The sequence below is a fragment of the Ruegeria sp. AD11(2025) genome (assembly GCF_056542405.1).
Genome location: NZ_JBQFZU010000021.1, coordinates 1 through 57671 on the forward strand (window position 1 = coordinate 1; position 57671 = coordinate 57671).

Below are 57671 nucleotides of genomic sequence, written 5' to 3' on the forward strand. Positions count from 1 at the left end.
GTAAGCCAGAAAAGATCAGACATGTTCACCGCTCGTTTTCGAACCGTGAATCACGCCGCTATACGGAAATCAATGGGTCCTGAGCCTAAGCAGTCTATAGTCAGTGTTCTCATCGGCACTAATTAGATACTGCCATTTCGCAAGATGATCTACATCATCACCCATTCCTGCACTTATATAGTGGATGCCTGATGAGGGAATATCAGGTAATAGGGTTCGAAATTTCTTGGATAATTGTTCATCCCTGCCATCCACGTCCAAGTATACCGAGCATTCATCGCCCCTGGAAATAGTCACAGATTTAACAAAACTGCCAGAGTTGAGAGGTGTCCAAGTTCTGTCCTTTCGATCATCAAATGATGCTCCAAATTTTTCGGAAGCGTAGTCTTTAGATCGTCTGAAGTCGGGAAGCCCATCCAGGCAGATTTCTTTGAACATGTTGAATGCTTGTTGGAAACTTGCGCGCGCTTTCCCATTTTGCAGTTTCGAACCTTCCTCGCCATCAGAGGCTGACGCCGTCAGAAACGTTCCAAGGCTTGCTAAAATGATCAGTATGTAACATTTGCCGGTGATCGACACAGTTCGCACCTTTCATGAAAAAGAAAAAACTCAGCCCCGGATGTGGGCTGTTTAGGTGAATCTTATTGAATGAGAAATTTGAGTTTTGTCGTCATTGAAAGGATTGCCAGCAAGGATACTTTCGGTTTCAACCTTTAGGAGGCTACACTGAGCATTCTAAATCCACTTTAGAATTGCTTCGTTGCCTTCATAAAACTTGGTAACCGCGGTGTTGGCCTGATCAACACTGCAAACAATTTCCGCAGGATATTCGCCATATTGGCCACCGGCACAAATTTCAATCAGATCGTCCTTTGCCTCGGCATCGCTAGCAAGCGTCAAATTCTGTCCACCGCCCGTAAAGGTGACAATACAATGCTGTCCTCCTCCACCAACCATTAGTGTACTGCCGTCGGCGCGCTCAAAATAGGCAAGGGTGTGAACAGCACCATCCAACATACCAACGATGTTTGTTGCTTCGGATACCTGCGTAACTTCATAGGTTTGCTCAACGTTTTTTACACCTTGGCGTTTATCTAAGATCGCTTTCATTATCTTGGCCTGATTACTAACGGGCCCTCCGGCCCAATGACTGTAAGCTGGTTTAGGCCAAGTTGTTCAACCATTGACCTAATCCCACCATTTTGGTTGCATGCTGTACAGGGTGTACGGTCCACATATAGTGTTAAATCTTGACCACGTACATCAATCCCGCGTTGTTGAATTTGGTTCAGTGCATCGATTTCAGCATGGGTACGTGAAATCGCATTTACACCTGCCACAGGCTGTCCGTGCCCGTTGATGCCGTAAATCTGTTGGCCGTTCACTTCCACCATCGCCAATGTGCTTCGATCTGATGTCGAGCCTGCCGGCGGCAATCCAAGTTCATCCCTAAACTGCGCAAGGTCCTCAAACCCAGTTCGATTAACGACATTGGGTACAAACTGGTTTCCGTCGTCGAGATACCCAATGGCTCCATCAATATTTGTGACCAAAAAGCGTCCGGTGTCATCGACGGTCTGAGACACGGGTTTGAAGATGTTGCCGACATCGTCGAACACCGCGATGATTTGATCGCCGTGTTGCATTACTAAACGACCGCCTGTCGCAGCTGTCGCACCACCCACAGCAAAGAAGGTTTGACCCGCAGTGGCACCACTTAAACCCAGCCCTGCTTCACCGACGGCAGCGGTCAGATTGGTGAAGCAGAGAGGATTGGACGAGCAAGCTGCAAGTGCCGCAACAACCTCTGGCCCTGCAATAATTGCAGCTCCAACCAGCGCTGGGGCCGCGCCTGCGATCATCAGTGCCGTTGCGCCGTTTTCAAACTCCTCTTGTCTGTGTTTGGAAAACGATCTCAGGCAATCCGTTCCGACAGAGCAATTTGCTGCCGCAAACTCGTGATAGTCACCCAACAAGGTGCCATCAAAGTTACCCTTGTTGAAGGAAATGACGTAGCCTTGATAAAGGCCCTGATCATCCAGGCCGAGCAGACCTTCGACAAGTGCGTTGTCTCTTACATCCAGACCCGCGTCCGACAGTGCTTCTTCAAACCTATTGAAGGTATCCGCATAAACCGACTTCAAGTCCCTCAAATCGTCGAGAATACCTTGGACGCAGGCAATGTCGCTGCTGCTGATACAGCTGTTCAGCTCCAGGTTCTGAGCCATTGATGTGGCAGTGTATTCCAGCAAATGCTCTTCCACACAGGAAGTATCACCTTCACAGCTCTCTATGTTCGCAGTGAGTTCGGCCCATTGATCATGGGATAGGTAGTTGTTTTCGAGGCCACTTCTGGCAACGCTCGAAGCCACCACAACGTTGTCTGCTTCACCACCTGAGAAGGCAAACCCCGCCAACGCACCAATGACTTCAGAGTTTGCAAGCGCCTGCGCCCTCTCCTCCGGAGGCAAGTCTCCGAGCGTTCCTGCGTAAACACTCTGTGCGATTCCGCCTGCTGCACCAGCGGCGCAATCGGCGTCAGACGCCTCGGCAGCAGCGCAGCCTGCAAGGGCGTGGAGCAGTACATGCCCAGCCGAACCTTCCCAATTTTCGATGCCACTACCCAAATCACCGATCTCGAATTGAGCATCTGCCAGCGTCAGATTGGTGACTGTCTGTACAAGGCTTGCAGAGAACCCCTCAGCGAAGTCCGTCCCGTAGACGGCTGAACTCAGACCGGAGGAAATTGAGCCGTCCAACGCCCCTTCCAGAATGCCGGCCACCGTGAGTTGTGGACCTTTCGGATTACCAAGACCATTGATCAGCGCATCATTCAGGGGGCTGTTTTCGGGGATATTCAGGTTGATGCCTGATGTGAGTCCTGCTGATGCACCTGAGAACGCAGCTGCTTCCAAAATCGCGCCCAGGTCGAGATCTCCGGCTACGACACCATCCAACGTTTCGACGAGCGCTGTTGAAGTGAACGCATTGGCTCCATTGGAGACAGCTACCGAGGTCAGGTTTGGCAGCAACTCACCGACTAGCTGAGGCGCGACATATGCCGCCACCACAATTGACACCAGCGCCTTAAACGCAGGCGAGAGCTGCGTTTTCTCTTCATAGAAGTACTCATCTGCCAGTTCCTGGCTGATCAGTTCCAGCCCGTCTATGGCCAGAAGTTCCTCAGGATAGAGATCTTGCGGGTTCGGCGCATCAACACCTGCGGTTTGGTATACCACCAACTCAGCATCGCCACCGATGTCGAAATTCATGCCTTGTCCGGCAAGCAATTCGGTCAACACGGCCGTTTCCGAAAAGCTGGTCTCGGTGATCGTGGTCATGGTGACCAGACCCATGTCGGTCTCGAAAAACTCGGAGCGGTGACTGTCGATGGCGGCTTGAACCGAGAAATCACCACCTGTTGTGATGTTCAGGTTCTGACCAGCAGACAGCGTTGCGCCGACAAGCGTTGTGTCAGTGCCGGACACGATGCTTAGATCCAGGGCCGCCAACGCATCTGTGCCGGTGTTGATGTGATCGACCGTATGCAGTTGGCTGGATTTGCTCAGCAGCCCACCAAGGTAGCTCTTTTCTTTGACATGCGTCTCTTCGAACACGTCGGTGTAGGTGCCAACGAGGATATTGCCCTCAGTCGCAGTGAGGTTGATATCACCTGTGACGCTGGCAAGTTCTGTCCCAGCCGTGGTCAGGTCACCTGTCTCAGCGATAACATCTATGTCACTGCCAGCGGTGATCCCGACACCTCGATTGGTGACGGCAAGTGTGGATCGCGTTTCCTTCTTCTTCGACAAGAACCCGCTGCTGGTTTTGCGGGTTTCTGACTGGTAGATGTCTTGCGCAGCCGCAAGAACCACATCGCCAGCCGCTGCCAGATGTGCCTTTCCGCCCGCATCAATCTGCGTGCCGACCAGGACCGCATCACCACCCGCGTTGGCGATAAAGTCCCCACCTGTGGACAGTTGCGTAACCTGGGCGGTCAGGGTCAGGTGATCCGTGCCGTTTTTCGCATCGCCTTCGCTGTATTGAACACCAGACTGCTCGGCGAGCAGGTAAAGACTGCCACCTGCCGTCAGACGCGTGTCCCCTGTGACCTGAGCCTGAACACCGGCTAACGTCATGTCAGCAGAGGAGATGATCGACAGGTCACCACCCACGTCAAAGCGCGAGGCAAGATTCTCGGTGATCTTGGTGACGCTTGTATTGGTGTAATATTCTTCTGTCTGCGCCAGACCTTCGATAGTAACATTGCCAGCAGCAAATATTGAGGTGTCAGAGCTCGATCTGATCACCAGCGCCTTGCCTGAGAAATTCCCACCCGTGATGATGTCAACCAGATCACCACCAAGTTCGGTGTCCTCGAATGTAATGTTCCCGAAGGATGTCAGGGACAATGAGCCATTCTCAGAAATCAGCGACCCACCCGAACCGGTAATCCGGCCAGCAACGATTGTCAGATCACCAGTTTCTGAAGTGTTGGCTTTGTCCAGGGAAGCGAGCAAGCCTGTATCTGACAAGCCGAACCGGTCACCAAAGCCGTTGAAGCCCGTCCCCGGACCCTGAACTGCGTCCCCGCCTTCATAGGAGGTTCCGTCGCTCGGATATCCATTCCATTCAGCGGGTCGATTGATGTTCTGGAACAGCTCATCCTGGATTTGCAGGCGATCCAGAAAATAGTCGGAAGAGATGAAGACTTCGTAGGAAACCGGGGTTGTCCCGAAGTTTGTCCGACCCACTCCAGTCAAGGTATCCAGGCTGGCCAGTTCCTGAAGCTCTGGTTGAACCGGTGTCAGAGACGCACCGGGGACAACGAGGTCAGGCAATGGCGCGCTTGTCACGGCTGAACTATCGCGCGGCGCAACAACGTTCGAGGTTCCGGATCTGATATCGCCATTCGCCACAACTGATGTGCTGCTGATGTTGACAGCGCCGCCCGCCAGGATTTGGCCTATCTCCGACGTAGCTCCGTTGGAAGTCTCACGCGAGACTGGCGAATAGGTCACTCTTTCTGTGCGTGTGGTGAAGGCCGCGTCACTTCCGCCGCTACCCTCGTTGATCTCGATGGTCAGGTTTCTCGTGTATGTCGCAGTGTGCGTGACCCGGGTGTCCTGATACCCATTGTTAGCAAAACTCGAGCTTTGAACGTCGATGCCGCCTTCAGCAGAGATCAAACCAGCGTCGTTGCGCACAGTATCTGCCTGAATTGCAATGCCTGCGCCCGACAGAATTTCCGGCTTAGCCCCGGAAGCCGCAACAGACGTGCCTGTGCTCCATGTAACACCGCCCCGGTTCGAGAACACGCCGTCAAAGCTATAAATGGTTGCGCAGCTGCTCGCTCTGTCCGCACCGCCATTCGACCGGCTGCTGGTGAAACAGCTTTCTAGTTCGAGATCAGCTGGATTGGTTGAAACCCTTCGGCTGGCTGTCTTATTGTCAGGATTTCCCGCGAATATCTCCACGCCCGACGGTGAGGGTTCAGTCACTATGCTGTCGAAACGGTTGTCAAAAGTCTCTGCTTCGATAGCGAGGCCACCGTCCGCTTCGATGCGTCCAGATTGGTTGAGGACAGTGCCATCACGGGCCACAAGCTGCATTGTGTCACCGGACTTCAGAAGACCACCGCGGTTTTTCAGATCCGAACCGCTGCGCAGCTGAAGGTCACCGCTGGCTTTGATCGTGCCGCGGTTTTCCAGATCACCGCCAAGATCGAGCAGGAGATCTCCATCAAACAACACCTGTTCTGATGCGCCGACAGACAACCCACCTGAGTCCAAGGTGACGGCAAGCCCATCACCTGCGCGCAGCTGGTTGAAATGAGATGCATTGAGCCCGCCGTTCAATGAACCCGACTGAAACTCCAACACGGATTGACCCACCGCCAGTGCATCTGCACCTAAGCTGGTTTGTCCAGACACCGCTACATTGGTGTTCCGCGCATTGATCTGCCCCTGAAGGTCGAGATCCCCCGCTGTCACCGACAGATTTGCCTGCTGCCCTGCGACCAGATCACCATCGATGATCACCTGATCCTGAGCTGTCACCGACAGGCTTTCGACGGCAGCGATCTGGGATTCGTCGCTTGTCCGGATCTCGTCACTGGCTACGGTGACAGATTGCCCCCGTGACGATCCTGTGTGAACAACCGACCCGTCTGTCGCCTGAATGGTCAGCTCTTCAAGCGCCTGCGCCTGACCGTCAATCCGGGCGTCACCTCCGGTGAGAGCCACAGACTCCGAAATCAGTTCAGAATCCGCACCTGTTACAAGCTCAGTTCCGGCCGTCAGCGAAGCCGCTTCCAGGGCAGCGGCTTTGCCGTCGAACGTCAGCTGTGTCAGCGCATTCACATCAATGGACTGAGCGAAGACTTCGGAGTTGCCGTCCAGCCCCACAGAGCTTCCAGTTGATGCAGCCGCAAACGCGTTGCGCGCCACAATCGCGCCGGAAATGTTCAGCATCCCCGCGCTTTCCAGACGGATTGCACCGCCCGCTGCCTGACCGTTGAAGGTCAGGTCGCCATTGCTGGTTCTGATGTCGATCAAATCTCCGCTCTCGGAGGTGATCGCACCTTCCAGAAGGATCGGACCCTGGTTGCGGACCTGGACGCGCCCACCCGCACGGATCTGCGGTGTATGACCACCAGCAGGAGCGCCCAGCGTAAGCTGCCCATCAGCCCGCAGCGCAATGTTGGTTGAGGACGCCATATCCCCATTCAGACGCACGCCCACGCCGTTTTCGGTGGCAATCAAACGGATTGCGTTGGCATACATGCCACCAAGAGCGGCGACGTCCACAGCCAATGCGGGGGCAGCCCCTTCACCGGCCTGCTCGGTGATCCCGGTCACCGCGCCCGTTTCCGGATCGTAAGACCAGTTATAGTCCACCTGGTTGGCACCGGCGACGACATTGAGCTGATCCGCGCGCATCTTGCCGTAGATCGCTGCGGCACGGGCGATCACATCGACGCGGCTGGTGTCGGTCAGAGCAATCCTGTTCTCCGGGTTCAGACCTCCGGTGCCGATTGTGACCGTACCCCGGCGTACATCGAACCCGGTGAGCGCACCGTTGCCGGCAAATTGCGGCTTACCGGTCGTTAGGGTCGCACGGCCAGTGTTAATGAAGCCGCAGCCGTTGCAGGTGATGCCAAACTCGTTGGCGACCACCACGTCCATGCGCTTTCCGGCCACTTCCAGAATGCCGTTCAGCTGAGTCTGATTGCCCCCGACGACCTCACCGATCCAAAGATCGGCCTCTCGTCCAGGCCTCAGATTGCCGTTGCCATCAATCACGCCACCGAGCTGCGTGTTGGTGATCGTGGCCGAGTTGTTCAGGATCAGATCGTCGGCCTGAAAGTCGGTGTAGACATCGTGACTGACGCCCGCGCCATTTGGGGTCGAGATGTTGATGACCGTTGTGCCGTTTAGCGACTGGTCGACATGTGGGCGCGGACCTGTGTTCGGGCCGACAGGCTGGATGTTCTGCGCATGAAGCAAAGCAGGTTGTATCGTCAACGCAAGCGTCAGGACCGAAGAAACAACTTTCTCAAAAACACGACTACGCATGGTTACGGCTTCCCAAATTACTTTGCTCAACAAAACGCTTCATCAGAACTGCAACCTCAGACTGACATACCCAACGGTCTTGTCGGATTCGAAGGCTGGATTGGTGTTGGGTGGGGACTCGTCAGGTCGGCTTAACGCGTGCGCCACCTGCATCTGCAAGGTAACCTGATTGTTCATGATGATGTCTGCGCCAAGGCTGATACCTGCCAGATGATCCTGAGACCAGCGGAGCAGGGCCGACGGTTTGACATACCCGAAGTCGAGGCCCGCATTCATGCGCACTTCAAACCTGGGCGCCTTATAGGCTCCCCATTCGACGGTGTTACGCAAATAGATCCCGGTGTCGCCATAGAGGCTGTTGTCGTGAAAGCCCCGAACGGTGCTCCAGCCACCAATGCCGAACTGTTCAATACCCGGCAGGATATCATCCGAGTATTGCCCGGCCAGAGTACCCCGATAGGTAAGCCCGCTTTTCCCTAGCGGAGCAGAGAAATCAGCGCGGAGTTTCACAAGACGGAATTCCTGATCGATGACGCTGAGTTCAGGAATGTCTGCCCCTAGCGCATCAAGCCCGGCTTTCACGCCTATGTTCCAGAACAGCCGACCCTGCCCGATGGTACTTTCGCCCCGAAGGCCAAGCGAGGCAACTGTGAGGCGCTGGCGCTGACTGGTGATCTCGATATCGTTGATCGAGGTTTTGGTTCTGTTCAGCTTCAGATCACCGTAGGCATAGACCTTCGATGTCTGGTTCCGCATCAACAGTCGCTCAGTCAGCAGGATCAGATATTGGCTGCGTCCTTCTGTGACAAAGGACTGGTTGATGCCTTGGGTGATGAAGCGATAGTCGCTCGTTCCAAAATCCGCATTGAACAACCAGTTGCCCACCGGCAAGCCCCAGTTGACAGAAACAGAATCCGAATAGCGTTCACCACGTTCTTCAAATGGAGTGGTGGTGATTCCGATCCGCAGCTGGTCATTGAGGTTTAACCCGTTATCGAGTCCAAATGTGCTGGTGCCTTTGATCCGGCCGGTGGACTCATAACCGGAATTGTCGAATTGGAAATCCAAGTACCATGGGCGTCGGTCTTGCACGTCAACCTGAATGAAGGACCCGCCAGGTGTTTCTCCGGGCACGAGCTGGAACTGGCCGCTGGCCGACCGGGGTGCGTTGATATTCTCTAACCCCTGTTCCAGATCGCGCAGGTTCAGAAGGTCACCACGTGCAGTCGGAAAGGCCGTATTCAGACGCGCATCCGCTGGCTGGCCGGTTCCATAGACATAGCCTTCTATGCGGCCCGGCACGATGGTGATCGCCAGAGACCCGTCTGCAATGTCCTGTTCCGGCACGTAAGCGCGGGTCGTGATGAACCCCAACTCCTGATAGAATGTGTTGATCAGGTTCAATGTCTGCGCGATGTCGGCTGCTGTCGCACAGGTGCCGATCAGATCGCGATAGCCTTCGGGTTCTCGTTTGAAGGCCTCAAAACCTTTGAGATCAATACTGCGGATCTCAAAGCAAGGGCCACCCGGGGGAGGAACATAGAGCTCCTCTCCAGTGGCTCGGTCCTGTACCACATCCTCACGTTCTTCGAATTCCCGGCGGCGTTGTTCCTGTTCTTCCGTTTGCTGGGTTTGCTGCTGAAGAATTTCGTTGCCGATGCGCTGCAAATCACCGGGTGAGACGCCTTGCGCTGAAACGGCTGCTGCCGTCAGCAGAAGCGCGTTGAGACCGAGTACTGAGGTCAGGAAGAGGGATCGCAAACCCATCAGTTGTCCCCCGCCGTTCTGAATTGATTGTAAGCGGCGGTGAACCCGCGCAGAGAAACCGGGAAATCAACCGCCTTGTCGCGAGCGGTCCAAACTCGGGCTTTGACTTCCAGCCCCCTCCGGAATGCCGCCAGGACATCTCCGTCCATCCGAAACCCCGCGTGGCAGCCAAGCTGATCGCAAACCTCATACAAGACTTTGAAGGGACGGCGTTTGTCCACGTGCAACTCGATGCCCGGAGCCAGATAGACACCAACAGGAACCGTTATGACTGCATAGCTTTGGCCCGTGTCTTCATCGTCAGAAACGCTAAGCAGAAAGACTGGCGGGCCATTCTCTTCGGCGGCAACGCTCTGCATCATATGGCAGGCGACATCCTCTTCCACCGGCTGGCACAATACCCGCCAGTCCGAAAACACCTCTTCCGCAGACTGGGGCTCAATCACTTGTGCCAAGGCCGTCGACTGGAAGAGGGCGAGACCCATACTCACGGCCAGCCGGTATAGAGATCCGCTCCTCATGCGCATTCAAACCTGTAGGTTATGCGAACATGCGGCGTGTTTACGGGAAAGCTCGCAGTCTGGACCAATTGCCCGGCAGCAGCATTCCATGTCTTTTGTGTGTATGTCGTTTGTTTGTCGAAAGGGGCCGACACTGAGCGGGACATGATGGTCGCGGGTCCCGCACAAATCTCGTTGAATGCGTTCTGGCTGAACTTATCCTGCTGATCGGCATGGTTTGCGCGCACTTCTATGGAGGCCGTAAAGCCGCCATTGCTCGACGGAGAGACGCTATAGATTTCTTTCAGGCGCTCAGGCGATGCACCTGAACACCCGCTCAGGAGACACAGAACAGCAACCGTGAGAAAAAGCAGATTTTTCATAACAGATGAACCAATCTGAACCAACAAAAACTCGAAGACCTGAAAACGGGGACTACTGCGAAGCCTGATGCAGTGGAGTTGCTTCCCATTCGCGGGCAAAGCTCTGTGCTGCCTCCAGATCATCACGGTTCAGTTGTGTGTTCAGAGTGTCTCGCAGGGTGCGAGCTTCTTCCATGCCCCGCGCGGACGCCAAATTGGCATAGCCATGCGCTTTGATAAGATCCTTATCCACGCCGTTGCCTGACTGATAGGCTTTGGCCAACTCAAAGAGCCCCAGAGGATTGCCAGCTCCCCCGGTGCGCGAGAAAATCTCAAAAGCGGTCTCATAATTCTGCGTTACACCTGCGCCATCGCGGTAGGCCTGACCCAGGTAGTTGATGGCTGCTACGTGGTTCTGCTCTGCGGCTTGCTGCCAGAATGCCACTGCGCTTGCCGCATCCTGATCTACGCCCTGTCCATCCGCGAATAGTAAGCCGCAATTGAATGCGCTGTTGGCATCGCCGGACTCTGCCGCCGCACAAATCAACTCCGCAGCGCGCTGATAATCCTGCAAGATCAATTCGCCATTCAAGTACATCAAACCGAGCCGGTTCTGCGCTAACGCACTGCCCTGATCAGCTGCCGCGCTATAGAGCTCGACAGCGCGGCGCATGTCGCGCTCAGTTCCCAGACCCATCTCAAACAGGCGCCCGATGAAGAACGCACCATCTGCATCACCATCGTCAAAACCAGCCTGAAACTCCTCGACTGCGCCCGAAACATTACCAGCTTCAAGGGCAGCAATGCCCGCAGGAACGTCGGCATATGCGGCACACGCGATAGATGCAAAAACTGCTCCGCCAAAAGCGGTTCTCAAAATACCCATTCCGTAACCTTTTGTTTATTTTATTAGCTTCTCGCTAACAAAGCTCACAGCACACGTTAAGGGGGAAAATCATTTCGAACTTCACTAAAAAGTTATGCGCCTTTGGTCTGTGACCGCAATGTGGCAATTCGCGTCGATTGGAGAGGTGCATGGCCTGTTTGGCGCCACATTTGTATCCATGAAAACAAAATGTCTGAGCTTTTTAACTTTACCGAACTGACCCGGGAGACAGGCGATCCAGCTTCAGAGCTGCTAAACGACGAATCGGTTTACGAAAAAGTTACTTCGCAAGTGTGATGCGGTTATCGACAAGCAAAAATACAGTAGAATGTCGCGCTCGAGTTTCCAACGGGACAAAAACGCCTGCTGGATGGCTACAACGCATGTCGCTCGGAGAATGACTTGGCTGGAAGAGATAGTTTTTTATGAAGAAAACGTCAATTCTTGGGACCATCCTGCCAGCTCTCAAAATTCGTCCCACATCTCTTCCAAGTATGCTTTTACGTCAAAATCAGGATCGACCTCTCCGATCTCGTCCGCACGCTGCATAATGTACTTTAACCATCAGTAACTTGATGACTGATGGGTTCCTTAGTCCTGCGCTCACCAAAGGCAGATCTTCTCAGAGATGGAAAGTCGTCGAAGCGGCTTCGGTCTTCGAATTCGAAAAGGAGTACATTTCGGCAAAAGCGTTGGCCGCTGACCTTCAAAGAGACCCATCAAATATGTGTATAGAGCTTTATAAGCAGGGTGTTGAGCCATTGGCGATTAATGGGAACAACCGGATAGTATTCCGTCGACGCGACCTACACTAAACTCACCTCTATCTTTTGCAAGCCGGCGCACCGCCGGCTTTTTTTCTTTGCCGTCGGAAGGAAAAACTATGCTGCCAAAAAGGAAGGTCCGATGAAGTAATTGGCATAGTCACATTTGATTTTATTGAGTTTTTTATTCGCAAAAAGGTAAACCTTTAAGGGGCGATCCAACTGAAAAATTCTCCATAGTTCTTCCATTAACTCGCGTGTTTCTTCCATTTTCTGGCCAACGCGACATTTCACACCCAGTACGTGATCCATCTCTGCATATATTCCGTTCGGGAGTATCGACCGGTTTGAAGCGGTTTATTGTAGTTTAGAAATGCGAGAATTATTTTCGATCTTGCGCCAGATGCGCAGCGTATCGGCAAGAAGCCGCACGGATACGATCGCGATTTTGGGTCAAACCGATCAAGGGCCAATTTGACGTTCTATAACCGTGATACAGCCCAGAGCAAACGTAACCAGAATGAAAGACTAGCGGCTCAATCGCCGCAACCACCGCCATCACCCGAACCACAGTCACCTGCATCATCGTCGGCAAACGGGTCGCCACTTTCAAAAATCAGCGTCATCTCACTTGTGGAGGTCAGTCCATTGAGGGTGAACACAAAACAGACGAGCGGTATGCTCAACCAAAGCGCTCCAAATAATAGATTGCCACTTTGGACGATAGAATTGCCGCCGACGCAAATGAACACCGCCAAGAAGATCAGCAACACGAAAGTTCCAAACCTGTCTTTTTGCTTCCAAATCCCTTTTGGGGGTGTTCCAAACAGGGCCGAATAGGCTTTGACTGTGGCTTTGTAGTCATCCAGATGTTGCGGGCCCGGACTGCCGGGATTGTGGTGCACGGGTTTGCCAAGCTTCTTGCAAAAGACATCCCAATAGTCGCGGCTGTGCTGCATATGCAAATGCCACACCAAATCAACCGCTTTCGAGGGAACATTGCGCTCTGGTCGCGTAGCACAAAGATACATGAATTTTTGATACTCGGCGATCGCTACATTGGCGGTATCGCGAGAGATGCAGTTTTCGGTCATCAGCTGTTCATTGAACGGCGTGCCCGCGGCATCATCAGGCATTTTGTGTTTCTTAATCAGCTCCCATAGCTGAGTATTGAGAGAGGTCATCGGAGCCTCCTATGTTTTCTCTTTTTTCAGTTTTTGACTAGCGCACAAATATGACAAGTATGTGACACCTTCCGGAATCTGCTTGCAGCAAGAATGCCGGAGACGAATTCGCAGCAAAACTGGCCTCGCTATTGCGCTAAGCAACATCGCATCGAAGCCAGCAGCCAAGGGCCGCATCTTGAATATCTTATGAGACAGGGCGCGCTGGTTTCCAACGGACGATACATGTTCCTGACCGACGACAGCGGTGTCGGATATGCACACAACGAACCATCGACGACATGTTATCGCGTGCCCCCCCTCAACGACCTTATGGTTCGCGTCATTCAAAGCGAGCTTAAAGGGCATCGCATCGAAGCATCGAGCCGGGACGTGATCCGCGAAGTTGGAAGCTATAAGAATGGAGTCTGTCCGAACTAGAAACATCAAAACAGGAACGGATTCTACATCCAAACGGCCTCGATCAAGGGGCTGGGTCACGCTTCTTGATATGTCTGGCGGGTTGCCAATTAAGACTTCACTCCTGTTTGGATACCGATGGTAACCAAAGCGTTGGTCATTATCGGCCCACTCCGGAAGTTCGTCATGCTAGTGTTATGCTGCAGTTGCAGCCCGCATTCCGGACATTCGTTGCGCTTCAAAAATCTAGATCGGCTGCAATTCAAGTTTCGCGGACCAACCGGCCATTCAATTTGTGATTCTGAGTGGTGAGTTCTGGCTTTTCGGTAACAACAAAGTCTGGACCCCACCCGTGCTGTGAGATGTCCCACCACTGCGGTAGGGGGCGCATTCGGGTCGCATTTTGTTTCTGTAGGCGTCAAGCCGAACCGCATCTATCCGGGGTCACCTAGGGAGAATGGTTACAACGAGCGGTTCAATGGCACGCTCCGCCCGGAAGTTCTCAATGCCGAATGGTTCACCACAACCGAACGGGCCCAGAACATCATCAATCACTGGCACAAGCAGTACTATCATGCCCGCCCTCACCAGGTGCTCAACATGAGACCACCAGCTCCGGAAACCGTATTAGAGAAACGATAAATCAGTGACCTAGGAACAGGGGCTGGACACAGTGTTAACGCTCAGAAGTAACCTGGGAAGAAAGCACGAGCGGTAGTTTGGCAGATATCCACCGCATTTTCCCTGCTGAACTCATCGGGGTGGGCGTGAAAATCGGTCCACAACCCTTCCAGCAAAGACATGATTGCCATAGCTACTTTTTCGGGATCACCTTGAGTTCCGCAAGCCTCGCAGAGCACCTTGCAGCAGCCGCGTACATGATCATGCAGATCAGTTCCACGGGTCTCGATGTAACCTGATCCAACTGCCTGGAGATCAGGTTCAGCGCGGAAGGCGAAGGTCAGTCGTACGCTGCGCTTGTTCAGCACTGCTTCTGAAAAATCCGTCTCGAATAACGCTTGCAGACGGGCAGCGGCATCTTCCGGGATACACACTTCTTGTGGTGCCTGGCTGGTAAAGCCCTGCCAGGCCGCATTGTATTCCCGCGTCATGTGTATCGCGAGTTCGCGAATCAGATTGTCCTTTGACTGGAAGTGCAGGTTAATCATACCGCGGGAGAGACCGGATTCCTCCTGGATTCGGCTGATTGTCGCGCCGCTCACCCCATGGCGAAGGATCACGTTGGCAGCAGCTTCCAGCAACACTTCACGGTGCAAATCTTTGTCCACCTTCCGCTTTTTTCTTGTATCTCCAATACTTGTCATTTGCCTGCCCTTTTCTTCTCCCGGCCGGGTTAGCGCCTTTAGGACACCTTGCCCAATATCGAAATATATTTCCATCGACAATGAACGTACATTCATTTACATCTAATGAATGTACGTTCATTCATGACAGCAATAACTCCGGACAGAGGACCGTGATGACCAAACTTGGAAACGACTTCGAAGACTTCAAAACCTGGGACAAGGAAAATTACTTCCATCCGTGGGAAGGACTGGAAGTCCAAGGCGCCGGAAAAGCCGACAGGACGTTCAGCGAATATGCCGAAGGCATCTATGTATACGACGAGCATGGCAACAAGGTGATCGACGGCCCCGGCGGCATGTGGTGCATGCAGCTCGGCTACGGCAACACTGAAATTGCCGATGCAATGGCGGCGCAAGCCCGCAAGATGGCCTATTGTTCGCCCTTCAGCGAGGCAACATCGGTGAGCGCAGAATTCGCCCACGCCATTGCCCAGCTTGCACCGGGCGACCTCAACCGGGTCTATTTCACAACCGGCGGCTCAACGGCAGTAGACACCGCTATCCGCTTTGTCCACTTCCGCAATAATCTGCTGGGCAAGCCGTCCAAGAAGCGCATCATCACCCGGGCGCATGCCTATCACGGCGGCACCTACCTGACCGCCTCGCTCAGCGGCAAACCGAGCGAACGCCAGTGGTTCGACACCGACCAGTCCATCCCGCATTTCCTGCCTGACGTGAATGCCTTCCGCCGCCCCGCGGGCATGAGCATCGAAGACTTCCTCGAAGAAAAGGTGGCGGATCTGGAAAACGCAATTCTGGACCTGGGCGCGGATAACGTTGCCGCCTTCATCGCCGAACCGGTGTTGGGCTCCGGTGGCGTGATCGTACCGCCCACAGGCTACCACAAACGCTGCCTGGAGGTATGCCGCAAACATGACGTCCTTTACATTTCAGACGAGGTCGTCACCGGCTTTGGCAGACTTGGCTACTGGTTCGCTTCCGAGGAACTCTTCGGTGTCACTCCGGATATTATCACCTGCGCCAAAGGTTTGACTTCGGGCTATGCACCGATGGGGGCCGCGATCTTTTCCGACCGTCTGTTCAAGGACATCGAGGGTGATATCTCCAGGGACGTCTATTTCACCAGTGGTTACACTTATTCCGGACACCCGGTTTGTGCCGCCGCCGGTCTCAAAAACATTGAGATTTTTGAGCGCGACGGCATTCTGGAGCACGTCCGCAACGTGACCCCGCATTTCCAGAAGCGCCTGAGTCAAATGTTGGAGCTACCTCTGATTGTGGATGTGCGTGGAATGGGGTTGGTGGGCTGCATTGAATGCTCGCTGACCCGCGACGGCCAAGCCAGTACCGAGATTGATGCGAGCATTGGTGCCGTCATTGACGCTCGCTGCCAGGAACTGGGTCTGATGGTCCGCCCCTATGGCAACATGGCGATTTTCTCACCTCCACTGGTGATCACCGAGGCACAGATCGACGACATGTTCGACATGCTTACCGAAGGCGTCGAGCACGCTACTCAGGAATTGCTGGGTCAGGGGCTCGAACTGGAACAGGAGCGGGCCTGAGGTCCGCAACCCAAGAAAAAACGTAACCCCATCACGGGAGGAAACCATGAATACCAAGCTGACAACCAGCCTTATGGCCGGGGCCGCGATTATCTGGGGCATCGCCGCTGCGGCAGAGGGCGAACTGGTGATCTATAACTGGAGCGACTATCTCGACCCTGCGATCATCGAAGCCTTTGAAGCGGAAACCGGAATCGACGTCACTTATGACACCTATGATTCCAACGCGATGCTGGAAACCAAAGTGCTGGCGGGAAGTTCCGGGTATGACATCATAGTACCCTCCTCCACTGGCACCGCCCGGCTAATCTCGGCTGGAGTTTTACAGAAGATCGACAAATCCAAGATTCCGAACCTGGAACATGTCTGGCCCAAGATCGCCGGACTGATCGAAATCTTCGATCCTGGCAACGAATACCTGGTACCTTACAACTGGTGGACCTTCGGCATTGCATATAACACCGACAAGCTGGCGGAGCGTCTGGGCGAAGACCATCCCAAATCCTGGGATCTACTGTTTGATCCCGAGATTTCCGGCAAGCTGACTGACTGCAGCGTGATGATCGCTGATTCCCCAATCGATGTGATTGGTGCGGCGTTGATCGACATGGGCTATGACCCGAATACCAGCGACAAGGACCAGATTGCGGCAGCCGGAGCGCATATCGGCGCAATCCGTGACAATATCGCCCAGATTTCGACCGATGGCATGATCGGAGCGCTGTCTGATGGCGACGCCTGCCTCGGCTTGACCTGGAGCGGTGATGCCTACTGGGCTGCGGACGGCGCTAAAGAGGCCAGCAATGGCGTCAACCTGGAATACATCATCCCGGAAGAAGGCACGCTGCTGGATTTTGATGGCCTCGCCATTTTGGCCGATGCCAAAAACGTGGACGAGGCCCACGCCTTCCTGAACTACCTGATGCAGCCCTCGGTGTCGGCCCAGAATGCCAACTTCATCCGCTACGGCAGCGCCAACTTCACCGCCCAGGCTGAGATAGACCCGGAACTGACCAGCAACCCCGCCGTCTATCCGACCGAAGAGACGATGGAGATGCTGAATACCCCTGTGTTGCAGGACCGAAAGACCGAGCGGCTTTACACCCGCACATGGTCGAAAGTCCGTACCGGCGAGTGACCTGACGCACGGCTTTCGGGCCGCGTATCCTTAGCTCTGCCGCGGCACCCGCCCGGCCCGCGGCAGAGACCAGCAACAGAGGAACCTGCAGCAATGAACCTCTTTGACCCGGCCCATGCCGCCGCCCACGCCGAACCTGCCAGTCCGCAGTCACTAGACCGCCCGCCCTTGATCCGCTTCGAGAATGTGACCAAGACCTTTGGCGGCTTCACCGCAATCTCGGATCTGAACTTGGACATTCAGGAACGCGAGTTCTTTTCGCTCCTCGGCCCCTCCGGCTGCGGCAAGACCACGATGATGCGTTTGCTGGCGGGTTTCGAGGACGCAACTTCGGGCCGCATTCTGCTGGATGGGCAGGATCTTACAGGTATCCCGGCAAACCGGCGGCCGATCAATATGATGTTCCAGTCCTACGCGTTGTTTCCACATATGTCGGTGGCCAAGAACATCGGCTTCGGTCTCAAGCAGGAACGCTGGAAGAAGCGCGACATTCTGGACCGTGTGGATGAGATGCTTGCGCTGGTACAGCTCGAAGGGTTCGCAGACCGCAAGCCGCACCAATTGTCTGGCGGACAGATGCAGCGGGTGGCCTTGGCGCGCTCTTTGGCCAAGAAACCCAAAGTGCTGCTGTTGGACGAGCCGCTGGGCGCGCTCGACAAAAAGCTGCGCGAGGAAACACAGTTTCAACTGATGGACGTTCAGGACCGGCTGGGCCTTACCTTCATAATCGTCACTCATGATCAGGAAGAGGCGATGACCGTTTCCTCTCGTATCGCCGTCATGAAGGCAGGCAAGCTCTTGCAGACCGACACGCCCGCGCGGATATATGAACACCCTGCGTCCAGCTATGTCGCTGACTTCATTGGCAATGTGAACCTGTTGGATATCGAGCTGTCGGGCATGGAGGGAGAACTGGCGATAGCCCGTTGGGACGGCGGCACCCAACTGGTAGTCCGCCCACAGCCCGGTGATGTTCTGATGCCCGGTGCTCGCAAGATCTTGGTGCTGCGCCCCGAGAAAATCCACCTCACCAAGGACCAACCGGCAGCGGCGCACAACGTGAACATGGTCGAGGGTACGGTCGAAGAAATTTCCTATACCGGCAGCGCCTCAACCTTTCTGGTTCGGCTTGACGGAGGCCTTCTGATCCGTGCGCAGGAAGCCAACCGGTTGCTGACCTCGCGGCGCGAGATCGACTGGAACGATAGGGTCTGGCTCAGTTGGCGCGCAGGTGCCTGCGTGCTGGTCGACGCGTGAGGGCAGGATCATGAGCATATCCCGACGCCTGCTTATCCTCGTGCCCTACCTGTGGTTGACGCTTTTTTTCCTGGTGCCCTTCCTGATCGTCATCAAGATTTCCCTGTCGGATTCCGTCACCGCCCGCCCGCCCTATGCCCCCACCTTCAGCCTGGATGAGGGGCTTGCCGGGCTGCGTGCATCCTTCGCGGAACTTGATTTCGAGAATTTCCTCTGGCTGGCCGAGGACGGCATCTACCTCAAGGCCTACCTCAACAGCGTCAAGGTCGCCGCCATCGCAACCCTCCTCGCCCTGCTGATCGGCTACCCGGTTGCCTATGCCATGGCCAAGGCTCCGCAGGAATGGCGCAAGACGCTCCTGCTACTGGTAATCCTGCCGTTCTGGACCAGCTTCCTGATCCGCATCTATGCTTGGATCGGCATTCTCAAGAACGAGGGGTTCCTGAACCTCACCCTGATGAAGCTCGGCCTCATCGACCAGCCGCTGGCGATCATGCACACAGAAATCGCGGTCTATATCGGCATCGTCTATTCCTACCTGCCGTTCATGATCCTGCCGCTATACGCCTCACTGGAGCGGATTGACGGCCGTCTGCTGGAAGCTGCCGAAGACCTCGGCTGCAGTGTATTTGCAGCCTTTCGCCAGATCACTTTGCCGCTATCGCTGCCAGGGGTGATCGCGGGCTGTTTTCTGGTCTTCATTCCCGCAATCGGCGAATTCGTTATCCCGGATCTTCTGGGCGGATCCGGAACACTGATGATCGGCAAGACCCTGTGGCTCGAGTTCTTCTCCAACCGCGACTGGGGCATCGCTGCGGCCGTGGCCATCGTGCTGCTTACTATCCTGATAGTGCCGATCGTACTGTTTCAACGCCATCAGCAGAAACATCAGGAGGAATTGGGATGATCCGCCGCTTCAACTTGTTCAACCTGACATCGCTGACCTTCGGCTTTGTGTTCCTCTACCTGCCGCTGCTGCTGGTGGTGATCTATTCCTTCAATGACTCGCGCCTCGTTACCGTCTGGGGCGGCTTCAGCACCAAATGGTATGGTATCGTGCTGAACAATGAAGCTTACCTTGAAGCGGCCTGGATTACGCTCCGCATCGCCTTTGTCTCTTCGACGCTTGCCACAATCCTGGGCACCCTCAGCGCCATTGTCATGATACGTATGGGTCGTTTTCCGGGACGCACGTTATTTTCCGGCATGATCTTCGCCCCTCTAGTGATGCCCGAGGTAGTGACGGGCCTGTCGCTTCTGTTGCTGTTTGTTGCCATTGGTCTCGACCGTGGGTTTTGGACCATCACCATCGCTCACGCGACCTTTTCCATGTGCTATGCTTCAGTGGTGGTCACCTCCCGGCTGTCAAGTTTTGACAGGTCGCTGGAGGATGCAGCCCTGGACCTGGGTTGCACTCCGTTTTCCGCCTTCCGTCAGGTGACCCTGCCGGTAATCGCGCCTGCGGTGATCTCGGCCTGGCTGTTGTCATTCACTCTGTCACTCGATGATCTGGTGATCGCTACCTTTACCTCAGGACCCGGCTCCACCACTTTGCCGATGAAGCTCTATTCCTCTGTCCGGCTGGGTGTCTCGCCCGAGATCAATGCTCTTTCGACCATGCTGATAGGCGTCGTCGCCACCGGTGTCATCGCCGCGTCGCTCATCAACCGCCGACAAGAGCGTCGCCAGAAACAGGAAACCCGCGCAGCAATGGCCGCCGCGTGACATACACTCAGGCAAAATTGGAAACACAATAATGCAGTACAACTTGTCCCAGTTTTACATCAGCGGTAGCTGGACCGATCCCCATGGCACCGGTTCCGTGGACGTTGTCAATCCCGCTACCGAACAGCCAATCGGTTCGCTCGTACTCGGCAATGATGCAGACGTCGATGCCGCAGTTGCTGCAGCCAGGGCTGCGCTGCCAGGCTTTGCCGCCACTAACCGTGAGGAGCGTATTGCGTTGCTCGAAAGGGTGCTGGACGTCTACACCGACCGCGTAGATGATTTCGCACAGGCCATATCGCTGGAGATGGGCGCCCCGATCAACATGTCGCGCGAGATGCAGGCCCAGGTGGGCATCGACCATCTGGAAGCCATTATTGCTGACCTGAAAGCAATTGATTTTGAAGAAAGGCTGACCAATGGCGACACGCTGGTGCGGATGCCGGTAGGCGTTTGCGGGCTGATCACCCCATGGAACTGGCCAATCAACCAGATCGTGCTGAAAGTCGGGCCCGCGTTGGCGGCGGGCTGCACAATGGTTCTGAAACCCTCGGAACTGACACCGCTTTCCGCGGTTCTTTATGCTGAAGTACTGCATGAGGCTGGTGTACCTGCGGGTGTATTCAACCTGGTTCACGGCGAAGGCCCAGTGGTTGGTGCTGCGCTGTCACGCCACCCGGATGTCGCCATGATATCATTCACCGGGTCGACCCGCGGCGGTGTCGCGGTGACTCGGGACGCGGCGGAAACGGTCAAGAAGGTGGCACTGGAACTGGGTGGCAAGTCCCCGAACCTGATCTTTGCCGATTGCGATCTGGAAACTGCTGTCGCCGAGGGTATCGAAGCCTGTTTCATTAATACTGGTCAGAGTTGCGATGCTGCCACCCGGATGTTGGTAGAATACACCGTCTATGACCGCGCAGTGGAACTGGCGCAGGTGAAATGCGAGCGAATGACCATCGGCAACCCCGCTGAACCGGGGGATCACATGGGGCCGCTGTCCAGCGCGCAGCAATATACCCGCGTGCAGGAGATGATAGAGGCCGGTATTGCCGAAGGCGCGCGGCTGGTCGCCGGCGGACCTGGCAAGCCTGAAGGATTTGAGACTGGCTACTATGCCCGTCCCACCGTTTTTGCCGATGTAAACAATGCAATGCGCATTGCACAGGAGGAAATCTTCGGCCCAGTACTGGTAATGATCCCCTTCGACAACGAGGCGGAAGCTATCGCCATTGCCAATGATACGCCTTACGGCCTTTCTGCCTATGTGCAAACCGGCGACAGTGACCGCGCGGCCCGCGTCGCACGCGCCCTGCACGCGGGTATGGTCAATGTGAACGGTGCCTTCCTTGGCGCGGGCTCTCCTTTCGGTGGGATCAAGAGGTCGGGAGTCGGGCGAGAGGGCGGCCGTGAAGGTATTCTCGAATTTCTTGAAACCAAGGTGATCGCAGCGCTCTGAAGGGGCGCCGCCGGAACGGACCAACGCCATGCCAAATCTTCACCGCATCTACGACGCCCACGCCTATGACACCGAGACACCGATTGGCAGCTATTGGGAGGCTACTATGCCTGCCACGCCTGCCTTTCCGGCGCTGGACGGGGATCGGCGCGCGGGCGTGGCCATTATCGGTGCTGGCTACACCGGTCTCAGCACGGCTCTGCATCTCGCCCGCGACTACGGCGAGGCGCCGCTTGTAATCGAGGCCGCCCAGCCCGGCTGGGGGGCATCAGGGCGTAATGCCGGCTTCTGCGGCTTCGGCGGCGCCAAACTGGCAGATAGCGCGATCATCAGCCGCTTCGGCGAGGATGACCTGCGCTCTTTCTACAGCGCCCAGAAAGAGGCCGTCGCCCTGGTCCGAGATCTCACCTCCAGCGGTGGCATTGAGGCAGAGGCCCAGGTTGACGGAGAATACTGCCTGGCCCACAACGCCTCAGCCGCGCGTGCACTACCAGAGGTGGCGGAGGGTCTGCGCCGCTATGCCGGGGTTGATTGCCCGATTCTGTCAGCACAGGAGATGCAACAGGAAGGCTTGCACGGCGACGGTTTCCATGGCGGTTTTCTGCTGCCCCAGGGCTTCGGCTTGAACCCAGGCAAATATGCTGTTGGTCTGGCCCGTCTGGCACAGCAGGCTGGCGCCGTAATCCACGGTAGCACCCCTGCGCTCTCGGTGCAGGAAGAGCCGGGCGGCACTTACATCATAGAAACGCCTACCGGACGGATTCAGGCTGATCGTCTCATCGTCGCCAGCAACGGCTACAGCAGCGACAACCTTCCGGACTGGCTGCGGGGGCGCTACTTGCCGGTGGTGTCACATATCATGGTCACGCGGCCATTGACCGAACTGGAAAAACAGACCCAGGGGTGGACGACCCGGCGTATCGCCTACGACACCCGTAACCTCCTGCACTACTTTCGCCTGCTGCCGGACAACCGTGTGCTGTTTGGAATGCGCGGCACCAGCAACATCACAGCTGGCTCAATGCAGCGGATGCGGCGTCAGATCCGCCACGAATTCGAGGCCATGTTCCCGGCGCTGATCTGCGCGGAAACTGAGTTTCACTGGAGCGGACTAGTCTGTCTCACCAGAGGCCTTATTCCTTATGCCGGGCAGATCGGAAACTGGCGACGCGCCTGGACCGGGTTTGGCTATCACGGCGGCGGTGTTGCAATGGCGACCTATACCGGGCGGTTGCTGGCAGGAATTGCGGCTGGCAAGCCCTACAAATCACCTTTGCCTTCGCTCATGCAACAACAGCCTGCGGCAATCCCTTTCCCCAGACTTCGCCGCCACAGCCTGCCGCTTGCATACACGTTTTACGGAATGAGGGATCTGGGTTGGTAGTTCCGGAGATTCCAATTTTGACAAATAGCCCAAACCAAACACGTCCTGTCCGCAAAGGGGCAGGGTATTGCCATTCGCTGTGATTTCAACCGTCGGCAGTTGAATTCAGAAACCGCGCTTTGCAAAGCTGCGAGAACGGCCCATAAGAGACATTCACCACACACCTCTGCTTCTGCGGCTGCAGCCCGCATTGTTGACATTCGCCGCGAGCGCAGAACTGTAAACAGATCAAACTTACATTCCGCGGGACAACTCCGCCGTTGCCGCTCCTCGAACCAACGGCTGCATTGTACGCTTTGCGTTGGTAGCGAAAAACAGCACGGGCGTATTTCGTTGAAAAACTCTTGCTTGATCGTGAGGTAAGTCGCTGATTCAATTCCGGTATGGATTGCGAGAAAAAGCGATGATGGGACCGAAGAAGGATGCTCAGGCGGCGTTGTTCTACGAATTCTCGCTTGAGCATCATGTTGCCCAAGATCACCTGCTGCGCTCGATTGATCGGTTTGTTGATCTGGCCAGTACGCCAGCGCATCTCGCCGACTTCCACAGCCACGCTGGCCGCCCATAGGTTGATCCGGAACTGGTGATACGCATGCTTCTGTTTGGGTATTGCTTCGGCATTCGGTCAGAACGCCGATTGTGCGAAGATGTGCATTTGAACCTGGCGTATCGCTGGTTTTGTCGTCTTGATCTGAACGACCGGGTGCCAGATCACTCAACATTTTCCAAGAACCGGCATGGCCGGTTCCGTGAGAGTGAGCCGCTGCGTCATCTGTTCAAGACGACTGTTGCGCGTTGCATCGCGGAAGGTTTGGTTAGCGGCCAGCGTCTGGCAATTGATGCCATCCTGATAGAGGCGGACTCTAACAAACAGAACTCGACGCCGAAGGAAGATTGGGACGCCTCCGACATCGACCCGACCGATGCCCCTCGCGCCGTTAGCGAGTATCTGGACACGTTAGATGAAGCCGCATTCGGTGCCGCCAGCGAGGTGCAACGAAAGTTCACCTCTCATTCTGATCCGGCCAGCCAGTGGACGGCGGCCTGTAAAGGGCCAGCATTCTTTAGCTATTCCGACTACTATCTGATCGACACCGATCACGGGGTCATCGTCGATGTGGAAGTCACACGGTCCATCCGCCAAGCTGAAGTCGGATCAACCAAAACCATGCTGGACCGGGTAGAGGACAAGTTCGACCTGCATCCAGAATGGCTGATCGCCGACACCGCTTATGGCACCGGGCCACTTCTTGGATGGCTGGTCGACCGCAGGTTCGCACCGCACATTCCTGTCTTTGATAAATCCGGGCGCAACGACGGTACCTGGACGCGCGCCGACTTCGAATGGGATGCTGAAAATGGTCAGTACATCTGCCCAGCAGGCCACGCGCTCAGGCAGTTTCGCCGCAAATAAGCTAAGATCTTTCCTGCACCGCAGCAAACGCGCAAAGCCTGACCAGAAGGCGCTCGCGCTCTGTTCAGCGCCTCACTTTCTGCGCCGGCAACACGTTGCTTTTCAACAGCATCGGCGGATACCGGTCCTTCGCTGCATTTGCGAAAAAATTGAAATCCGATGTCGAAAGCTGACATTCAGATCATAGGAAATATGAGCAGTTTGCCGTAACTCCTCAATACGGCTTCGAGCAGCACCTTCCTTTCAAATTACTCTCTCAATCAAGCGACAGAATTTAAACCTCCCGATCGCGTGCCTGTTCTCATAGGTCAAGGGGAATGAGTAGTTCCGAATTCAATAGACCTTCATTTGTGTCGACTGGTGGAAGCACTGCAAGTGTTGGGCAACCGTCTGGTGACACAAGTGTAAGGGATTTTTTTGAGGTCGCAGAGAAATGCGCCTGGAGAAGAAACCGCAAATACATCTCCAGCTATAGGTTCAAAATCTGCCCGGAAATGTGCGGTACTCTTAACGCAAATCACTGAATAGCTCTCAGGGTTTAGGCCGATATGAGTAAAATGTGCACGATCCAGACATTGATTGCGTAGGCTTGTGACAACAAGATCGATTTCGGCCTCTTGCCCAACTAACCGTAGCGCCGCCGTCTTACCAAGCGTTGCGACACCACCCCCATACATTTCTCCGGTATAGCGGCAAGTGCCGTCACTCAAAGCCAGAACCTCAAACTCTGCTATGACTGGAATCTGGCCAGCCAAATCGAACTTTGCGCCAATTGCCAATTCGACCAAGGCGCCCTCTCCAACCTCATGGGCTTGCTTTGCGTTTTCAGGATCATGGAACAAACCCATCAAGACATTCTTTGTCCCACCTTCAATCAGTGCTGCCAACAGTCCCGTGGTATCAGACGTCCCGCCTGCACCGGCGTTGTCCTGAACATCTGCGAGAACAATGGGTTTCTTCCGCCTTTGACGACATGTCGATACGGCTTCCTCCAGAGACAGCATCGAACAATCGAGGTCGGCTTCCCGGGACATAAACAAGGAGACGATTTCTTCTGCGGCAGCGACGGCTTTCTCGGCTGTGGATGCGTAGACAACGCAAGACGGGCCGGTGTCGGGGAAATCCGCTGCTGTAAATCCAAGAGCAATTTCGGCCAAGATTTCCTGCTGCTCAAATCTGGCCGGCATTTGATAAATTTCGTTGAACAACGCGGATCCGGTATGCTGCGAATGCAGGGGAATGAGATAAGGCACCGGTTGGAATGCCTTATAAAGTGTTTCACCCGCTATTAAACGCTGCAGTACGGTTACGCAACGGGCGCCCGTTTCCGCCATATCCAAGTGAGGATAAGTCCTAAAAATCGAAAAATAGTCGGCGTATTCAACCATTTCAGCAGAGATGTTGGCATGCAGGTCCAAACTTGCGACCACTGGAATATTGGAGGCCACAGTTTCTCGCACACGACGTAATAACTCTCCTTCACCATCAGCAAAACTATCGGTGACCATTGCCCCGTGGAGGTCAAGATAAACGCCGTCAATGTGGCCCGCATCTTTGAGCCCGTCCAACAGCATCCCGCAAATCGTTTCAAAAGCATGATCGGTCACATGTGCGGACGGCTCGGCGGCGCACCACAGGATTGGCACGACTTCAAACCCTGCTGCTACTGCGGTCTTGGCAAAACCTGCGATCGGAAGGTTCATGCCAGTTGTTTCCGAAACCACCTGCGTTCCATACAACATACCGGGCCAGGAATCCGCCATTTCAAATTCGTGCAGACCGGCTTGCGTCACACCAAAACAATTGGTTTCATGCTGAAACCCTGCGATCGCAACACGCTTGAAGGTCATTATGTGTGCTCGATTTCTTGCTCGGCACCCGTGGCGGCAAATACACTTTGACCGTTGCGAATTGTTTCGAGCACTTGTGTATCGGTCAGGCGCTCCGGCGCGTGCAGTGGATTGCGCGAAAGAACCACGAAATCAGCGACTTTCCCCGTTTCGATGGAGCCGCGCTGATCTTCCTTGAAAACCTGCCAAGCGGCGTCGATGGTTTGGGCGCGCAAAGCTGATTGAACGCTGATTTTCTGGTTCTCACCCAGTACGCGGCCTGAAACGGTTTTCCGATTTACCGAACAATGGGCCAAGTGGATTGGACGTGTTGGCGTGACCGAGGCATCGTTGTGGATCGTATATCGCACGCCATACCGTTCAGCTGAGGCCGCTGGTGATATCCGCTCGGACCGCTCGGGCCCCAAGAAGGTGTCATAGTGGCGATCCCCCCAAAAAAAGACATGAGCGGGAAAGAAGCTGACTGTTATTCCAAGCTGAGCCATACGCTCTAACTGATCATCCCGCAGGGCCTGACCGTGGATAATGGTGTGACGATGATCTTGGCGTGGGTGCACTAGAAGCGCCTTTTCCACCGCATCTATGAACATCTCTGCGCCGGCATCGCCATTGCAGTGGCAATGAATCTGTAAGCCTTTGCCATGGAGCTTACTGACGTCGGCATCCAATTGCTCTTGCGAGGTGTATACCATTCCAGAAGGGTGATCCGGGTTGGTCGGCTTGAAATACGGGGCAGACAGATACGCGGTTTGCAACTGAAATGCCCCATCAGTGAACAGTTTGCGTGGACCGAGAGTGAAGTGCGGGTTTCCCGGCCAGTTCGTGCCGATCCAGTTGGCAGACAACCCAGGCTCCAGACTTCCGACAGGTAAGAGTTCTATGTCAATTCCCGGGTCCTGATCGGCAGAAAGGCTGGCAAAGTGATCCAACATGGTTTGCGACGCCCAGGCATTTTGGGCATAAGTCACCCCATGGGCGAGGTATTCGTCACGACAGGCGTCAAAGCCTTGCCAGAACCTTTCGCGGTCAATCAGGAAGTCAGTATCGCCCATCTCTCCCATGGCCGATAACCCCTCTATCAATCCCGTCAGGGCTCCGGTTTTGGGATCACGGCCAAAGCGACCACCCTCTGGATCAGGTGTTTGACGATTTACCCCGCGCCTCTCGAGCGCCAGAGAATTTGCCGCGCCATTGTGTCCCGATGCGTGAATCACCCAGATTGGATGCCGTTGTGAAACTTCATCCAACTCAGCCCGTGTCGGCATTCGACCCTCGAGAATGGACGTATTGTCGAACGAAACCCCCATGACCCATTCACCCTCGGGCGTTGCGTCGGCCTTCTCTCGCAGCCTGTCCAGCGCCTGCGACATTTCCCTGCAATCCCCTAGAGGAGGCGACGACAGGTCGACTCGGAACAACCGGATAAACCCGGGATCTGGGAAATGCCCGTGCGGGTCGATAAATGCAGGCATCAGAGTACGACCCTGAAGGTTGTACTCCTGAGAATCCGCCGTCATGCGTGCGCGCAGATCAGCCTCGGCACCCACTGCCTGAATTCTGTTTCCTTCGGTCAGAACTGCCTCTGGCGATGAGTTCTGTTCATCCATCGTCAGGATTGTACCGTTGAAATAGAGTGTGCTTGGCATCGGTTTTCCTGCTACGACAGCGGGGCTAGACAACGCAGCCCGTGGCCACCGTCCACTTCCCATTCCGGGGTCTGGGTGCAGATGCCCTGGGCAAAGGGGCAACGCTTGCGGAATTCACACCCCGAGGGGCGTTTAAGCAAGCTGGGTGGTTCCCCTTTGAGGGCGATCCGTTCCAATCGCGCATCTGGATCAGGCTCTGGGTTGGCGCTCAGCAGGCACCGCGTATAGGGATGGCGCGGGTTATTGAAGATCGTCTCGGTCGTGCCTTCCTCGACCAATCGGCCCAGATACATGATGCCCATTCTGTCGGCCACGTGGCGCACAACGCTGAGGTTATGGGTGATGATCACCATCGCCAGCCCCAGCCGTTCGCGCAGATCGTTGAGCAGGTTCAGTAACTCACCCTGCACCGACACATCGAGACCGGCAGTCGGCTCATCCGCAAGGATCAGCTTGGGTTCCAACGCCAACGCGCGTGCGACGCCCACACGCCGTGCCTGACCTCCTGATAGCTGATACGGATAGCGATCTGCAAAATGCGTCGGCAGGTTCACCATTTCCAACAGGCGTCTAGCCTCGGCATCCAGATCGCGGTCTTTCATGCCCTGAATACGATAGGGTTCGGTGATCAGGCTGCGGATGGTCAGGCGTGGCGAAAGGCTTCCGACTGGATCCTGAAACATCATTGCCATGTCTTTGCGCAACGGACGCATGACACTTTCCGGGGCGCCACGAATTTCCTGACACTCAAAAGTGACCGAGCCGTCTTGCGCAGGCGCAAGACCGGCAATGGCGCGTATCACGGTCGTTTTGCCAGAACCACTTTCACCGACCAGCGCGTAGGTCTCACCCGGTTCAACGGTAAAGCTGACACCCGCCAATACATTGACCGGCCCATAGCTGGATTTAAGGTCCACGACGTTCAGCAAGCTCATGTTGTGACCTCCTCGTGGTTCAGCCAGCACGCGGCGTGGTGGCCTTGTTTCAGTTGATCCAGAGGCGGTACTTCGGTGGCGCAGCGCCCCAAGGCTTGATCACATCGGTCTCTGAAAATGCAGCCCTGCGGCAGGTTGGCCAGATCGGGCACTTCGCCTGGAATAGTTGGCAAAACGCGGGCGCGCTCTTTGATGTGACCGGGGTCACACTCGATCAGTCGACGCGTGTAGGGGTGTTTGGGATTGTGGAAAATCTCACGCACCTCTCCGCTTTCGACAACCGCACCGGCATACATCACCACCACCCGGTCGCAGAGTTCTGCGATCACGCCCAAATGATGCGAGATGAACAGGATGGCACAGTGAAACTCGCGCTGCAGTTCTTGCAGACGCTCAATGATCTGCACCTCAAGCGTCGCATCCAGCGCGGTGGTCGGTTCATCCGCGATCAAAAGATCAGGCTCGGACATCAAGGCCATCGCGATGGCGATCCGCTGACGCATCCCGCCAGAAAACTCATGCGGATACTGTTTCAATCGCGCCTCAGGGTCGGGAATGCCAACCGCACCCAGCATCTTGGCCGCTTGCGCCAGCTTATCGGCTTTTGACTGTTTTGAGCGGTGTTGAATGTCCAGCATCTGCTGTCCGATGGTCAGAACAGGATTATGCGTTTGCATCGGGTCCTGAAAGACAATCGAAATATCCGCCCCACGCAAATCGCGCATATGCCGTTCCGAGGCCTGCAACAAATCCTGCCCCTTGAAACGGACCTCACCTTGACGGAACCGCGTATTGGGCGCGGTCAGCCGTAGGATGGATGAAATCAGGGTGGATTTGCCACAACCAGATTCACCGACAATGCCAACGATTTCACCTTTGTTGACGTCGAATGTGATATCCCTCAGGGCTTTGAGATCGCCCCGCCCTGTTTCGTAATCGACGCTGAGGTGGTCGATTTCCAGAAGTGTATCGGTCATCGCTGTTTCCTCAGTTTCGGATCAACCACGTCGCGCAGACTTTCGCCCAGGAACGTGAACCCAAGTGTTGCCAGAATAATCGGCAGGCCCCCGCCAACCACCAGCCAAGGGGTTTGACGGATCAAGGAATAGCCATCCTTCAGTAAGGCACCCCAACTAGGTGTGGGGGGTTTTACACCCAGTCCCAGAAAGGACAGTCCGGCCTCAAGCGCGATGACTGTAGGGATATCCATGGCTGCCAGCACTGCCAGAACGCCGATGATATTGGGCAGCATATGAACGCCCAATATGCGCGCCATGCTCGCCCCCATCGACCGCTCGGCCAGAATGAACTCGGAATTGCGCAGCGTCAGTGTCTGCGTCCGTGCAACGCGCCCATAGGTCGGGATCGAAGTTGCCATGACCACGAACACCACTGTCTGCAGGCTGGGCCCGACCAGAGCAACTACGGCCAGCGCGAACATTACGGTCGGAAAGGATCGAATGGTATCGAAGAACAGCATCAGTAAGTTGTCGAGCCATTTCGGCCCATACCCGGCTATCATTCCCAGCGTCAGACCAATCGCCATTGCGCCGAACACGGCCGGCAATGCCACCTTGAGCGCAACCTGACCCCCTGCAATCACCCGCGAAAACGTATCGCGCCCAAGTTGGTCGGTCCCCAGAAGGTGTGCAGCGGATGGTCCTTGCATGCGCGATTTAATATCCATGGCAATCGGGTCGTAGGGCACGACCCAGGCTGCGAATATTGCGCAGAACACGATGATGCCGACGATGATCAAGCCCATTAGGCCAAGCGGGTCGCGGGCGACCCCGATGATGATCTGACCCAATTCGGAACGAGATTTTTCCATCACTTTCCCCCCCTCAATGAGCCGTACGTGCACGTGGATCGAGCAACGCGTTGATCAAATCTGCCAACGCGGTCGAAACCACAAACAACGCGGTGGATATGAGGACTGAGCCCATAACAATCGGGTAGTTTCGGGTCGTAATGCTATCGATGACCAGTTTACCCAGCCCCGGCCGGGCAAAAACGATTTCGGCAAAGACGGCCGAGCTGAGAAGAAAGCCCATCCCAACGCCGATCACGGTAACCACCGGCAGAATGGCGATGCGAAGCGCGTAAACCATGACCACGCGACGTTCGGCGATACCAAAAGCCCGGGCCGTACGCACATGGCTTTCGCCCATAACCTCCAGCATCGATGCCCGCACCAGACGGGCAATATAGCCGACCCAGCTGAGCCCGATCGCGAAAGCCGGCAGAACCAGATGGTTTAGGCGGTCCCAAAAACCTTCTCCTGCCCCGATGGCGGGAAACCATTGCAGATGGACGGCGAAAATCAAAAGCGACAAAAGCGCGACAACAAAAGCCGGAGCCGCGACAAAGCTGACAGATATCGCAGCAGCGATCCGATCAATCAAAGTATTGGGATGCGCCGCCGCATAAGCACCAAGGGCAATGCCCAGGCTTGCGGACCAAAGGATCGACGCAAAGATCAGTTCCAGCGTGAATGGCAATTGCTGGAACACGATGTCAGTCACGGACCGGCCCGAGAAAACATCGGTTCCAAGGTCACCCTGCAAAAGATTCCCATAGAAAATCAAAAGCTGTTTCCAGATCGGTTGATCCAGTCCCAGCGCCGCGGTGAGTTGGGCCTGAAGTTCGGGCGTGGCACGCGGGCCCAGCATGATCTGGACCGGATCGCCAGGCACGGCGCGGATCATCAGGAACATGACGGTGACCGCCACGAACAGGATAAGCAGCGACAGCCCGAAGCGACGGGTTGCGAAATTCAGCATGGCCAACTGGCTCCTTGTGGCTTGGTGGCGTTGTTTTTGGTACGGCGAGCATTACGCGCCCGCCGTACCTGGTCGACCTGGGGAGTTCAGGTCGCCTTGCCGAAATACCGAAGCAGGGACAGGCCATCTGGCCGCAATGCCGGAATGACGCGTGCGCTGTGAATTACCGGTGTCGCCTCGTGGGTAATAAATCGATAAGCACCGCTTTCTTCCATCAGGTCCTGAGCGCGCTGATACATTTCTGCCCGTTTTGCGATATCCGTTTCCGCAGCCGCAGTTTCATGAATTTCATTGAATTCAGGGCTGTTGAAGCGTTCCCAGTTCCATTTTCCGATCTGTTCGGGCGTGAACCACGACGTCGCATAGTACGGATCGGGCGTCATCGAATAGCGGTTCAGAACAAGCTGCAGGTTCTCATTGTCACCCGACGCCCAGAATGCCCCGGATTCCAGAACGTTCACCTCAACCGTGATCCCGATCTGCGCCAGCGTTGCCTGAATGATCTGAGCGGTTGTGGTGAAGGTCGTCTTGTTCAGCGTATCGAGGGTCAGCGTAACATCGGTCTCACCGGATTCTGCAAGCAACTGCGCCGCTTTCTCGAAATTCGCCTCGGGCGGCACCATCGAAGACGGCCGGTGACCGGCAAGGCCCGGTGCAATGATGCCGGTCGAAGGTTCCGCAGCACCAAAATATGCAGCCTCGAGAATGCTGGGTACATCCACCGCGTGCTGAATCGCCTGCCGCAGCTTCTGGTTCTGCAGCTTCGGATGCTCAACATTCATGCCCATCCAGACATAATAAAGCGAGGGTTTCTCAACCAATGATCCACCATTGGGAACCCCAGCGCGATACCGCTCGACTGAGCCTAGCGACACACGGGTTACATCCAGCTCGCCCGCCTCGAACGCGATCTCGGCGGTGTTTTCGTCGTCGATCGGATAGATTTCGACGGTATCCCAGGTGGGTGCGTCCCCTTTCCAGTCGGGATTGCGCTTGAGAACTGTCTTTTCCTTGGGGGACCAACTGTCCCGCAGGTAGGGGCCGGACTCTGCCACCGGATCAGCGCCGATCCGGCCACCAGCAGCTTCGACCGCCGCTTTCGACACGATGTTTCCGGTAATGTAAGGTAGGGCAATCGACCAGATCGGTGCGAACGGTTCATTCAGAACGATCGTCCCCTCGCGTTCACCGGTCACCTCAACATGGCTGAAGGGACCCAGGTCGGGTTTGTTCGGACTGTCGGTCGCGTCGTCCACGACCCGTTCCATGCTGAATCTAACATCCTCGGCAGTCATGGCGCCAAAACCGTTGGTGAACCCGATGTCGTCTCGCAATGCGAACTTGATGTGGGTCGGATCAACCTGTTCGATTATCGTTGCCGCATCCAGCTGCCAACCCCATTCCTCGCCTGGCTTATACTGGATCAGCTTGTTGTAGATGGAGGCATGAACCTCTTCTTCAACAACACCAACGGAATGGGCTGGATCCATATTCTGTGCATCACCATAAGCCCGCACCCGCAGAACACCGTCATCTGCCGCAAATGCGCGGTTTGCCCATCCCATCGGAAGAGCTGTGGCCGCCCCAAGCGCGGTTGCGCCTTTCAAAAACTTCCTGCGGCCAACATTGGCCTTTGTCCATTCGATCTTCATAATATCCTCCCTTGGACTAAGTCATAGAAGTCCGCGTGGAACGGTTTCGGACCATTCCTTCGTCAGAACTTCGGTTTCATCCGCGCCTTCAGTGGCGCGTAGTTTGCGGTAGAGGTAGAAATTCTTTGCATCACAACTCATGCGGCACTTGGTCGAGATGGCAACCTGCCAATCCGCCCGTTCAAAGGTGAAATTCCAAGCCGTCTCGAAACATGCGGTTGAGGGATCATCCGGATGAATGCCATAGTGCATGCGCACGTCGCTACCGACAATCAGATCGTGGTAGGGATCGCGCGTTTTACCGTAGTCATCAAACGTCTTCAGAACTATCTGACCGTCTTCGCTCTCGATCTGTTCGGACTGCGATGCAGGTGACCGAAGTTGCTCGGCATCAAGAACCGGGTAACCTTGAGCTTGGCCAGGTTCAGAGGCTTGTATTTCGTGCGTAACTTCGCGCACAGGCAAGTGCAGAGTGCAATTCTGCAAGTGTAATGTCACCTCAACGGCATTCGGTGCCGGCCAGACGATCGGCCAGTAAGACGTCGACAGGGCCAGCCGCAGCACATGACCCTCACGCAAGCGGTGCGCGCATTCATTCAGGGCAATCTCGGCCTCGTAAATCTCTCCGGGCCTTAAGGTTTCGGGCGCTTCATGACTGCGGTAGTGACAGAGGTTCAGCGACCGATAGCTGATACGTTGTGAAACACCGTCCGGCGACACATCACACAATCGAGCAACAAGCTGGGCAACAGGCTGATCCACCGAAAACTGAAACTTCAGTTTAGCGCGCCCCAGCAACTCCATCGGCGCTTGCAATGGTGCGCTGTTAAAACAGAGCGACAAGGCGTCATCGCTTGACTGATCTCCGGGAAGCTCGTTGTCAATCCGCATGCCAGCACAGAAATACCCGCCTTGCATACCGACATGACAAGGTGATGCGATTGCCAAGGAACCAGGGCTTGGGCTTTGGGAAAACCCACCGGGAACCAAGTGCCAGATCTGTTCTTGTACGTGCGGCGACGGCCAGCTAGCTTCCGCAATCCAACGACCTTGCCGAGGGCCATTTTGCGGCGCTGGGTTAAAGTGTTCCTGCATAAATGTCCGATAGGCAGGCAGGTCCTCTGCACCATTTTCTTGCCCTTTCAACCAGCGATCAAACCAGCCGATGACTTCGGAATGGAAATCCGCAGGATCAAGTTTCGAGATATGAGGATACCGATGTTCCCATGGCCCGATGACGGCCTTGCTCGGTGCCCTCAGATTTGCAGCCAAAGCGGGTGGAGCATTCACATAAGCATCTGCCCAGCCTGTGATCGCCAAAACAGGAACTTGAATGGCAGACCAATCCTCGCAAACAGAGCCATGCATCCAATAGGAGTCACGGGTTTGGTGACGCAACCAATCTGCGGCAGAGAATGGGACGTTTTGCAGGCGAGCCAGCCAATCCTCTCGCCAATCTGCACGTAGGTCCGGATCGGCGGGGCGCGTCAGGTATGCAAACATCTGACTACCCCAGTTCACGTTATCACTCAGCAGGCACCCGCCCATAAAATGGATGTCATCCGCATAGCGATCCACGGTCGAGGCAACGCTGATAACAGCCTTCAAAGCTGGTGGTCGGCGAAAGGCTAGTTGCAAGCCGTTAAATCCGCCCCACGATATTCCGATCATCCCGACATGCCCGTCACACCAATCCTGCGCGGCAATCCAGGCTATGACTTCCTCGCCATCACGCAGTTCCTGCTCAGAGTATTCATCATCGAATTGACCTTCGCTGTCCCCGGTGCCGGTTATGTCGACCCTCACGCAGGCATAATCCGCCTCAGCGAACACTGTGTGTGTCGTTTCATCTCTCGGCGCTGTGCCGTCGCGTTTGCGATAAGGCAGATATTCCAGAATAGCCGGTACAGGGCTCGTTTCGGGTAACCAGAGTCGCGCAGCAAGACTCCGTCCATCCGAGAGTGTGATCCATGTGTTTTCGATGGTCTGAATTGGCATCTGGAGGCTTGTCTGTTGCGAGTTGATGCCGAAGAAGAAACCAATTTGCAGGGAAAACAAATTGTGCGATCTTGTGCGAATTGACGCTATCTGTCGTCCTATAGCGTCAAAACGCGAAAGGTTTTACCGGTGACAGAGAATTTTTCCACAAACCTAAAGTCGTTATGCGCAGAACACGGGAGCATTTCGCAGATTTGTCGTGACATCGGCGTCAACAGACAGCAATTCAATCGTTACCTGAATGGCTCTAGCCTGCCTTCGGCCCACAACATGCGCCGAATTGCGCGTCACTTCGATCTGACAGAAGCAGAGCTGTTCGCTGAAACTGATAACTTCGAACGAATGCTAAAGGGTGTCGTGCCACAAGTTGGCAAAACGCCCACAGACGCATTTCTTGATCCTTTTCGGGGTCAACAGAAAAACTTGAGGCGTTACGTAGGGTTTTACCATTCATATTTCTGCACGCCATCTTGGGAAGGAAAGATCTTCTGTTCATTGATCCGCATCCAAGAAGTTGATGGGCTTTTCACTATTCGTTCCAGGGAAATTGCCACGTCGACAGACAAAAGCATGCACCAGATTTCCCGCTATTCCGGCTTGGTGACAATGCGGGGAAACAGGATATTCGTGACAGAACACGAGCTTGCACGAGAAGGCAGCGTGGCCAACACCATCTTGTACTCCGCGCACCGGCAGCAACTGAAGTATCTACGAGGAATGACCATGGGCGTCGCCTGGCGCCCGTACCCTCATCCCTATGCTGCCAAAACAATCTGGAAACGATTGCACGAGCGCGTCACTGCGCGCGAGGCAATTGCTGCTTGTGGTATCTACCCATTCCAAAGCAATAAGATCGACCCAACTGTCAGGAAGCACCTGACCGAGGCTTGAATCGTCGGATCGACATAAGCGGCGGTGCGGTTTCCTTGGTGCGATATAAAGTTGAAAGGACACATTTTCATCCAGGCATTCCGCAATCAGCTTCGCAAACGTGCTGATGACGTACCCACATCACTGATGTTTGACTGGAGTATTTGAGGCCTGGGATCAAAACTCCCAACCCTTGCAAGACGGCTCTGTGGACGCATCCAGGCCAATAGAGACCTGGAACTCACTGTGGTTGGGAATGACCGGTCTAAAGACATCAGCTGCAACGTAATGATATTCGTACTGCCCCTGCAAACTATTACTGCGTCGGCACTAGCCGCATGAGCAAAAGGCGGCTCTCGCTCCGTTGCCCGCGCTGAGCACGAACCACCTAATCCTACGAACGCGTTAAACGACGGGCAGGTGTAACAAAGGCAGAAATTGGCGAGGTTCGCATTTAGCCAAGTTCAATGCCTGCGGTGCTGGTGTGTCGGTCAGTGACGTGGGCGTGTGTCATGATGGCTTTTACCTACCACGGTATTGGGCGAAGCCGACATGCCTGGGCCCTGAAACGATAGGCCAGTGCGGATGGCCAAATCTAAGGGCTAGCCATCCGACTTTTGCATATTCAGAACGCCGCGAGATCTCGAAGGAACAACGCGATGCCCGGGAGAAATATCAGCAACGCCGTCATCAGAGCCAAAATAGCGAAGAACGGCAAAGTCCCCCTGATTACTTCCAGATAAGGCCTGTTGAAGATTGCGATTGCGGTGAAGATATCGCAGCCAAAGGGTGGCGTAGCCGATCCAATGGCCATCTGCAGCGTGACCATAACGCCAACAAGAACCGGATCAAGCCCCGAGGTATCTACGATCGGAACAAAGATCGGAGTGAGGATGACAAGTACAACAAGCGAGTCGACGAACATGCAGCCCACGAAGAAACAAAGGGCGATGATGAAGAGAATGTATTCGTGGGACGCGCCTTCGAGGTTGAGCGGCTCCAGCAGGCCCTGGGGTATCTGTTCAAACGAGATATACCAGGAAAACGCCTGACCGACCCCGACAAGAATGAACACGACCGCTGTGATCAAACCAGTACTGAGTGCCGAATCCAATACATCATTGAGCTTCAGTTCTTGGTAGATCACGCACTCGACGATCAGTGCGTAGAGGACCGAAAACGATGCCGCTTCTGTTGGGGTGACGGCTCCGGAATAGATGCCGCCAACGATCAGTACTGGGAATCCCAAAGGAAGGACAGCTCTGCGGAAAGCCGCCCTGCGCTCAGCACTAGATTTCTTCGGGACAAGCGCAATCTGATCGCCTTGCAGCGCACTGTAGAAGTAGCAATAAATCGAAAACATGACCGCCAGAACAACCCCCGGTCCGATCCCTGCGATGAACAACTCCCCAACACTTGTATTGGCTAGTGTGCCGTAAAGGATCATTCCGATGCTGGGAGGAATAAGGAAGGCGATGTCGCTGGCATTTATGATCAGCGCCATGACGAAACTGTCCTTGTAACCCGCTTTCAACAATTTTGGCCTCATGATCTGACCGATCGAGACCACTGTTGCCTGGGTCGACCCCGAGACTGAGCCAAACAGCGTGCAACTGATGCAAGCAGTGATCGGCAAGCCAGCCCGGCGGTGCCCTACAAATGCTTCGATCAGGCCAAGCAGGTTGTTGGCAGTATGACCGCGCGCCATGATATCAGCCGCAAAAATGAACATTGGCACAGCGATGAGCGCGTTCGGCGAAATGCCGGTTACCATTTGCTGAATGATGACGCCGGTATCACTCTGCGAGAAATGTACCAGGCCGATCAGGGTCGCAACTGCCAAGGGAACGACCATGGGGTAGCTGAGAAACAGCAGTACAACCATCGCCACTACCAGCGTAAAGGTGATTACGTAGATATCCAGCTCACCGGCCACGATGTCACCGAGAAATTCAAGGAAACCTGACATGTCAGACACCAATCTCTACTGCGTCGCTGTCCTCGACTTCATAAGAGTGCCAGGCGCCGGCATGGGTGATGTTCATGATAAAAGCGATCAGGTACTGCAGGCTGGCCATGAAAAGGCCGATCGGGATCACCGAGTAGATTACGTAGACCGGAAATTGCAGCGCCGGGCTCAGGCGGTTCAGTTCTTTGATCTCCAAAACGTAGAAAACGGATTTATACGCCAGATATGCCAGCAGCAGGCTGGTGGTGATCGAAATCAGTGTCAGGACGGCCTTTTTTGACCGACGGCTCAGCGTATCGTAGAGCGCCGTCATACGGATATTGCGGCCTTTCCGGACCGCATACGCAAATCCGAAAAAGGTCACGCTTACGATCAGGAACTGGTTCATTTCTTCGGAAAAGAAAAGGCTTTTACCAAAGGCGTAACGTCCAATGGCATTGGCGGTCGAGTTCACCATCATCATAAGAATGGCTAAAATGATGACGAATTTCTCGACAAATTCAGTGCCTTTGCTCAAGGTGAGCAGTAAGGTTTTCATGGGCTTCCCTCCCTAGGCACACCGGTGGGCGCACCTCAAAACGAAGGACGCGACGCCTGAACAGGACGCCGCGCCCCCCAGCAATTTCAGCTTTAGTTATGAGGCGTTTTCGACCTCTTTGAGCAGGCTCTCGAGGATCTTCTGGGCACCATCACGCGCAGTGGGTTTCTCGGCGTCGTCATAGGCATTTTCGACCACGTTGTAGAAAGTTTCGTGCAAGGTGGCGCTTTGGGCCTCGAAGACGGCGCGCTCTTCCTCGGTCAGGACAATGACCTGCAGATCGGGACGTTCCGCCTTGATCTTGTCCATGTTCTCAAGGTTGATCTTGACCTGGTAGTCATGCGCCGCCTGTTCTGCTTCGGCGATGGCTTTCTCTACCATTTCCTGCTGATCGGCGGGGAGACCGTTGAACCATTCGCTGTTGGTCGAAACGGTACCGACATAAGGCAGTTGACCAGGGAAAATCAGGTAATCCTGAACTTCGTGCCACTTCGCGTTGTAGATGAAGTAGATAGGGTTCACCATTCCGTCGACGGTCTTCAGTTGAAGCGCGCCATAAACCTCGCCCCAGGACAGCGGTGTCGGGTTGGCGCCGAAAGCCTTGAAGGTTTCGACAGGAATGGTCGAGGTGAAAGTGCGGATTTTCTGACCCTCGAAATCGGCGGGGCTGCGGATCGCCTTGTTGGCGCCCCAGGCCATGTCGCCTTCCGAAATCATAGTCAGCAGCTTGAGGTTCACTTTCTCGAACTTCGCGCTCAGGTCTTGGTAGATTGTCGGGCTCGTTGTCAGAACCTTGCGGATCACATCGACATCTCCCCCAAGCACATAAGGCAGATCGAGAACCTGTGCCTCGGGCACATAGGAACCAAGGTGACCTGTGCCGACAGAAACGAACTGGACGGTGCCTTTCGATGTAAGTTCGACGATGTCGTTCTCGGTGCCCAACTGCCCGTAATAGTAGATGCGCACTTTGATGTCGCCGTCGGATTGCTCCTTGATGCTTTCGGCAAATGCCTGAGCGAAGATGTCCTGAACGTCTCCTTTGTCCTCTTCCGAGGCAAATTTCCACGTGTCCGCGAATGCCGCGGTGGACAGACCGGCGGCAAGCACTGCCGAAGTGAACAGCTTGCTAATGGTAGATTTCATTCTGTTGGTCCTTTCTTGCCCGCTCATGCGAGTCCTTCTGAGATGATGACAAGAGGGCGCGTTTCCTCTGCGTTCCCTTGTTCGGTGGTTCTTTTGCACAGTGCCCCGTAACCGGCCGCACCAGATGGTGTGGTCGAGATACCAAGGGCGGTGACAGCTTCGGCAGCTGCCTTGCCTTCTTCTTCGGAAAGCGTTTCGTATTTCACGTCGCAGCGTTCGAGCACGTCCCAGGCCACGATCGAGGGTTCCTTGCAGTCAAGGCGACCCATGTTTGAGTCTTGCCCGTCACTGCGGGATGGTTTCCCAGCCAAGTTGCTTGTTTTCAGGCAAGCGGCTGCACTGGGTTCGACGACGATCAATTCAGGTTGTTCTGCCCAGTTCAGACGGATCATATGTGACATCGCGGCGGCAAGCCCGCCGACGCCAGCCTGAAGATAGACATGTGTTGGCCAGAGGCCGGAGGCTGAGAACTGCTTGCGCATCTCCTCGGCGATGACGCAGTACCCCTCCATCACCAATTTCGGAATCTCGGTGTAACCGGGCCAGGTTCCGTCGGCCAAAAGCGTGGCGCCGGTAGTTTCAGCGTCGGCGATGGCCGCCGCAACGCTTTCGTCATAAACGTCGCCTGAGCGGACCACTTCCGCACCAAGTACTCTGAGCCGATCGCCAAATCCTTCGGGCACGGTCTTTGCAAGGTGAATCCGTGCCCTAGCCCCCATCGCCCGCGCTCCGGCTGCAACGCCCATGCCGTGATTGCCAGCACTGGCGCAAACGAAAGTGTGGACTGCCGCAAAGTCTCGAAAATCTGCATCCCCCATCCGTGAGAGGGACAGCGTTTCACCCGTTTCTTTTTGCCACGCCTCCTCAAGAATGCGCGCAACGGCGTATGGCGCACCCAACGCTTTGAAAGCGCCAAGCCCCATTCGATCCGTTTCGTTCTTGGCGTAAACGCTCAGACCACTGGGACCTTTGATTTCGAACAGCGGTGAAACAGCATAGTTCTCCTGTGCCTGAAAAAACTCCAGCGCGCGGGCAAAATCCGGTGCAAAATTGAGGTTGTCGGTACGTGTCATGTGCTATTCATCCGCTTTTACTGTGAGCAGAGATTTTGCATGACTCGCTTGTTTATATTTTTCGTATTCGGCCCTATTGTTGAAAAATAATTTCACTCTTGGCCAATGTGGAGCGGAGAATTTTCATGAGCGCCGACCTTGATGATGCAGACACCACAATTCTCAGAACGCTTCAGAAGGATTGCCGAATCGGACTTGAACAACTTGCGCAGGAGTGCAGCCTTTCGGTTCCGTCCGTGCAGCGCCGGCTAAAGCGGCTCCGGGAATCCGGCCTGATCCTAAGAGAGGTCGCCGTCCTCGACCCGTCGCGTTTCGATTACAAGATGACATTCGTTGTTCTCGTGGAACTTGATCGGGAATCGCTGCAGCAGCTGGATGTTTTTCGTAAGCGCGCCAGAAACGAGCCACAGGTGCAGCAATGCTACTATGTAACCGGAGACGCCGACTTTATTCTCGTCTGTGTCGCCCGGAACATGCAGGATTTTGAGGATTTGACCCACCGATTGTTCTTCGACAACTCTAACGTCCGCAGATTCCGCACATCTGTAGTGATGGATCGTACGAAAATCGGCCTAAACCTTCCGATTTGACCACTTTGGTAACTTCATTGACATTGAGCGCAGATTCGACCGTTTCCCAGAGGATAATTGAACTCCTATATGAATCCATCTGGATTCGCCGCTTTGGTGCAAGTTTTTCTGTCTACGGGGCGGAAACTTGATACAATTCGCGCATCGTCAATGTGTAAAACAAGATTGAATTACACGTGGATGACGGAATGAGTGATTTAGAGACCCGTTTAATCGAACTTCGGCAAGATCTGCACAGGAATCCTGAACTGGGTTTCCAAGAGACACGAACCAAGGCGATTGTTGCCGACCGATTGCGTGCTCTCGGGATCGAGGTGCACGAAGGTGCAGGCGTTGTCGGTGTGCTTCGGTCCCGAGATGGCAACAAGGCTATCGGGCTACGTGCTGACATGGATGCGCTGCCGATCACCGAAACATCCACGCATGACTATGCTTCAACATCGCCGGGAGTTATGCACGCCTGCGGTCATGATGGCCATACTACAATGTTGCTAGGAGCGGCGGAACGCCTGTCGCAAGATCCTTCCTTCGACGGCACCGTCGTCTTTCTGTTCCAACCGAACGAAGAGCATGGGCTTGGTGCTCGCGCGATGATCGACGAAGGGGTGCTTAAGCAATTTCCGGTCGACGAAGTTTATGCAATCCACAACCTGCCCGGAGCGCCCACCGGCCAGATTTCGACGCGTACCGGTATCATCTGCAACAGCGAAACACTCTTTGAGATTGATGTAAAAGGGCAAGGCGGCCATGCTTCCATGCCGCAGACTGGCGTCGATGCCATAACCGTTGGTGCTGAAATTGTTCTCGCATTACAGACAGTAGTGGCGCGAAAGCTTGCACCGGCGTCCGGCGCAGTCATCTCCGTCACCGAATTCCTGACTGACGGTCAACGAAATGTCCTGCCAGGTAACGCCACGCTTAAGGGTGATTTCCGGGCCAGATCCCCCGATGATCGCGTGGCCATCAAACGTTTCATGCGCCTGATTGTCGAAGGGGTGGCAGCTGCGCACGGGATTGAAGCCTCCGTGGCTTTTGACACTCAATTCGTCGAGACCATCAACTCAGAAGCACCGGTCGAAGCAGTTTACCGTGCCGCTGAGACGGCGGGTTGCGACCTGATCAGAGATCGCGACCCGATGAGTTTTTCTGAAGATTTTGCACAGCTGTCAGCCGCCGTGCCGGGCTGTTTTCTCTTGCTGGGCAATGGCGAGACCGGACCAAATGCCCAACCGCTCCATGCCTCTGACTATGATTTCAATGATGCCCTGTTGCCCATAGGTACAAAATTCTGGGTCAGACTGGTTCAAGACCGACTGCCCCTTCGAAAGGAACACTACTTATGATCGCCCCACGACGCGGCTTCGACAAAGAAGAATACGCCACGCGCACGGCGGCGGCACAGGCAAAGATGACTGAATCTGGAATGGCTGGCATGTTGCTGACCACCGAACCGGATGTGCGCTATTTCAGCGGGTTTCACACGCTGTTCTGGCAAAGCCCAACCCGTCCGTGGTTCCTGTTCATACCCGCAATGGGAAAGCCAATTGCGATCATCCCCGAGATTGGGGCCGATTTGATGCGACGCACCTGGGTTACTGATATCCGTACTTGGAGTGCCCCGGCACCCCAAGACGACGGTGTTGGGCTTTTGACCGATCTGTTGTCTCCCTATGCGGGACGGGGCGAGACAATCGGTCTGATGAAGGGACATGAAACCCATCTGCGGATGCCGCTTGGTGACTATGAACGGCTGATAACTGGCCTTGAGGGACTCGTGATTGAAGATGCTTCAGAGATCGTTCGCAGCTTGCGAATGGTAAAATCCGAGGCCGAGATCGAAAAGCTTTCACATATCTGTGCCATCGGTTCGCGTACATTTGCACGGGTGCCTGAAATCGCCCGCGAAGGTCAGCCTCTCGAAGACGTATTCCGGGCTTTCCGCCGTGAAGGGTTGGCACAGGGCGCCGATGACGTTCCTTATCTTGTCGGCGGTGCAGACACTGGTGGCTATCACGACGTTATCTCGCCCCCCTCTCGTCGCCCCTTGGCGCGCGGTGATATCCTGATGCTCGACTCTGGCGCCAACTGGGATGGATACTTCTGCGACTTCGACCGGAACTGGGCCATTGGCAGCGCGGATGATGCCTCGCGCCGCGCCTATGACGTTCTTTGGCGTGCAACCGAGGCCGGGATTGCCGCTGCCCGTCCTGGCGCTACTTGCCACGATCTATTTCATGCGATGCAGAGAGTGATCGCTGAACTGGATGATCAGGGCGGTGATGTTGGCAGGTTAGGTCATGGGCTTGGCATGCAGCTGACCGAATGGCCTTCGCATGCCATCTGGGATTCAACCGAGATTAAAGAGAACATGGTGCTTACCCTTGAACCTTCGCTTGGCTACGGTGACGGCCTGATCATGGTGCACGAAGAGAACATAGTTGTCCGCGCAGGTGGCGCGGAACTTCTGACCGAGCGCGCCGCGCCCGAGCTTCCAATCATCTGAGGTCCTCTATGAAGCTTGAATTCCAAACAGATGAAGGCATCGGTACACGTGCAAATCTCGGCGTTATCGTTCTTGAAACGGACGAAACGCTTGAGCAAGAGTTTTCGCGCATCATGGATCTCGCAGGGGTTGCGCTTTACCACAGCAGAATCCCAATGGTGCCCGAAATCCGGCCCGACACACTGGCTCGAATGGAGCAGGATCTGCCGGCATCCGCGCGGTTATTGCCGCCATCGCTCAGCTTTGACGCCATCGGATTTGGCTGCACCTCGGCCTCGACGGTGATCGGGTCGGAGAAAGTGGCTCACGCCATCGAAACCGTATTCCCTGACGCTTGCGTCACCGACCCGCTGGCGGCAATCATCGCTGCCGGTAAGCATCTGAAGGCCAAGCGATTGGGCTTTGTAACACCTTACATCCCAGAAGTATCTGCCGGGATGCGTGCAAAGCTTGAGGAAGCCGGATTCGAGATCGCGGGCTTCGGCTCGTTCGAGGAAGGCAATGATCGTGTCGTCGCCCGGATCAAAGAAGCGTCAATCCTTGAGGCCGTCGATAAAGTGTCCGCGCAAGCACCCTGTGACGCCGTGGTTGTGTCCTGCACGAATCTACGATGCCTAGATGTCATCGCTCGGGCGGAAGAAAAGACCGGGGTGCCAATCCTTTCGAGCAACCAAGCGCTTGCCTGGCACATGCTTCGGCTGGCAGGCATCGAGGACACCAATACCCGGTTCGGGCGTCTCTTCGGATAGCATGGTAATGCTGGGCGTATCGTCGCCGACGGGGTGTCGGAATTTTCCCGCGTTTAAGCCCAGTGTTTATCAAGTGGCAGCCATGCCTGCCCTACTGTCATAAACGCAGCGGTGATTGGAGATGTGAAAAACTGATTTCCCGGGATTGGCCCGTCACGCGTTTGACGCGGAAGCAATTGATCCCCATTGCAAACGGCATCAATCCTCATTCACCCTCTTGGAAGCTTTGGTCGTAAAGCAGCTGCTCGTTCAATAGGATTATTCCAGGAACTAAAACTGGGAGCGACAGGCTACTACTGAGATCAGGCCAGCAGAGATTTTAACCGGTACATCGACAGAATTGGAGTGAAGACGATCAATACCTCGTTCCACTCTTTTCGCCACAACTTCAAAGACGCTTGTCGACACGCCGGTGTGCAACCTGACGCCAATGACATCCATTTGCGCCATGCGCTGCGCTGCATGGCTGGGCGCTATGGAGATGGCAACATACCTATGCCGTTACTTTAGGAAGCAATCTGTAAGCTGGGATTTAGAGATTTGACATTGGCGAATGTAGTGACACACCCATGACGCACGCCACGATAACTATCTAGCCGAGTTTTTAATGATCAGCCTAACTGTTCACGCATTCGTCTCCACTATTGCCCCTCCAGCGCAACTGAAAAATTGCTTCAATGGTGGGTCAAGAATTGTGCATTCTGTTGTCAGGTAGTTCCACTTGATGATCTAAGCCGCTACGATTGTAGTTGAGGCAACAGACAGGCTAACGTGATGCGAAGTATAATCTTCTTACCCTTAGCAGCATTTTTCCTAGGTGCTGTTTTCGAAGCGAAATCTGCAGCGGCGGCTCCTCTTGGACGATACGAAGTTTTTGGCGTTGAAGGCGGAGACATGCTGAAGCTGCGTGCAGGACCCGGAATAGGATTCAACGTAATCGTGGGCCTTCCAAACGGAACCGCTTTGCGAGTTCACAGTTGCGAACAGACCGGTGGCACCCGTTGGTGCCGCGTGTCCTTGCAACGCGCGCGTGGGCTAAAGGGGTATGTTTCATGGGCATATTTGCGAAAAATTTGATGTTTTAGAGGCTAGCACCTTCGTTTTGACGCTACCCACAAAATGCCAGTGGGAGACGTCCATTTAGTCCTATTGCACTCTTCATTTAGTGGTTTCATCAGGCAACTGGGCGCTACGAGTGTATTCGGCAAATCTCAACCCAAAGCGGACAATTCAAATCCGCAGGTCCGACGGGAAGCCGTCATTCGCTGCACCCGTGATATTTGCAGCACGAATTGAATGAGCCGACATTCAACCAACTGGAGTGTAATCACTTGGTCTGCGGTTGGTTTTCCTGCCATTTAAGACTTAGCCAAGTTTAAATTAGGTTCATTCTAGACACGCCAGCTTATTAAACTTGCAGTGAATTGTATGTGCCTTTTCCAAGCCGCTTGCCATCATGCATTACACGCAGCGGTGATGATGATTTCGACTTTCAGATCCGGCCGAGCGAGCTTTGCCTCACCGCAAGCGCGAGCCGGGGCGAACCCGGCAGGAACCCAGCTATCCCAAACGTCGTTCATCTCGCCAAAATCGGCCATGTCGGACAGCCAGATGATCGCTTGCAACATCTGTTCCCGCGACGAACCCGCTTTGTCCAGAAGCGCGTCGACGCGAGACAGGCACTCGCGGGTCTGCTCGGCCACTGTGGAACCTTCACCAACCTGCCCGCAAAGAAATGCGACGCCGTTGTGTTTGACTATCTTGCTCATGCGTCGGCTGGTGTTGATACGTTCGATCATCGGGCTTCTTTCTTAGTTGGTTGCGCTGTTCACCGAACCGCCCATCGCTGCCAGTTCGCCAAGAGTCACGGGTTTCAACGGTGGTCTGATCCGATAGTATCCGGTTTCATCCATCGTAGCGCTGTTCGCTTCGGCTAGCAGGCTGCTTACGGTCAGTCCGCAATACCGCCCTTGGCATGGTCCCATTCCGGCACGGCTGAAGGCCTTGGCCTGGTTCGGACCCGAGCAGCCGATACCGGCATGGCGACGAATGTCTCCTGCAGTGATTTCCTCGCAACGGCAGATGATAGTCGTGTCGACGGGCTTTGTGGCTTCGACTGCGGGTGGAAATGCCGTGTCAAGGAAAGGTCGCACCGTCAATTCCTGCGCGATACTGCGCCGAATTGGTTTGGCGGCGTTGTCCCTCTCGATCGTCGAAGTCGCCCCCAGATCGGCGGCCATTTTCAATGCTGCAAGGCGGCCTGCCAAGGCGGCTACCTTCGCGCCACCGATGCCGGCGCCATCGCCGGCGATATGGACCGTTTCGACATTGGTCCCGCCCCAGTTATCAAGGTTAGGCACAAAGCACTGCTTCCGTGCGTCCCAGTGATGCGCCACGTCAATGGAGCGGGCCGCCTGTGTGTTAGGCACGACGCCGTGATGCAAGAGCACTGTGTCGCAGGGAATATGTCGGGTCTTTCCGCCCGCGGTAAAGCGGATGCCTTCGGCGGTAGTTTCTCCATAAATAGAAATACTCGTCGCGGAAGTGTAGCGGCGTATCCCGGCGCGGCGGATTTCCGTGAGCATCGTCAACCCCTTGAGCAGATATCGCCAGCCGCGAAGGGCTCCGCCCAGATGCGGAAGCGCACGCAGAAAATCCGCCCGTGTCTGCGTTTCGACCAGTGCCAGAGGCGGTGTGCCCGCCCGTATCATCTGCGCGGCGATCAAGTAAAGCAGCGGTCCTGCTCCGACCAAAACCGCTTTTTTTGACAGGACGCCGGATTGTTTCAACAGAATTTGCGCCGCCCCCGCCGTCATCACGCCAGGCAAGGTCCAGCCCGGTAGCGGCATCGGGCGTTCCAGGGCTCCTGTGGCGATGAGGATGCGTTTCGCTTCGATTGCGCCCCCTCGTCCGTCAGCTGTGTAGAGAACCCGAATTCCCTCTTCGATCGCCCAAACCGCCGCTCCTCCGATATGGGTGATGTTGCCGTGATCCAGCTCTGCCGTGAGGGACAATCCGTCTGTGTAGTCATTACCAAGCATTGCGCCCCTGACCGGTGCGACCCGATCCACATCGCGGTAGATCTGTCCGCCCGGACGGCGCTGTTCGTCCAGCAGAATAACATGCAAACCAGCCTTTGCGGCGGTTGCGGCCGCAGCCATCCCGGCAGGGCCGGCCCCGATGATGACAAGATCAGTTTTCTGCATCGATCACGTCCTTTCCATTGCGCGGCATCGACAAACGCAACCCTTCAGTGACTTCAAGCATGCAGGCTTGACGGGTCACACCGTCAACCTCGACGAGGCAGTCGAAACAGGCGCCCATCATGCAGAACGGCGCGCGTGGAGCGCCCGATACCGGCGTGTATCTGAACGTCCCCACACCGGCGGCCAGCATCGCGGCCGCGAGATTTGAACCTTCGGGCAGCTGCAGCTCTTCGCCCTCGAACCATACTGGAACCTGTGGGCGCCCAACCTCCAACTCAAGAAATGACGAAGCGGTCTTCACTGAACACCTCCAAATCCGGGGCCGCGCCATTGCCTTCCAGCCAGTCGGGCAAGAAACGGGCGTGGGCCGCTGCAAGGGTTATGCCGCTGTGGCAAGTCACCAGAAAGGCGCCGGCCATTTCGGGGCTTTCCTGGTAGATTGGCAGGCCATCGGGCGACAGAATTCGCAAAGCCCCCCAAACACGCACTAGCTGCGCCTTGGCGAGCACCGGGTAGGCCGCGATCGCCTCGGAGGCGAGACCGGAGAGGCCTGGCCGGGTGACGCCATCATTCAGACCCACCTCTTCGTTGGTGGCACCTATCTGGACGCCACCTTCATCGACCTGCCGAGCGATCAGCGAGGGGCGGTTGATTATTTTTGGCAGCTTCTCGGTGATCATCACTTGACCGCGCTGTGGCCGGATTGGGGCTTTGAACCCCAGTTTGGGCCCAAGTTCCATTGCGCCCAAACCCGCAGAAAGGATCACCTTGTCGGCCTGCACGTGGCTTCCGTCCGCGCAGGTGATAGTGAAACCATCCGATTTTCTGACGTCTGTAACAGTTTTTTCGTTCAGCACCCGCCCACCAAGTCGCCGGACGTCGTCGGCGAGAGACCGCAGCAACTTCAATGGATTCACATGGCCATCTTGATGATGAAGGATCGCACCAACGACTTTCGGGCCGATCTCCGGCTCCTCTGTGAGAAGCGCCTTCCGATCCAGAACTTCATATGGGTAGTTGCCGTCCAGCTTCGCCTTCAGCTCCTCGTATTGCGAGATTGTTTTCGTCTGCGTTTCTTCCGAGAAATGCAGGTCGTAGCCGCCCGTCTGCTCAAGCGACATGTCATATCCGGTCGCGTCAGCAAGCTCATCGGCAAACCCAGACCATGCGGCGGCGGATTGCTGGCTCCATGTGGCATAACGGGGTTGCTTGGTGCCCTTAGACTGCACCCAGACAAGTCCAAAATTTCCCCGACTGGCGCGAAAGCTGCCGTCGCCTCCATCAAGGACCAGAACGCGCTTGCCGCGCTTCAAAAGGCCCCATGCAACAGACAGGCCGACAACACCACCGCCAATGATTGCAAAGTCGGATTCCATGATCTCAGTTTCTGAATCTAGATTTGAGTAGAGCCGGGGCGAAGAAAAGGTGTCGCCCCGGATTTTAACAGAAGAGAGGCTGCTTACTTGGAAACCTTGTCCAGGATCGCCTGACCCCATTCCACACCCACGTCTTCGAGCACGACCGGCCAGACTTCCGCCTGAACCTTGGCCGACATCGCGGCCAGTTCTGCGTCACTTAGCGAGACGATGGTGGCTCCCAGATCGGCCAGTTTCTGTTCGTTGGCCTTTTGGTCGGCTTCTGCCACGGTCCAACGGGTCGCTTCAAATTCTGCCGCGGCCGCTTTCAGCGCGTCCTGATCCTCGGCGTCCAGGCCGGCAAGGGATTCATTCGAGATGATCATGTACCAGACTTCGAAATGGGTATTGGCCGGGATGTATGTTTTGGTCACGTCGCGGAACGAGGCATAGTAGCCTTCGGCACCCGAGCCGATCACACCATCAACAACGCCGGTCTGCACCGCCGTGAAAGCTTCGGAAAACGGGATAGGCGCGGGGATGTAGCCCAATGCATCGCCGGTTAACTGGAAGCTCTTGATGCCGGGCACCCGCACCTTGATGCCGTTGTCGACAGACGGATCGCCCGGCGACACTGCGTCGGTGTTGAGCGCGATGCCACCAAAGTAAACCGGATAGGCGGCCAGCATGGTGATGTCCTGCTTGGCGTAAAGCCCACCCATGGTTTCACGCACCACGCCACCGGGGCCGTAGATCGCGCGGGCCTGTTCCCAGTTTCCGGCGAGGTAGGGGAACGAACTGATCTGCATCTTACGGTCTGCTGCGGCGGCGGCCGGCTGTGTCGCCATGTCAACCGCGCCGACCGAGATACGTTCCTGCACTGTTGTATAGTCGCCCAACGCCGAGGCAGCATAAATTTTCACGTTGACGTCACCGCCGGTTGCTTCGTCCACGGCGGCGGCAAAGGCGTTCAATTCGACGTCGATCGTCGTACCTTGCGGGCGCACATGGCTCATCTTCAGGTCAGCCGCCATCGCGGTGGTCGACAGCGCCATCAGCGCGCCGGTTGCAGCAGTTATCATCATGCGTTTCATTTGGTTTCCTCCGTTTTGGGTTTAGTTAGTTCAGGATCAGTAGCCAAAGAGTCTGGGCAGGAAGAGCGACAGGTCCGGCCAGAGCGATGTCAGGAACACCACGGGCACATAACCGGTCACGATCAGGATCATCGCCGGCGGGATCACCTTGGTGACCTTCACGTTGCCTATCCGAGCCCCGAGATAGAGGATCGAGGCATAGGGCGGTGTCACGCCCCCCATCGCTGTGTTGACCCCCATGATCGCGGCGAACTGCACCGGGCTGACACCAATGGCATTCATCAGAGGCAAGAGCAGCGGCGCTATCAGGATGATTGCGGTGACGTCGTTCACGACCATGCCGACCAGAAACAGCATAATGTTGATCAGGATAAGCAGCAGAACCTTGTTGTCAGTGATCTCAAAAATCGAGGCGACCAGCGCCTGCGGGATACCTTCCATCACATACATCTGGCTTAGGATCATCGAAAACAGGATCATCAGCAGAATTGCACCGACGGCGGTTGCGGACTCCTTACCGGCCATCAGGAAGTTTTCCCACCTGAGCCCCTTGTAGATCAGAAAGCCGACGGGCAGTGCATAGATCACCGCTACTGCGGCAGCTTCTGTCGGGGTCATGATGCCGCCATAGATGCCGCCCAGGATGATTACCGGCATCAACAGTGCGGGGAAGGCGTGAACGCCGCGTTTGGCAACCTCGCTGCTGAGTTCACTGAACGTGGGCTTTTCATCCAGTATCAGGTTGAACTTGCGCGACATCCATAGGTTCACCATTGAAAAGTTGAACATGATGAACAGACCCGGCCCAAGAGTCGCGAGGAAACAGGCGAGGATCGACGTGTCAGTGACCCAGCCGTAGATGATCATGGTGACCGAGGGTGGGATCAGCAAACCAAGGATCGAGGAATTGGCAATCAGAGCGGTCGCGTATTCGCGGGGATAGCCGCGCTTTTCCATTTCCGGGATCAACAGCGGTCCGATCGCCGCGATACCGGTCAGGCCGGACCCCGAGATCGCCCCGATCACCGCACAGCTGACCGCCGCCACGACACCCAGACCGCCACGCACGTGGCCGATAAAGGCACTGACAAAGCGCAGCAGAGAGGCGGCAATACCGCTTTCGCTCATGATGGATCCGGCCAGAACAAATAGCGGAATGGCCAGCAAAATTGGGTTTCCAAGTTGCTGGAACCCCCAGAGCATGTTGCCCTTCATGGTGGCGCCGCCGATGAAATACATCACCATCAGCGCACCCCCGAAGCAATAGGGCAACGGCACTCCGAGGGTCAGCAGGATCACCAGGACAGCAACGGCAAGCAGGGCGACTTCAACCAAGGTGAATCTCCTCGTCAGTATCATATCCAAGAATGTGGCGGACCAGATGAATCGCCGTGTAGATCATCATCAGCGCCAGACCGATGGTCAGAGCCACCTCGGCATAAAATGTGGGAATGTAGAGCGTCGGGCTCTCTTTCCATACACGCCACGAATAGCGGGTGAATTCCCAGGACCAACTTAGCAGCCAGAGTCCGACAATCAGGCTGATCACTTCGCCGATAATCGCCAGAATGACGTGCTGGCGTGGCGTCTTCAGGAAGATCTCAAGCACATTTGCGCGGATATGAGTGTTTTCCCGCGAGGCATTTACCGCCCCAAGGACGTAGAGCCACAGCGCCGGATATGCCATGGTTTCCTCAAGCCCCATCACCGGTACTTGCAGAACATAGCGGGTGATAACCTGAACAAACTGGCCCAAAGCCACGATGCAAATAATGCTGGTCAGCAGGTATTTTACGAAACGCTCCATTTCCCCCCTCGCGACGTGATTGTCCGTCGTCGCAATACCTACTTTCTCCACTTCCATAGAAGCAAATTGGAAATTACGTTATATCCATAGTTTGCCTCTATGGGGTACAATGGGGATCCAGCCACATGAACCTGACAATCCGTCAACTCACGACATTTCGCGAAGTGTTACGCACTGGGTCCATATCCGAAGCCGGGCGCACGCTCGGGCGCACGCAACCATCGGTCAGCGCGATGATTGCGGGCCTGGAGAATGAGATCGGATTTCGACTGTTCGAACGAGAGCATGGCCGGCTGACACCGACGCCCGAAGCGCATTATTTTCTGGAAGAGGCCGAGGCCGTCCTGTCACGGCTTACACAGTCCACGAACACTTTACAGGAGATATCGAACCTGAAGCGTGGCCGTCTGCGCGTCGCTTGCCACCCAGCCGCATCAGGGTTCTTCATGCCAAGTGTTCTTGGTCAGTTTTTGCAAGACAAGCCAGCCATCAAGGCGTCGTTGATGATGCGCTCATCCAAAGTCATTGAGGAACTGATCGCCTCGCAGCAATACGACCTCGGATTTACCGAAACACCTGAACCGCGAAAATCAATTCATCAGCAGGACTTCGATCTGGAGTGTCTTTGTGCCATGCCCTCTTCGGATCCGCTGGCTGCAAAATCCCTAATTTCAACAGAAGATCTGGATGGTGCAAATCTGGCAACACTTTTCTCAGAGCATCCGACATTCCTTCAGACTTCTGCGGCCTTTAAGAATACTGGAAAGAGTTTTGAGCGTAGGTTCGAACTGCGGACTTTCTTACCGGGGCTGCAGTTTGTAAAAGCGGGTCTGTGCTATTTGATTTGCGATTTAATCACAGCTTTTAGCTGCAACGACCCCCTACACGGTACCGATGGTATCGTATTTCGCCGTTTTAGCCCCAGAATCAGCAGCAGCGTTTCAATTCTCACCCCTGCACATCGCCCGACGTCTCTGATAACTCAAAGTTTTAGCCAGAAACTGGCTGAGGACATAAACGCTATGAGGGCAACCGTTTTGCCCTGAACTCGGTTCGTTACCAGAGCAAAGTCCGGTTCCACAACCGGGCTTTGGTGCAGCTGTACCGAAAGTCATCTTCGTTGCGCTTTCTGTGAGTTCGCCAACCCGTAAGCTATGCCGGTGCGGCGAATGTCTGGATAGCGGGCTGTAACCACAGCATCGCGACCATCGGCAAACGGCAGCTTTGGACCGCCCACGAAGACGGCCCTCAACGATTAGATTTCAATTGCTTCCGCGATGGCCAACGTGTCTTCGAGTTCAATGCCTAGATAGCTAGCCGTGATAACTATCTTGGTGTGCCCAAGTAGCAATTATACCGCTCTGAAGTCGCCCGTTTTCTTGTAAATCTACGTCACCCTCGTCTGACGCATGGAATGGATTTCGTAAACGCTCGCCTCCAATCCAATCGAGGTGACTCAATCGCGTACGATCGGTGCGTACCGGAGTATGGAGATGTGCGAGCGTTCATGAAATCGCCCAGGCCACAGGTATTCGGATCCGACCATCAGCTCGTCTTCTATCCAATTCTCGATGGTGGCGCGTGTTCCCTCAAAAATCTCGACCCGAACGAGCTTCTGTGTCTTGCATTGCAGCATCGAGGCGCGTTCCCTGATTTGATCCGACGCAATGACATCAACAACCTTAATCGTCACCAGATCACAACCCCGAAACCTGCTGTCGATGGCCATGTTGAACAATGCGAGGCCGCGGTGGTTTTCAGCCAGTTCAAGACAAACCCGGATAGCCTAGACGTGCATTGGCATCAGAGGGCGCTTCTGTACGGCGACCCAACCTTTGTTCCAAGCAGGCCGCAGCGCACGAATGGCAGGTAAGTTTGGTGTTACCATGACTGATCCTCCGATCCACCACGCCCTCCCAAAACAACAACCCGTTGTTAACGCACCACGATATCGCGGAAACGCTGCGCGGCTCCGAGCCCAAAGCCGCCGTCACCCAAGCTTAGGCCTTGTGCGTGTGCGGCACGTCGCTTTCCGGACGTTCAAAACCGGATAACTAATGACGGGTGAGCGGATTTAGCAGCCAATAGCGTTCACCGACGCAGTGCCCGCAGCCAGAACACTAGGGGCATTCAAGCTCGCGACCCAGGGCTGCGTATGTCTCTCTCTTCAAGAGCAGTACTTGCACGCCTAAAAATAGGAAAGCGGGCGTAACGATCTGAATTATAGGAAAAAGCAAGTAGTGTCCGCGACCACTTGTGCAAGCTTCGCGAGATTGTTGTGACGTTTATATCTGAGCTAATGCTCCACAGATCGTTGACCTAGGCTCACCCTCCCAGTTTACGGTCAGTCATGAGGCAAGTGCTGGGCAGTGCGCAAGTTGCGGCCAGGCACCATCAACCAAACAGTTTGAGCTTGCGCGATTGGCGCACTGATCCATCGGTTGCGAGTGTTTTGAACATTCAGCACGGCATGCAGGTAAGACGAAGGGCCTGTCAGGCATCGGCACTTATCAATTCGCTTGCCTTTTCGCCTATCATAATTGCTGGAGCATTAGTATTGCCACTGACGATTTCCGGCATAATGGAGCAATCAGCTACCCGTAGGTTCATTATTCCATGTACATTTAGTTTAGCGTCGACAACAGACATGTCGTTGCTTCCCATCGCACAAGTGCCGGTGGGGTGATAGATTGATGTGGTGTTGGACCTGGCCCAATCAAGTGTGCCTTCATAATCATCGTGACTCAGGTCTGCCGTCGGTCGAAACTCTTCCGATATCTTCGAGGCCAGTGGATTCTGTTTGGCAATCCTGCGCGCGATATTCACACCGTCGACGATGGTTCGGCAATCTGTTTCAGTGGATAGGTAGTTCGGGATGATCTTGACATGATTGGACGGGTCCGGGCCGTTCAATCGCAATTCCCCCCTGCTTTCCGGGCGCAGTTGACAGACCGACATTGTGAAGGCCGAGAACGGATGTACGCCCTCGCCCGGGCTGTCAGCAGACCAGGGTTGGACGTGAAACTGTATGTCGGGTGTCTCTACATCCGGGCGTGTTTTCATAAAGCCGGTGGCAAGGCTGGCCGCCATGGTCATAGGCCCGGCACGGAACAGAGCGTATTTCAGAGCAATCCGCGCCTGATTGAAGAGGCTGCGGACTTCATCATTCAGCGTTGGTTCATTGCACTTGAATACCAATCGCGCCTGCAAATGATCCTGCAAGCCCTTACCGACGCCAGGCAGGGTGTGGACCGGTTCGATCCCGTTTTTCTTCAGGTGGTCAGGGTCGCCGATTCCTGACAGCATTAAAATCTGAGGAGAGTTGATCGCGCCGCCAGACAGGATAATCTCGCGCCGAACTTTGAGGGTTTGCTCGACCCCCGACCTATCCCGGTAAACCAGTCCGGTTGCCTTTTTACCGTCCAAAACCACGCGTGTCACCAATGCCTTGGTGATGATGTTCAGATTCTGGCGACTTCGAATGGGTTTAAGATAGGCCACTGCAGCACTACAGCGACGACCGTTGCGGGTGGTCAATTGGAAATAGCCTACACCTTCTTGTTCAGCGCCATTGTAGTCGGGATTGAACGGGTAGCCTGCGACCTGTGCCGCAGCGACCCAGGCGTCGCAGATAGGACGCTGAATGCGCATGTTCGACACAGACAAAGGCCCACCAACGCCGTGAAACTCATCTTCACCGCGTTCTTGATCCTCGCTGCGTTTAAACAGGGGCAGGACATCGTCCCACCCCCAACCTTCATTGCCCATTTGCCGCCAGCGGTCATAGTCCTCTTTTTGCCCACGAACATAGAGCAGTCCGTTCAGCGAGGACGAGCCGCCCAGAACCTTGCCGCGTGGCCAGTCGATGGACCGACCGTTCAACCCCGGATCAGGTTCGGTGCGATAGCACCAGTCAACCGAAGGGTTATGCATGGTTTTGAAATAGCCAACGGGGATGTGAATCCACGGGTTTGTATCGCGACCACCTGCCTCGAGCAACGCAACAGTTGTGTTGGGGTCGGCACTCAGCCGATTGGCAATGACACAGCCCGAAGACCCCGCGCCAACAACTGCATAATCCACTTCCATGACCGCCTCCTCACAACGTCGTTGAAAAAAACTCTATGCAAGATGCAAGAATTATACTAGCATTTTTTGATACAAAATGTCTCATTATTTGCGATCAGGGAGGTAAGCAATGGAGATCGGTCGGAAACTAAGTGGTATTTCGCGGCGGGATTTTTTCCGCGTTGCCGGGCGTTATGGAATGAGTTCGACACTGCTGGCGGCAGGCGGGTTTGGCGGCGCGATGAGCTTGGCGAATCTGGCGCAAGCAGCCGAATCAACCTATGAAAAGCGCTTTTCGAAAGAGCCAAAGCACACGCTGAAATTTGGCGCATCTGGCTTCAATACACGCAACCTGCTGATCGAACGCGCGGGCGCTATCGAATTTGCGCGTGATCTGGAGGAGCGCACGGACGGTGAAATTCGCATCGAGTTCATCGGTGACAACCAGATCTGTGGTCAGCTGAGCTGCGTCGAGAAAACCCAGCAGGGGATCGTCGACATCTATGCCGCCTCGACTCAGAACTCGGCGGGTGGTGCGCCCTATCTGAATGTGCTGGACTATGCCTACATGTTCCCCAGCCGCGCGGCGCAGTATCATTTCTTCTACAGTCCGGCGAGCCAGCGAATCCTGCGTGAACCGCTTGAAAAGCGGCACGGTCTGAAATTCCTGTTCACCCATTGTGAACTGCGCGGACTGCAAATGGGCTCGACCTTTTCAGACAAACCGACAGTCACAAAGCTGGAGGAGCTGTTCGGCACCAAAAACCGGGTAACGGGCACACAGTTGGGCCGGATTGCCATGCAGCTTCTGAATCTGAACCCGGTTCCGGTGGCGTGGGAGGAAACGCTGGACGCGCTGAAGACCGGTCTGATCGACGGCGCCGAGACATGGGCTTCTGCCGTGGCTTACGCCAACATGTCGCCCGTTGTGTCGCAGTCGGTGAACCTGAAATTCTTCTGCGGTACCGAGCACACCTCAATGTCCGCCAAGGTTTTCGACGGGCTGGGCGGTGAGTTGCAGGATGCAGTCATGGAGTCCTCGTACTTCACACAGGCGCTGATTCAAGGTGCGAATGAGGCTGCGCTGCTGAACACCGTAGGCTTCTCGGACCCGCAACTGCCCAACACAA

At 55.3% G+C, this 57671-nt stretch carries 45 protein-coding genes and 2 pseudogenes (1 of these 47 running past the window's edge); 17 read left to right on the forward strand and 30 right to left on the reverse strand.

Features of this window, described 5'->3' with window-relative positions:
- Positions 1-69: 69 nt before the first annotated feature.
- From ACR1XY_RS17630 to ACR1XY_RS17665, 8 genes are all read right to left on the reverse strand, one after another.
- Positions 70-579 (reverse strand): hypothetical protein, encoded by a 510-nt coding sequence (locus ACR1XY_RS17630; protein WP_480595146.1) that lies wholly within the window; start codon positions 577-579, stop codon positions 70-72.
- 156 nt (positions 580-735) lie between these two features.
- Complete coding sequence (locus ACR1XY_RS17635; RefSeq protein WP_480595149.1) at positions 736-1110, reverse strand: hypothetical protein; 375 nt, start codon at positions 1108-1110, stop codon at positions 736-738.
- A complete protein-coding gene (locus ACR1XY_RS17640; protein ID WP_480595154.1) occupies positions 1110-7577 on the reverse strand; it encodes a two-partner secretion domain-containing protein in 6468 nt (2155 codons plus the stop codon). Before ACR1XY_RS17640 ends, ACR1XY_RS17635 begins: the two co-directional genes overlap by 1 nt.
- A 42-nt stretch (positions 7578-7619) precedes the next feature.
- A complete protein-coding gene (locus ACR1XY_RS17645) occupies positions 7620-9344 on the reverse strand; it encodes a ShlB/FhaC/HecB family hemolysin secretion/activation protein (protein ID WP_480595158.1) in 1725 nt (574 codons plus the stop codon).
- A complete protein-coding gene (locus tag ACR1XY_RS17650) occupies positions 9344-9829 on the reverse strand; it encodes an invasion associated locus B family protein (protein WP_480595163.1) in 486 nt (161 codons plus the stop codon). The genes ACR1XY_RS17645 and ACR1XY_RS17650 overlap by 1 nt, the downstream gene beginning before the upstream one ends.
- 32 nt (positions 9830-9861) lie before the next feature.
- Complete coding sequence (locus ACR1XY_RS17655; protein ID WP_480595165.1) at positions 9862-10227, reverse strand: hypothetical protein; 366 nt, start codon at positions 10225-10227, stop codon at positions 9862-9864.
- A gap of 52 nt (positions 10228-10279) precedes the next feature.
- Complete coding sequence (locus ACR1XY_RS17660) at positions 10280-11092, reverse strand: tetratricopeptide repeat protein (protein ID WP_480595172.1); 813 nt, start codon at positions 11090-11092, stop codon at positions 10280-10282.
- A gap of 1300 nt (positions 11093-12392) precedes the next feature.
- The gene (locus tag ACR1XY_RS17665; protein ID WP_480595175.1) at positions 12393-13040 is read right to left on the reverse strand and encodes a glycine-rich domain-containing protein; all 648 of its coding nucleotides are present in this window, start codon (positions 13038-13040) and stop codon (positions 12393-12395) included.
- Positions 13041-13796: 756 nt separating this feature from the next.
- Between ACR1XY_RS17665 and ACR1XY_RS17670 the strand changes: the two genes are divergently transcribed.
- On the forward strand, positions 13797-14081 hold the full coding sequence (locus ACR1XY_RS17670) for an integrase core domain-containing protein (protein ID WP_480595181.1): 285 nt from the start codon (positions 13797-13799) through the stop codon (positions 14079-14081).
- Between the two features lie 41 nt (positions 14082-14122).
- Here ACR1XY_RS17670 and ACR1XY_RS17675 read toward each other — a convergent pair whose 3' ends face one another.
- The gene (locus ACR1XY_RS17675; RefSeq protein WP_480595183.1) at positions 14123-14764 is read right to left on the reverse strand and encodes a TetR/AcrR family transcriptional regulator; all 642 of its coding nucleotides are present in this window, start codon (positions 14762-14764) and stop codon (positions 14123-14125) included.
- A 155-nt stretch (positions 14765-14919) separates the two neighbouring features.
- Between ACR1XY_RS17675 and ACR1XY_RS17680 the strand changes: the two genes are divergently transcribed.
- From ACR1XY_RS17680 to ACR1XY_RS17715, 8 genes and pseudogenes are all read left to right on the forward strand, one after another.
- Entirely contained in the window at positions 14920-16332 is a 1413-nt protein-coding gene (locus ACR1XY_RS17680) for an aminotransferase (protein ID WP_480595185.1), read from the forward strand.
- Positions 16333-16378: 46 nt separating this feature from the next.
- On the forward strand, positions 16379-17470 hold the full coding sequence (locus ACR1XY_RS17685; protein ID WP_480595191.1) for an extracellular solute-binding protein: 1092 nt from the start codon (positions 16379-16381) through the stop codon (positions 17468-17470).
- A 93-nt stretch (positions 17471-17563) separates the two neighbouring features.
- Positions 17564-18727: an ABC transporter ATP-binding protein gene (locus ACR1XY_RS17690; RefSeq protein WP_480595195.1), complete on the forward strand. Its 1164-nt coding sequence runs from the start codon at positions 17564-17566 to the stop codon at positions 18725-18727.
- Positions 18728-18743: 16 nt separating this feature from the next.
- A complete protein-coding gene (locus tag ACR1XY_RS17695) occupies positions 18744-19634 on the forward strand; it encodes an ABC transporter permease subunit (protein ID WP_480595293.1) in 891 nt (296 codons plus the stop codon).
- Positions 19631-20452, forward strand: coding sequence for an ABC transporter permease (locus tag ACR1XY_RS17700; RefSeq protein WP_480595198.1), 822 nt, complete (start codon positions 19631-19633; stop codon positions 20450-20452). Before ACR1XY_RS17695 ends, ACR1XY_RS17700 begins: the two co-directional genes overlap by 4 nt.
- 31 nt (positions 20453-20483) lie before the next feature.
- Positions 20484-21911, forward strand: a complete 1428-nt coding sequence (locus ACR1XY_RS17705; RefSeq protein WP_480595202.1) for an aldehyde dehydrogenase family protein — start codon at positions 20484-20486, stop codon at positions 21909-21911.
- A 28-nt stretch (positions 21912-21939) separates the two neighbouring features.
- A complete protein-coding gene (locus ACR1XY_RS17710; RefSeq protein ID WP_480595205.1) occupies positions 21940-23295 on the forward strand; it encodes an NAD(P)/FAD-dependent oxidoreductase in 1356 nt (451 codons plus the stop codon).
- A gap of 403 nt (positions 23296-23698) precedes the next feature.
- A pseudogene (locus ACR1XY_RS17715) lies at positions 23699-24703 on the forward strand (IS1182 family transposase); the annotation flags it as partial.
- Between the two features lie 350 nt (positions 24704-25053).
- Here ACR1XY_RS17715 and ACR1XY_RS17720 read toward each other — a convergent pair.
- The 8 genes from ACR1XY_RS17720 to ACR1XY_RS17755 all read right to left on the reverse strand — a co-directional run bounded on the left by ACR1XY_RS17720 (position 25054) and on the right by ACR1XY_RS17755 (position 35573).
- A complete protein-coding gene (locus ACR1XY_RS17720; RefSeq protein WP_480595207.1) occupies positions 25054-26559 on the reverse strand; it encodes a M81 family metallopeptidase in 1506 nt (501 codons plus the stop codon).
- Positions 26559-28205, reverse strand: a complete 1647-nt coding sequence (locus tag ACR1XY_RS17725; protein ID WP_480595211.1) for an amidohydrolase — start codon at positions 28203-28205, stop codon at positions 26559-26561. Before ACR1XY_RS17725 ends, ACR1XY_RS17720 begins: the two co-directional genes overlap by 1 nt.
- An 11-nt stretch (positions 28206-28216) precedes the next feature.
- Positions 28217-29140: an oligopeptide/dipeptide ABC transporter ATP-binding protein gene (locus ACR1XY_RS17730; RefSeq protein ID WP_480595218.1), complete on the reverse strand. Its 924-nt coding sequence runs from the start codon at positions 29138-29140 to the stop codon at positions 28217-28219.
- Positions 29137-30117, reverse strand: a complete 981-nt coding sequence (locus tag ACR1XY_RS17735; protein WP_480595221.1) for an ABC transporter ATP-binding protein — start codon at positions 30115-30117, stop codon at positions 29137-29139. The genes ACR1XY_RS17730 and ACR1XY_RS17735 overlap by 4 nt, the downstream gene beginning before the upstream one ends.
- Positions 30114-30971 (reverse strand): ABC transporter permease, encoded by an 858-nt coding sequence (locus ACR1XY_RS17740; RefSeq protein WP_480595224.1) that lies wholly within the window; start codon positions 30969-30971, stop codon positions 30114-30116. The genes ACR1XY_RS17735 and ACR1XY_RS17740 overlap by 4 nt, the downstream gene beginning before the upstream one ends.
- A gap of 13 nt (positions 30972-30984) precedes the next feature.
- Positions 30985-31923, reverse strand: a complete 939-nt coding sequence (locus ACR1XY_RS17745; protein WP_480595226.1) for an ABC transporter permease — start codon at positions 31921-31923, stop codon at positions 30985-30987.
- 86 nt (positions 31924-32009) lie between these two features.
- The gene (locus tag ACR1XY_RS17750) at positions 32010-33575 is read right to left on the reverse strand and encodes an ABC transporter substrate-binding protein (RefSeq protein WP_480595229.1); all 1566 of its coding nucleotides are present in this window, start codon (positions 33573-33575) and stop codon (positions 32010-32012) included.
- Between the two features lie 21 nt (positions 33576-33596).
- Positions 33597-35573 carry a CocE/NonD family hydrolase gene (locus ACR1XY_RS17755; RefSeq protein ID WP_480595231.1) on the reverse strand — a complete coding sequence of 659 codons (1977 nt, stop codon included), beginning with the start codon at positions 35571-35573 and terminating at the stop codon, positions 33597-33599.
- A gap of 129 nt (positions 35574-35702) precedes the next feature.
- On the opposite strand from ACR1XY_RS17755, the gene ACR1XY_RS17760 reads away from it, so the two are divergent.
- Positions 35703-36464, forward strand: coding sequence for a helix-turn-helix transcriptional regulator (locus ACR1XY_RS17760; protein ID WP_480595233.1), 762 nt, complete (start codon positions 35703-35705; stop codon positions 36462-36464).
- A 604-nt stretch (positions 36465-37068) separates the two neighbouring features.
- Here the strand turns inward: ACR1XY_RS17760 and ACR1XY_RS17765 are convergent.
- The 4 genes from ACR1XY_RS17765 to ACR1XY_RS17780 all read right to left on the reverse strand — a co-directional run bounded on the left by ACR1XY_RS17765 (position 37069) and on the right by ACR1XY_RS17780 (position 41169).
- A complete protein-coding gene (locus tag ACR1XY_RS17765; RefSeq protein WP_480595294.1) occupies positions 37069-38352 on the reverse strand; it encodes a TRAP transporter large permease in 1284 nt (427 codons plus the stop codon).
- A 61-nt stretch (positions 38353-38413) separates the two neighbouring features.
- Positions 38414-38950, reverse strand: a complete 537-nt coding sequence (locus tag ACR1XY_RS17770; protein WP_480595239.1) for a TRAP transporter small permease — start codon at positions 38948-38950, stop codon at positions 38414-38416.
- Between the two features lie 96 nt (positions 38951-39046).
- The gene (locus ACR1XY_RS17775) at positions 39047-40096 is read right to left on the reverse strand and encodes a TRAP transporter substrate-binding protein (protein ID WP_480595241.1); all 1050 of its coding nucleotides are present in this window, start codon (positions 40094-40096) and stop codon (positions 39047-39049) included.
- A 23-nt stretch (positions 40097-40119) separates the two neighbouring features.
- Complete coding sequence (locus ACR1XY_RS17780) at positions 40120-41169, reverse strand: pyridoxal-phosphate dependent enzyme (protein ID WP_480595243.1); 1050 nt, start codon at positions 41167-41169, stop codon at positions 40120-40122.
- 125 nt (positions 41170-41294) lie between these two features.
- Here ACR1XY_RS17780 and ACR1XY_RS17785 point away from each other — a divergent pair, with 125 nt between their 5' ends.
- The 5 genes from ACR1XY_RS17785 (at position 41295) to ACR1XY_RS17805 (ending at position 46088) form a co-directional block, all read left to right on the forward strand.
- Complete coding sequence (locus ACR1XY_RS17785; RefSeq protein WP_480595244.1) at positions 41295-41759, forward strand: Lrp/AsnC family transcriptional regulator; 465 nt, start codon at positions 41295-41297, stop codon at positions 41757-41759.
- Between the two features lie 188 nt (positions 41760-41947).
- Complete coding sequence (locus ACR1XY_RS17790) at positions 41948-43102, forward strand: amidohydrolase (protein ID WP_480595247.1); 1155 nt, start codon at positions 41948-41950, stop codon at positions 43100-43102.
- On the forward strand, positions 43099-44262 hold the full coding sequence (locus tag ACR1XY_RS17795) for a M24 family metallopeptidase (RefSeq protein WP_480595248.1): 1164 nt from the start codon (positions 43099-43101) through the stop codon (positions 44260-44262). The genes ACR1XY_RS17790 and ACR1XY_RS17795 overlap by 4 nt, the downstream gene beginning before the upstream one ends.
- A gap of 8 nt (positions 44263-44270) precedes the next feature.
- Complete coding sequence (locus ACR1XY_RS17800; protein WP_480595250.1) at positions 44271-45011, forward strand: maleate cis-trans isomerase family protein; 741 nt, start codon at positions 44271-44273, stop codon at positions 45009-45011.
- A 774-nt stretch (positions 45012-45785) separates the two neighbouring features.
- Positions 45786-46088, forward strand: a complete 303-nt coding sequence (locus ACR1XY_RS17805) for an SH3 domain-containing protein (protein ID WP_480595252.1) — start codon at positions 45786-45788, stop codon at positions 46086-46088.
- Between the two features lie 377 nt (positions 46089-46465).
- On the opposite strand, the gene ACR1XY_RS17810 is transcribed toward ACR1XY_RS17805, so the two are convergent.
- From ACR1XY_RS17810 to ACR1XY_RS17840, 7 genes are all read right to left on the reverse strand, one after another.
- Positions 46466-46810: a RidA family protein gene (locus ACR1XY_RS17810; protein ID WP_480595254.1), complete on the reverse strand. Its 345-nt coding sequence runs from the start codon at positions 46808-46810 to the stop codon at positions 46466-46468.
- Positions 46811-46822: 12 nt separating this feature from the next.
- The gene (locus ACR1XY_RS17815; RefSeq protein ID WP_480595256.1) at positions 46823-48217 is read right to left on the reverse strand and encodes an FAD/NAD(P)-dependent oxidoreductase; all 1395 of its coding nucleotides are present in this window, start codon (positions 48215-48217) and stop codon (positions 46823-46825) included.
- Complete coding sequence (locus ACR1XY_RS17820) at positions 48204-48518, reverse strand: (2Fe-2S)-binding protein (RefSeq protein WP_480595258.1); 315 nt, start codon at positions 48516-48518, stop codon at positions 48204-48206. The genes ACR1XY_RS17815 and ACR1XY_RS17820 overlap by 14 nt, the downstream gene beginning before the upstream one ends.
- The gene (locus ACR1XY_RS17825) at positions 48493-49593 is read right to left on the reverse strand and encodes an NAD(P)/FAD-dependent oxidoreductase (protein ID WP_480595260.1); all 1101 of its coding nucleotides are present in this window, start codon (positions 49591-49593) and stop codon (positions 48493-48495) included. The genes ACR1XY_RS17820 and ACR1XY_RS17825 overlap by 26 nt, the downstream gene beginning before the upstream one ends.
- Before the next feature lie 83 nt (positions 49594-49676).
- Entirely contained in the window at positions 49677-50666 is a 990-nt protein-coding gene (gene dctP, locus ACR1XY_RS17830; protein ID WP_480595263.1) for a TRAP transporter substrate-binding protein DctP, read from the reverse strand.
- Positions 50667-50702: 36 nt separating this feature from the next.
- Complete coding sequence (locus tag ACR1XY_RS17835) at positions 50703-52001, reverse strand: TRAP transporter large permease (RefSeq protein WP_480534002.1); 1299 nt, start codon at positions 51999-52001, stop codon at positions 50703-50705.
- Complete coding sequence (locus tag ACR1XY_RS17840; protein ID WP_480534004.1) at positions 51994-52473, reverse strand: TRAP transporter small permease; 480 nt, start codon at positions 52471-52473, stop codon at positions 51994-51996. Before ACR1XY_RS17840 ends, ACR1XY_RS17835 begins: the two co-directional genes overlap by 8 nt.
- A gap of 125 nt (positions 52474-52598) precedes the next feature.
- On the opposite strand from ACR1XY_RS17840, the gene ACR1XY_RS17845 reads away from it, so the two are divergent.
- Positions 52599-53519 (forward strand): LysR substrate-binding domain-containing protein, encoded by a 921-nt coding sequence (locus tag ACR1XY_RS17845; protein WP_480595265.1) that lies wholly within the window; start codon positions 52599-52601, stop codon positions 53517-53519.
- Positions 53520-53728: 209 nt separating this feature from the next.
- On the opposite strand, the pseudogene ACR1XY_RS17850 reads toward ACR1XY_RS17845, so the two are convergent.
- Together ACR1XY_RS17850 and ACR1XY_RS17855 are read right to left on the reverse strand one after the other, a co-directional pair.
- Positions 53729-54202: pseudogene (locus tag ACR1XY_RS17850) on the reverse strand (tyrosine-type recombinase/integrase).
- 764 nt (positions 54203-54966) lie between these two features.
- Complete coding sequence (locus ACR1XY_RS17855; RefSeq protein WP_480595267.1) at positions 54967-56562, reverse strand: GMC family oxidoreductase; 1596 nt, start codon at positions 56560-56562, stop codon at positions 54967-54969.
- Positions 56563-56671: 109 nt separating this feature from the next.
- Here ACR1XY_RS17855 and ACR1XY_RS17860 point away from each other — a divergent pair, with 109 nt between their 5' ends.
- Positions 56672-57671 carry the 5' portion of a TRAP transporter substrate-binding protein gene (locus tag ACR1XY_RS17860; RefSeq protein ID WP_480595269.1) on the forward strand. 239 nt of this gene lie beyond the right edge of the window, so only the first 1000 of its 1239 coding nucleotides appear in the window; the start codon lies at positions 56672-56674; its stop codon lies beyond the right edge, outside the window.

Coding starts and splice junctions, on each gene's coding strand:
- ACR1XY_RS17635 (WP_480595149.1), bottom strand. CDS start 1,110: ATGAAAGCGATCTTAGATAAACGCCAAGGTGTAAAAAACGTTGAGCAA.
- ACR1XY_RS17640 (WP_480595154.1), bottom strand. CDS start 7,577: ATGCGTAGTCGTGTTTTTGAGAAAGTTGTTTCTTCGGTCCTGACGCTT.
- ACR1XY_RS17645 (WP_480595158.1), bottom strand. CDS start 9,344: ATGGGTTTGCGATCCCTCTTCCTGACCTCAGTACTCGGTCTCAACGCG.
- ACR1XY_RS17650 (WP_480595163.1), bottom strand. CDS start 9,829: ATGGGTCTCGCCCTCTTCCAGTCGACGGCCTTGGCACAAGTGATTGAG.
- ACR1XY_RS17655 (WP_480595165.1), bottom strand. CDS start 10,227: ATGAAAAATCTGCTTTTTCTCACGGTTGCTGTTCTGTGTCTCCTGAGC.
- ACR1XY_RS17660 (WP_480595172.1), bottom strand. CDS start 11,092: ATGGGTATTTTGAGAACCGCTTTTGGCGGAGCAGTTTTTGCATCTATC.
- ACR1XY_RS17665 (WP_480595175.1), bottom strand. CDS start 13,040: ATGACCTCTCTCAATACTCAGCTATGGGAGCTGATTAAGAAACACAAA.
- ACR1XY_RS17675 (WP_480595183.1), bottom strand. CDS start 14,764: ATGACAAGTATTGGAGATACAAGAAAAAAGCGGAAGGTGGACAAAGAT.
- ACR1XY_RS17680 (WP_480595185.1), top strand. CDS start 14,920: ATGACCAAACTTGGAAACGACTTCGAAGACTTCAAAACCTGGGACAAG.
- ACR1XY_RS17685 (WP_480595191.1), top strand. CDS start 16,379: ATGAATACCAAGCTGACAACCAGCCTTATGGCCGGGGCCGCGATTATC.
- ACR1XY_RS17690 (WP_480595195.1), top strand. CDS start 17,564: ATGAACCTCTTTGACCCGGCCCATGCCGCCGCCCACGCCGAACCTGCC.
- ACR1XY_RS17700 (WP_480595198.1), top strand. CDS start 19,631: ATGATCCGCCGCTTCAACTTGTTCAACCTGACATCGCTGACCTTCGGC.
- ACR1XY_RS17705 (WP_480595202.1), top strand. CDS start 20,484: ATGCAGTACAACTTGTCCCAGTTTTACATCAGCGGTAGCTGGACCGAT.
- ACR1XY_RS17710 (WP_480595205.1), top strand. CDS start 21,940: ATGCCAAATCTTCACCGCATCTACGACGCCCACGCCTATGACACCGAG.
- ACR1XY_RS17720 (WP_480595207.1), bottom strand. CDS start 26,559: ATGACCTTCAAGCGTGTTGCGATCGCAGGGTTTCAGCATGAAACCAAT.
- ACR1XY_RS17725 (WP_480595211.1), bottom strand. CDS start 28,205: ATGCCAAGCACACTCTATTTCAACGGTACAATCCTGACGATGGATGAA.
- ACR1XY_RS17730 (WP_480595218.1), bottom strand. CDS start 29,140: ATGAGCTTGCTGAACGTCGTGGACCTTAAATCCAGCTATGGGCCGGTC.
- ACR1XY_RS17735 (WP_480595221.1), bottom strand. CDS start 30,117: ATGACCGATACACTTCTGGAAATCGACCACCTCAGCGTCGATTACGAA.
- ACR1XY_RS17740 (WP_480595224.1), bottom strand. CDS start 30,971: ATGGAAAAATCTCGTTCCGAATTGGGTCAGATCATCATCGGGGTCGCC.
- ACR1XY_RS17745 (WP_480595226.1), bottom strand. CDS start 31,923: ATGCTGAATTTCGCAACCCGTCGCTTCGGGCTGTCGCTGCTTATCCTG.
- ACR1XY_RS17750 (WP_480595229.1), bottom strand. CDS start 33,575: ATGAAGATCGAATGGACAAAGGCCAATGTTGGCCGCAGGAAGTTTTTG.
- ACR1XY_RS17755 (WP_480595231.1), bottom strand. CDS start 35,573: ATGCCAATTCAGACCATCGAAAACACATGGATCACACTCTCGGATGGA.
- ACR1XY_RS17770 (WP_480595239.1), bottom strand. CDS start 38,950: ATGAAAACCTTACTGCTCACCTTGAGCAAAGGCACTGAATTTGTCGAG.
- ACR1XY_RS17775 (WP_480595241.1), bottom strand. CDS start 40,096: ATGAAATCTACCATTAGCAAGCTGTTCACTTCGGCAGTGCTTGCCGCC.
- ACR1XY_RS17780 (WP_480595243.1), bottom strand. CDS start 41,169: ATGACACGTACCGACAACCTCAATTTTGCACCGGATTTTGCCCGCGCG.
- ACR1XY_RS17785 (WP_480595244.1), top strand. CDS start 41,295: ATGAGCGCCGACCTTGATGATGCAGACACCACAATTCTCAGAACGCTT.
- ACR1XY_RS17790 (WP_480595247.1), top strand. CDS start 41,948: ATGAGTGATTTAGAGACCCGTTTAATCGAACTTCGGCAAGATCTGCAC.
- ACR1XY_RS17795 (WP_480595248.1), top strand. CDS start 43,099: ATGATCGCCCCACGACGCGGCTTCGACAAAGAAGAATACGCCACGCGC.
- ACR1XY_RS17800 (WP_480595250.1), top strand. CDS start 44,271: ATGAAGCTTGAATTCCAAACAGATGAAGGCATCGGTACACGTGCAAAT.
- ACR1XY_RS17805 (WP_480595252.1), top strand. CDS start 45,786: ATGCGAAGTATAATCTTCTTACCCTTAGCAGCATTTTTCCTAGGTGCT.
- ACR1XY_RS17810 (WP_480595254.1), bottom strand. CDS start 46,810: ATGATCGAACGTATCAACACCAGCCGACGCATGAGCAAGATAGTCAAA.
- ACR1XY_RS17815 (WP_480595256.1), bottom strand. CDS start 48,217: ATGCAGAAAACTGATCTTGTCATCATCGGGGCCGGCCCTGCCGGGATG.
- ACR1XY_RS17825 (WP_480595260.1), bottom strand. CDS start 49,593: ATGGAATCCGACTTTGCAATCATTGGCGGTGGTGTTGTCGGCCTGTCT.
- dctP (WP_480595263.1), bottom strand. CDS start 50,666: ATGAAACGCATGATGATAACTGCTGCAACCGGCGCGCTGATGGCGCTG.
- ACR1XY_RS17840 (WP_480534004.1), bottom strand. CDS start 52,473: ATGGAGCGTTTCGTAAAATACCTGCTGACCAGCATTATTTGCATCGTG.
- ACR1XY_RS17845 (WP_480595265.1), top strand. CDS start 52,599: ATGAACCTGACAATCCGTCAACTCACGACATTTCGCGAAGTGTTACGC.
- ACR1XY_RS17855 (WP_480595267.1), bottom strand. CDS start 56,562: ATGGAAGTGGATTATGCAGTTGTTGGCGCGGGGTCTTCGGGCTGTGTC.